Here is a 57,671-nt window from a genome sequence, read left to right as displayed (position 1 = left end):
GACGCATTCCCCGGGATCAGTCCACTGCGACCGGCAAGCGGTGACCGACGCCACGTGCGACAGTACGGCCCCGAGGCCGCGCCACCAGCCGCGAACGCAGCGCCAGCAGGGTCCCCAGGGCCAGGACCGTACCGGCCAGCGGCACCAGGAAACCGGCGCCGTCCCAGAAGCGGTCCTCCAGCTGACCGGCGGCGGTGACCGCCGCCGCCTGGCCGAGCGCCACGGCGCCGGTGAGCCAGGTGAACGCCTCGGTGCGCGCGCCCGCCGGGACCAGGCCCTCGACCAGCGTGTAGCCGGTGATCAGCGCGGGCGCGATGCACATGCCGACCAGCAGGCCGAGGCCCGCCAGCAGCAGCACGGAGTGGGCCGCCCACAGGCCGGACGCCGTCAGGGCCAGTGCCGCGTACCCGACGACCAGCCGCTGCTGGGGCGCCGACTTCCAGGCGACGGCGCCGCAGACCAGGCCGGAGAGCATGTTGCCGGCGGCGAAGGTGCCGTACAGGACGCCGTTCAGACCGGGCTCGCCGATCGACTCGGTGAACGCGGCCAGCGAGACCTGCATACCGCCGAAGACCGAACCAATGCCGAGGAAGGCCACGATCAGCACGCGCACACCGGGGATGCCCAGGGCGGAGGCGTGCTCCACGCGCGCGTGCCCGTCGACGGCGACCGAGGGCTGGGTGCCCTTCTGCGCGGCGAACAGCAGACCGCCGATCAGGGTCAGCGAGGCCTCCGTCACCAGGCCGGCGGCCGGGTTCACGGCGGTGCACAGGGCGGTCGCCAGCAACGGGCCGACCACGAAGGTCAGCTCGTCCGTGACGGATTCGAAGGCGGCCGCCGTGGTCATCAGGGGCGAGCCCTTCAGCCTCACGCCCCAGCGGGCCCGCACCATCGGGCCGACCTGCGGGACCGAGGCGCCGGTGGGCACGGCCGCCACGAACAGCGCCCACAGCGGGGCGTGGCCCAGCGCGAGCGCCGTCAGGACCAGCCCGGAGAGCGAGTGCACCAGGACGCCGGGGACCAGTACCGCGCGCTGGCCGTAGCGGTCGGCGAGACGGCCGGTGTACGGCGCGCACAGCGCCATGGAGACGCCGGTGACGGCCGCGACGGCGCCCGCGACGCCGTAGGAGCCGGTGGTGTGCTGCACGAGCAGCACGATGGAGATGGTGAGCATGGCGAACGGCTGGCGCGCGGCGAAGCCGGGCAGCAGGAACGTCCAGGCGCCGCGGGTGCGCAGCAGCTGTCCGTACCCCGGGCGGGGCGACGCCGGCGAGTCCTTCGACGGCTCGGAGGTGACCGTGGATGCCACGGCCCGTGCCTTTCTGCCGCCTGGTAGCGCGGCCCCTCGTGTGTACGGGCGGCGCCGAGAGCTGTCCTCTTGCGCGCACTGCGGTAGATACCGGTGCCCACACGGGAGGTGTTCCGGCCGCCATACGGTCGCGCCAGCTCTGCGTCAGGCAGAGTTGGTTCGATCAAGGTGTGCCTTCATCGTACAGGGACCACCGCACGCCGTACCTGTGAAAGTGAGCACCATGGACGGGGCCGCCTCCGAATGACGCAGGTGTGAACACCGCGAAACGTGCGCTTAACGCGTGCACTCGACGCGTGCACTCGACGCGCGCACTCGACGCGCGCACTCGACGCGTGTGCTCGACGCGTGTGCTCGACGCGTGTGCTCATCACGCGCACTCGACGCGTGTGCTCATCACGCGCACTCTCACGCGCACTCTTCACACGCACTCTTCGCGCGCCCTCGACCCCTGCGTTGTTCGCGCGCACCATCAACGCGTGTCCGCGCCGTCCGTGCCCAGCCAGTCGGCCAGCTTGCCGCCGTGCCCGACGGCGCGCAGCCGCCGCTCGGCCGCGTCCCGGACGGGGTCGGTGGCGACGACGAGGAGTTCGTCGCCGCGCCGCAGCACCGTCGTCGGCAGCGGCACGAAGGAGGTGCCCTCGCGCACGACGAGGGTGACGGCGGCCCCGGCGGGCAGCCGCAGCTCGTTGACCTCGACGCCGTGCATCTTGGAGCCCTCGGGGATGCCCACCGACAGCAGATGCCCGCGCAGCCGCTCCAGCGGCGCCGACTCGATGCCGAGGTCGTCGGCCTCGGCGTCCTTGCCGAGGCGCAGCTTGCGGGCCAGCCAGGGCAGCGTCGGCCCCTGGATCAGGGTGTAGACGACGACCAGGACGAAGACGATGTTGAAGATCCGGCGGCTGCCCTCGATGCCGCTCACCATGGGGATCGTCGCCAGGATGATGGGGACCGCGCCGCGCAGGCCGGCCCAGGACATGAGCGTCTGCTCCTGCCACGGCACCCGGAACGGGGTCAGGCAGAGCACGACGCTCAGCGGGCGCGCCACCATGGTCAGCACCAGGCCGATGATGAGCGCCGGCAGCACGTCGTCGCCCAGTTCGTGCGGGGTCACCAGCAGGCCGAGCAGGACGAACATGCCGATCTGGGCGATCCAGCCGAGTCCGTCGGCGAAGCCGCGGGTGGCGGGCCAGTGCGGGAGTTTGGCGTTGCCCATGACCATGGACGCGAGGTACACGGCGAGGAAGCCGCTGCCGTGTGCCAGCGCGCCCGCCGCGTACGCCGTGACCGCGATCGCCATGACGGCGATCGGGTAGAGGCCGGAGGCGGGCAGGGCCACGTGCCGCAGCCCCCACGCGCCCAGCAGGCCGACCGCGATGCCGATGGCGGCCCCGATGACCAGTTCCAGCGCTATCTCGCCCAGCAGCACGTACCAGTGCTCGACGGGCCGACGGTGGAGAAGGAGACGACCAGGATGACGACCGGGGCGTCGTTGAAGCCGGACTCCGCCTCGAGGGTGCCCGTCACGCGGGAGGGGAGCGGGATCTTGCGCAGGACGGAGAAGACCGCCGCCGCGTCCGTGGACGACACCACCGCGCCGATGATGAGCGCCTGCCGCCATTCCAGCCCGACCAGGAGGTGGGCGGCCGTGGCGGTGACGCCGACGCTCACGGCGACCCCGACCAGCGCCAGCACCGAGGAGGCGGGCAGGGCGGGTCTGATCTCCTTCCACTTCGTGCCGAGGCCGCCCTCGGCCAGGATCACGACCAGGGCCGCGTACCCGATGACCTGGGTCATTTCGGCGTTGTCGAAGTGGATGTTGCCGATGCCGTCCTGGCCCATGAGGACGCCGATGCCCAGATAGACGAGCAGGCTGGGGAGCCCGCTGCGCGAGGAGATCCGGACTGCTGCGACGGCGACGAGCAGGACGAGCGAGCAGACGAGCAGGAGCTGGTTGAGGTGGTGGACAGTCAGCGGCGGTTCCCTTCGCTGGCGTGCGTGACTCGCACGCGGGGCGCATGTACATCGGACACGAAGCTGTGGCGCCCCGACCCAATTACTTCGTTACCTTACCTAACTCTTGACGATTTCTTGACGCTCGCCGGTGGAAGATCGAACATCCCTACGCGCTGGTTGCCGACTCCGCGTCAAGTGGCCCGGACCCCTGCGCCTATGGTTGCTCCAGCGTTCATTCATAGTCATAGCCCGACCTGCCGCTCGCGTTAGGACAGCAAGGACAGCGATGCCCCCCAACACCACCGCCTCAACGGGCGACAAGCCCGCCAAGTCCGGCAGGAAGAAGGGGCGCAAAGCCCGACTTTTCGTGCTCGTCCTGGTGCTGGCCATCATCGGAGGCATCGCGTACGGCGGCTACTGGTCCATCAGTACCGTCCGCGCCTCCTTCCCGCAGACCAAGGGTTCGATCACGCTCGACGGCCTGTCCGGGCCGGTGGACGTGCAGCGGGACGGCTACGGCATCCCGCAGATCTACGCCTCCTCCGACGAGGACCTGTTCATGGCGCAGGGCTTCGTCCAGGCGCAGGACCGGTTCTACGAGATGGACGTGCGCCGTCACATGACGTCCGGGCGCCTGTCGGAGATGTTCGGCAAGAGCCAGGTCGACAACGACGAGTTCCTGCGCACCCTCGGCTGGGACCGCGTCGCCGAGGAGGAGTACGACAAGGAACTGTCGTCCTCCACGAAGAAGTACCTCCAGGCGTACGCCAAGGGCGTCAACGCCTACCTCCAGGGCAAGGACGGCGAGGACATCTCGCTGGAGTACGCGGCCCTCGGGTTCACCAACGACTACCGGCCCGCCGAGTGGACGCCCGTCGACTCGGTCTCCTGGCTGAAGGCGATGGCCTGGGACCTGCGCGGCAACATGCAGGACGAGATCGACCGCGCCCTGCTGACCAGCCGCCTCGGCCCGCACCAGATCGCCGACCTGTACCCGCAGTACCCGTACGACCGCAACAAGCCGATCGTCTTGGAGGGTCAGTACGACGAGCTGACCGAGACGTTCGAGCAGGGCGGTTCCGACGGTTCCAGCGGCTCCGGCGACGCGTCCGAGAGTGACTCCTCGGACGGCTCCTCGACGGACGGCTCGTCCTCGGACGGCTCCTCCACGGACGGTACGACGGGCGGTTCGGGCACCTCCTCCGACACGTCCGGTTCGGCCCTGGAGAGCCAGCTCGCGGGCCTCTACGACGTCCTGGACGACCTGCCCGCGGCGGTCGGCGTGAACGGCAACGGCATCGGCTCGAACTCCTGGGTCGTCGGCGGCGAGCACACCATCACCGGCAAGCCGCTGCTGGCCAACGACCCGCACCTGTCGGCCTCGCTGCCGTCCGTCTGGTACCAGATGGGCCTGCACTGCCGCAAGGTCTCCGCGAAGTGCCAGTACGACGTCTCCGGCTACACCTTCGCGGGCATGCCCGGCGTGATCATCGGCCACAACGCGGACATCTCCTGGGGCATGACCAACTCCGGCGTCGACGTCACGGACCTCTACCTGGAGAAGCTCTCCGGCGACGGCTACCTCTACGACGGCAAGGTCAAGCCCTTCGTCACGCGCGAGGAGACCATCAAGGTCGCGGGCGGCACGGCGAAGAAGATCGTCGTCCGCCAGACCGAGGACGGGATGCCCCTGCTGTCCGACCGCGACGACGAACTGGTCAAGGTCGGCAAGAAGGCCACCGTCGACGACGACGCCCCCGACCGCGGGGACGGCTACGCGGTCGCCCTGAAGTGGACCGCGCTGGAGCCCGGCAACTCCATGGACGCCGTGTTCGCCATGGACCGGGCGGCCGACTGGGACGACTTCCGCAAGGCGGCCGAGGACTTCGACGTGCCCTCGCAGAACCTGGTCTACGCCGACACCGAGAACCACATCGGCTACCAGCTGCCCGGCAAGATCCCCACGCGCGCGAAGGGCCTCGACGGCAGGGTCCCGACCCTGGGCTGGGAGTCGAAGAACAAGTGGACCGGTTTCATCGACTTCGACGAGCTGCCCTACGAGTACGACCCGGAGCGCGGCTACATCGTCACCGCCAACCAGGCCGTGGTCGACCCGGACGAGTACCCCTACACGCTCACCACGGACTGGGGCTACGGCACCCGCAGCCAGCGGATCACCGACCTGATCAAGGGGAAGATCAAGGGCGGCGGCAAGGTCTCCACCGACGACATGCGCCAGATGCAGCTGGACAACAGCAGTGAGATCGCCAACATGCTGGTGCCCACGCTGCTGAAGATCAACCTGGACGACCCGGACGTCCGTGAGGCGCAGGAACTGCTCCAGGGCTGGGACCGCACCCAGGACGCCGACTCGGCCGCGGCCGCCTACTTCAACGCGGTCTGGCGCAACATCCTCAAGCTGGCCTTCGGCCACAAACTGCCCAAGGAACTGCGGGTCGAGGGCCAGTGCCTGTGGGTCGACCCGATCGACACCACGGGTCCGGTCGACGACAAGAACAAGGTCCGCGAATGCGGTCAGCGCGACGGCGACCAGGCGCAGCCGGACGGCGGCGACCGCTGGTTCGAGGTCGTGCGCAACCTCATGGAGAAGCAGGACAGCGACTGGTGGACGACGCCCGAGGCGGGCACCCGCCCCGGCGCCGACAAGGACCGCGACCGGCTGTTCGAGCGCGCCATGATCGACGCCCGCTGGGAGCTGACCGCCAAGCTCGGCAAGGACATCGACACCTGGAGCTGGGGCCGGCTGCACCGCCTGTTCCTGAAGAACCAGACCCTGGGCACGAGCGGCCCCGGCATCCTCCAGAACATCCTCAACCGCGGCCCGTGGAAGCTCGGGGGCGGCGAGGCGGCGGTCAACGCGACCGGCTGGAACGCCGCGGGCGGCTACGACGTCGTGTGGGTGCCGTCGATGCGCATGGTGGTCAACCTCGACGATCTCGACAAGTCGAAGTGGATCAACCTCACCGGCGCCTCCGGGCACGCCTTCAGCGCCCACTACACCGACCAGACGGACAAGTGGGTCAAGGGCGAGCTGCTCGACTGGTCGTTCAACAAGAAGGCGGTCGACGACAGCACGAGCGACACCCTGGTGCTGAAACCGTGAACGGCTGAACACCGCAGCCGCACAGCCGCACAGCCGCTCAGCTGAACAGTTCGAAGGGGCCCTCCACGCGCGCGTGGAGGGCCCCTTCCGTCCCCTGTCGCCCTTGCGGCCGCCCTGCCGTCAGGCGGTGAAGCGGCGCACGCCCGACGGCGTGACGACGGCGTGCACCGGCCGGTCGTGCGGCTCCTCGGGGACGTGTCCGACGACCTCGCCGTCGTACAGCAGCACCACCAGCGAGGGATGCGCGCCCGCGCGTTCCAGCCGCGCCAGCACCCGGTCGTACGATCCGCCGCCGCGGCCGAGGCGCATGCCGCGCGCGTCGACGGCGAGGCCCGGCAGCAGCACCACGTCGGCGTCCGTCACGGCGTCCGGCCCCAGCCGCTCGCCCGCGGGCTCGAACAGGGCCATTTTCCCGCCATGTTGGACGCGCGCGAGTGAGCCCTCGCCGGCGTACGCGCCCCAGTCGAGGTCGTTGTCCGGCAGCAGCGCGGGGAGCAGGACGCGCACGCCCCGCGCCAGCAGCGCGTCCAGCAGCGCGAGCGTGCCCGGCTCGCTGCCGACGGAGACGTACGCCGCCACGGTCCGGGCGCGCGCCAACTCCGGGAGTCCCAGGGCGCGCTCGGCGAGCGAGGTGGCGGCTTCTCGCAGGTCATCCGTCGTCAACCTGTTCCTCACCGTGATGAACTCTCGCCGCAACATACGTTTGTCAGACTCTGCTCCGCCTTCGGTGTGGCTCATGTGTGGCTCCCACGCGATTCCCATACGCTCATATGATCATTAATTAACCGGAGCTACAGATTCCTCACAAAGCCACCGGATAAGGTTCCCGACATGACTCAGTCGCACCCCAGGATCAGCAAGGCTGTCATCCCCGCAGCCGGCCTCGGCACCCGGTTCCTGCCGGCGACCAAGGCCACTCCCAAGGAGATGCTGCCGGTCGTGGACAAGCCCGCGATCCAGTACGTGGTCGAGGAGGCCGTCTCCGCCGGTCTCGACGACGTCCTCATGATCACCGGACGCAACAAGCGCCCGCTCGAGGACCACTTCGACCGCAACTACGAACTGGAGTCGGCACTTCAGAAGAAGGGCGACGCAGCCCGCCTGGAGAAGGTCCAGCAGTCCAGCGATCTGGCGACCATGCACTACGTGCGACAGGGCGACCCCAAGGGACTCGGACACGCGGTGCTGTGCGCGGCCCCCCACGTCGGGCAGGAGCCCTTCGCCGTCCTGCTCGGCGACGACCTGATCGACCCCCGCGACCCGCTGCTCCAGCGGATGATCGAGGTCCGGGAGCAGCACGGCGGCAGCGTCGTCGCGCTCATGGAGGTCGCCCCCGCGCAGATCCACCTCTACGGCTGCGCGGCCGTGGAGAGCACGACGACGGCGACGTCGTCAAGGTGACCGGCCTGGTGGAGAAGCCGGACCCGGCGGACGCCCCGTCCAACTACGCGATCATCGGGCGCTACGTCCTCGACCCCGGCATCTTCGACATACTGCGCCGGACCGAGCCCGGCCGCGGCGGCGAGATCCAGCTCACCGATGCCCTCCAGCAGCTCGCGCAGGACGAGAAGGCCGGCGGCCCCGTGCACGGCGTCGTCTTCAAGGGCCGCCGCTATGACACAGGCGACCGCGGCGACTATCTGCGTGCCATTGTCAGACTCGCGTGCGAACGTGAAGACCTGGGACCGGACTTCCGGTCCTGGCTTCGCCGTTACGTCACCGAGGAGATGCAACAGTCTTGAGCACCGCCGCGCCCCGCACCACCGGCCAGGACCGTCTGTGGTCGGTGGACGAGCACCTGGAGGACATCCTCGCCGCCGTCCGCCCCCTGGAACCCATCGAGCTGCAACTGCCCGATGCCCAGGGCTGCGTCCTGGTCGAGGACGTCATGGTGCCGGTCTCGCTGCCGCCCTTCGACAACAGCTCGATGGACGGGTACGCGGTACGGGTCGCGGATGTCGCGGGCGCGAGCGAGGAGTACCCGGCCGCCCTGGAGGTCGTCGGGGACGTCGCCGCGGGTCAGGCGGACCTCCTGCACGTCGGGCCGGGCCAGGCCGCCCGGATCATGACCGGGGCCCCGCTGCCGCCCGGCGCCGAGGCCGTCGTGCCCGTGGAGTGGACGGACGGGGGCCTCGGCGAGGGCCCGGTCCACGGGATGCGCGCCCGCAGCCTCGCCCCCGAACAGTCCTCGGGCCAGGTCCGCGTGTACCGCTCCGCCGACGCGCGCGCGCACGTGCGCGCGAAGGGCAGCGACGTGCGGGCCGGCGACCGCGCCCTGGAGGCCGGCACCGTCCTCGGCCCACCGCAGATCGCCCTGCTCGCCGCCATCGGACGCGGCACCGCGCGCGTACGCCCGCGCCCGCGCGTGGTCGTCCTGTCCACGGGCAGCGAACTCGTCCAGCCCGGCGAGGAACTGCGCAGCGGCCAGATCTACGACTCCAACAGCTTCGCCCTCACCGCCGCCGCCCGCGACGCCGGAGCCATCGCCTACCGGGTCGGCGCGGTCGCCGACGACGCCGAGACCCTCCGGTCCACCATCGACGACCAGCTGGTCCGCGCGGACCTCGTGGTCACCACCGGCGGCGTGAGCGTCGGGGCGTACGACGTCGTCAAGGAAGCGCTGTCGCACGTCGGGGACGAGGACGAGCCGGGCAGCGGCATCGACTTCCGCAAGCTCGCCATGCAGCCCGGCAAGCCCCAGGGCTTCGGCTCCATCGGCCCCGACCACACCCCGCTGCTCGCCCTGCCCGGCAACCCGGTGTCGTCGTACGTCTCCTTCGAGCTGTTCGTGCGGCCCGCGATCCGCGCCCTCATGGGGCTCGAGGACGTCCACCGGCCCACCACGCGCGCGAAGCTCGTCACGGACAAGGCGCTGACCTCGCCGCGGGGACGCAGGCAGTTCCTGCGCGCGACCTGCGCCGAGGGCACCGTGCGCCCGGTCGGCGGGGCCGGCTCGCACCTGGTCGCGGCCCTCGCGCACGCCGACTCGCTGATCGTCGTCCCCGAGGACGTGGAGTCCGTCGAGCCGGGGACCGAGGTCGAGGTCGTGCTGCTCGGCTGACCGCACACGCGTGCGCGGTCCGCAAGCCGGTCCTGGTCCGCAGCGGGCCCGCGCATGGGGGTACCGTGTCGCGCACAACACGCCCGGACCGGGAGCGCCACACCACCATGACTGTGCCTTCCCGGGGGAAGACCCCCGGACCCCCTGTGCAGGACCGACTGACGCACATCGACGAGGCCGGCGCCGCCCGCATGGTCGACGTGTCCGGCAAGGACGTGACGGCGCGGACGGCGCGGGCCAGCGGGCGGGTCCTCGTCTCGCCCCGTGTGGTCGAGCTGCTGCGCGGCGAGGGGGTCCCCAAGGGGGACGCGCTGGCCACCGCCCGGATCGCGGGCATCATGGGCGCCAAGCGCACGCCCGATCTCATCCCGCTGTGTCACCCCCTGGCGGTCTCCGGTGTGAAACTGGACCTGTCGGTCGCGGACGACGCCGTGGAGATCACCGCCACGGTGCGGACGACGGATCGCACGGGCGTCGAGATGGAGGCCCTCACCGCGGTCTCCGTCGCCGCGCTCACCGTGATCGACATGGTCAAGGCGGTCGACAAGGGAGCGGTCATCACGACGTCCGGGTCGAGGAGAAGACGGGCGGCAAGTCGGGCGACTGGAGCCGGACGTGAGCGCCGGTCCGTACCGCGCGCTGGTCGTGACGGCCTCCAACCGGGCCTCGGCCGGGGTCTACGAGGACCGGGGCGGTCCGCTGATCGTCGACGGCCTCACGGGCTTCGGCTTCACCGTCGACGGTCCGCGGGTCGTGCCGGACGGAGACCCGGTGGAGGCCGCCCTGCGCGCCGCCGTGGCGGCCGGGTACGACGTGGTCGTCACCACCGGAGGCACCGGCATCTCGCCCACCGACCGCACACCCGAGGCGACCCGCGCGGTGATCGACCACGAGGTGCCCGGCATCGCGGAGGCCATCAGGGCGTACGGCCGCGACAAGGTGCCGACGGCGGTGCTCTCGCGGGGCGTGGCCGGAGTGGCGCGGCGCACGTTGATCATCAACCTGCCCGGTTCCACCGGCGGGGTCAGGGACGGGCTGGCCGTCCTGGAGCCCCTGCTGGCGCACGCCGTGGACCAGCTCCGCGGTGGTGACCACACCAGACCCGGTGCCAGTCATGGGGGTGCGAGCTGAACAGCCCGTCATGGCCCGTCGAACTGACGGAGGGCGACATCGTCCTGCGGCCGATAAAGCTGCGCGACCAGCGGGCCTGGCGCGAGGTCAACCGGCGCAACCGGGACTGGCTGCGCCCCTGGGAGGCGACCATCCCGCCGCCCGCGCCCAGCGGACCGATCACGCACCGGCCGACGTACCGGCAGATGGTCCGCCATCTGCGGTCCGAGGCGAACGCGGGCCGGATGCTGCCGTTCGTCATCGAGTACCAGGGGCGCCTGGTCGGGCAGTTGACGGTCGCCGGGATCACCTGGGGGTCCATGTGCTCGGGGCACGTCGGCTACTGGGTGGACGAGTCGGTGGCCGGCCGCGGGGTGATGCCGACGGCCTTGGCGATGGTCACGGACCACTGTTTCCGTGCGGTCGGACTGCACCGCATCGAGGTCTGCATTCGGCCCGAGAACGGGCCCAGCCGCCGGGTCGTGGAGAAACTCGGATTCCGTGAGGAGGGGCTGCGGCCGCGTTATCTCCACATCGACGGAGCCTGGCGCGACCATCTCGTGTTCGCGCTCACGGCCGAGGAGGTGCCGGAGGGCCTGCTGAGCCGCTGGCGGCGCAACCGTCCCCGGAGTGCGCCCCGTGACCCGCAGAACACCCGCGGGAATCCCGCAACGCCCGGAAATTGAATAAGTGTTCGAAACTGATCGAGTGATGACCGTCCGAGGCGTTGAATTCACCGCTCCAGCGGCCTGTTGATCGGATCGATCACAAAAAAAGCTCGAAATATCAGCCGGATCGTGCGACACACCGGCTCAATTGGCGGATGGCGTCACGCAAACCCCTCTACCGTGTGAGGCGTGAGCAGCAGCGGCCTCATCTACGCAGTCATCGTCGGGGCCTGGGCCGCCTACTTGGTGCCGATGTGGCTCCGTAGGCAGGACGAGCTGAACGAGGCCCGTCCGACCGAGCGCTTCAGCACCGCCATCCGGCTTCTGTCCGGACGGGCGGGTATGGAGCGCCGGTACGCCAAGGACCTGCGGGCGCGCTCCGCCGAGGAGGGGGAGGAGCCCGACGCCGACGTGCCGGACGGCGCCACCGACTCGGTGGACGTCCGGGCCTTCGCCATGCCTCCGGCCCGTCCGCAGGTCAGGGCGCCGGTCCAGGAACGCGAGCAAGCCCGCCCGGAGCCGACCCGCGAACAGGTCGCCCAGGCGGCCCGCGATGCCCAGGCGGCCCTGGACGCCCGCGATGCCCGGGACGCCTGTGAATCCCGCGAGCAGTCCGCCAGGGCGGCAGCCCGCGAGCAGGCGACCAGGGCAGAGCAGGCGACCAGGGCGGAGCAGGAGTCCAGGGCTGAGCAGGCGTCCCGGGCTGAGCAGGAGTCCGACGCCGTACCGGCGTATCAGCGTGTGCCGGACGCGCGGCGCGCGCCCTCCGCGCCGGCGGCCTCCGCCGCCGCTTCCGCGCAGGCGCAGGCGGCCGCCGCGCGCGCCCGGCGCATGAAGGTCCTCGCGCGCCGCAGGCGGACCACCGTCGTCCTCTTCCTCGCCTTCACCCTGGGCGCGATCGTCGCGGCGTCGGCGGACTCGCGTTCCTGTGGGCGCCCGGCGTGCCCGCGGTCCTGCTCAGCGGATACATCGCCTACCTGCGCTCCCAGGAGCGCCGCCGCTTCGCCTACCAGATGGACCGCCGGCAGGCCGAGGTCGCGGCCCAGCGGCTGCGCGAGCGGCAGCCGCGCCGGCGGGCGTCCGCCCCGGCCGCACACGCCTCCGCTTCCGTCGACCCCGGCCTCGACGCCGGCGCAGAGGAGCCGCACCAGGGTCCCGAGGCCGAGACCGACCCGGGCCTGGTGGCGCTCGCCGCGGACCGCAGGGCGCTCGTCGAGCAGACCGACCACGCCGAGTGGGTCGACCAGCAGCGCGAACGCCAGCGGCGGCCGGGCCACGGGGACAGCTGGGACCCGGTGCCGGTGCCACTGCCGACGTACGTGACCGCGCCGGTCGCGCCGCGGGCCACCTCCGACGTGGACCTCGGGGCGCCGGACACCTGGAGCTCCGCCCGCTCCAGCTCGGTCGCGCCGGAGCAGGAAGCGGCGGACGCGGCACCCGACCACGACGCCGGGGACGACGCGGAGGACGCGCCGGACGGGGACCCGGGACGGGCGGAGGGCGGCGAGCGCAGCGACGCGCGGCGCGCGGCGTCGGCCCGGCGCTCCCGCGAGCGGGGCCGCACGCCGCTGTTCGACCAGTACGAGGACGGTGACCGGCCGCGGGCGGCCAACGAGTGAGCGCCGACGAGTGAGCGACGGTGTCAGCGCGACGCGGTATTCACGGTGGTCGGGGGCTCGGGGAACGGATTTCCAAGCACCCCGAGGGGGATGCTAGAGTTTCACTCGTTGCAAGGGCCTGTGGCGCAGTCTGGTAGCGCACCTCGTTCGCATCGAGGGGGTCTGGGGTTCAAATCCCCACAGGTCCACGCAGCATAGGGGCCCGTTCCTGACACAGGAACGGGCCCCTTGCCATGTGCTGGTGTGACGCGCGGAGCCCCCTGCCGGTGAGGTCGGCGGGGGCTCCGGCGTGTGCGGGGGTCAGCCGTGCCGGGGCGGGTGGGTCGGCCAGCGGGTCGTCTCGCCGAAGAAGCCGTCGATGGCGATGGCCTCGCCGGCGGCGCGGGCCTCCCGGTAGACGTGCAGGCCCACCGCGAGGTCGAGGACGCCGAGGCCGAACGGGGAGAAGACGACCGGCTTGTCGGTGCCGGTGCTCACCTGGCCGCGGATGTGCTGGGCGAGGGTGCCGGTGATGAAGTCGCGGTGCCCGTACTTCTGTTCCGCGAGGTGCGGCGAGGTGTTGGCCTTCAGGCAGTGGTCGATGTCGTCGACGACGTTGTAGGCGTCGTTGATCAGCTCCGGGCCGATGTCCCTGAGGGAGATGTTCAGGACGACCTGGCCGGGGGCGAAGGCGCCCGCGTCCAGTACGTACGGCTCCGACGCCGTCGTCGCGAAGACCACGATGTCGGCCTTGAGCAGGGCGACTTCGAGGCTCGCGGTGGTCGACGTGCGGTAGCCGAGGTGGTCGTCGGAGTGGGCGGCGAGGGCCTCGGCGTACTCGGGGACCTTGTCGTGGACGGTGACTCCGCCGAACTGCCAGCCCTGCGCGGCGAAGAACTCCAGGATGTTGCGGGCGATGATGCCGCCGCCGATCACCGACAGATGCCCGGCGGTACGGGAGCCGGACAGTTGCTCGGCGGCCAGGACCGCGGAGGCGGCCGTACGGGCGGCGCTGATCTGGGAGGCCTCCAGGAGGGCGAACGGGTAGCCGGTGGCGTAGTCGTTCAGGAGGAGGGCGGCGCTGGCGCGGGGGATGCCGTCGGCGATGTTCTGGGGGAACGAGCCGATCCACTTGATGCCGGCCACGTCGTGCTCGCCGCCCAGGTAGGCGGGGAGCGCGATGATGCGGGCGTCCGGCTTGTCGGGGAAGCGCAGGAAGTAGCTGTCGGGGTTGACCGAGTCGCCGTCGTCGTGGGCCAGGTACGTGGAGCGCACCTCGCGCACGATCTCGGGACGGGAGCGGGCGATGACCTCACGGGCCGTGGTGCCGCCGACCACGCTGAACTCGAACACGGGGGGTGCCTTCCGTCAGGGTGCGGGGGGTGGGGGTCATGGCCTGCCGCCGCGCGTGCGGGGGGCCGTCCCTCCACCACCCACCACATCCACCCAGAGCACCCAACCCATGACCGAGACACCTCTTCACCTCCGAATCCGTCACCGAGGGGCATCCTGACAAGATCGCCGATCGGGTCAGTGATGCCGTTCTTGATGCTCATCTCGCGCAGGACCCGTACGCGCGGGTCGCTGTGGAGACGCTCATCACCACCGGGCAGGTGCATCTCGCGGGGGAGGTTTCCTCCACCGCCTGTTTCGATGTGGCCTCGCTGGTGCGGCGGCAGATCCTCGACATCGGGTACGACCACTCCGTCAAGGGGTTCGACGGGGCCACCTGCGGGGTCTCCGTGTCCCTGGGGCAGCAGTCGCCGGACATCGCGCGGGGCGTGGACGCCGACACCGCGGCCGGTGACCCGCTGGACGCGCAGGGGGCCGGGGACCAGGGGCTGATGTTCGGGTACGCCTGCCGGGACACCCCGGAGCTGATGCCGTTGCCGGTGTCGCTCGCGCACCGGCTCGCGCAGCGGCTGACGGCCGTGCGGAAGGACGGCACCGTCCCCTACCTGCGGCCGGACGGGAAGACGCAGGTCACCGTCGAGTACCAGGGGAGCCGGCCGGTCCGGCTGGACACGGTCGTCGTGTCCGCGCAGCACGCCGCCGACGTCGACCTGGAGACCTTCCTCGCCCCCGACATCCGGATGCACGTCATCGAGCCCGAGCTGGCCGCCCTGCGCGAGCGTGGCATCGACCTCGACACCGAGGACTTCCGGGTCCTGGTCAACCCGACCGGCCGGTTCGAGATCGGCGGGCCGACCGGGGACGCCGGCCTGACCGGGCGGAAGATCATCGTCGACACCTACGGGGGCATGGCCCGGCACGGCGGCGGCGCCTTCTCCGGCAAGGACCCCTCCAAGGTGGACCGTTCGGCGGCGTACGCGATGCGCTGGGTCGCGAAGAACGTCGTCGCCTCTGGTCTCGCCGACCGCTGCGAACTCCAGGTCGCCTACGCGATCGGCAAGGCCGAGCCGGTCGGTCTGTTCGTCGAGACGTTCGGCACCGCCCGGGTCGCCGTCGACCGCATCAAGGACGCCGTCGCCGAGGTCTTCGACCTGCGCCCGGCGGCGATCGTCCGCGACCTCGACCTGCTGCGCCCGATCTACGCGCGGACCGCCGCGTACGGCCACTTCGGGCGCGAGCTGCCCGACTTCACGTGGGAGCGCACCGACCGCGCCGACAAGCTCCGCGCCGCCGCGGGCCTGGGCTGACGGGAGAGCCGAGCATGTACACCGACCCGCCCGCGCTCCCGCTGCCCGCGGGGCTCCCCGCGCCCACCTTCGAGGTCACCGCCGGCGAACCCGACATGACCGAGCTGGCCGCCCTCACCCTCGTCCTGTACGCCTTCACCCAGTCCCGCCCCGAGTCGACGGAGGCCGCCCGTTCGGTGGCTGAGTGGTGGCGCCGGCGCCCGGGCGAGTACGGGACCGCGGGTTCCTGGCGGGACCGGGGATGACCGTCTCTCCCCGCCGTCACGCGGTGAGCCCGCCGCCGTCCGGGTCCGTCCCGGGCGGCGGCGGGCTCCTTGTGCGGGGCCGGGCCGGGTTACGGCAGGAGCCCGTAGGCCGCGCCCAGGCCGACCACGACCGTCGCCGCGAGGGCGTGGCAGGTGTAGGTGACCCGACCGGCCACCGGCCACCAGCCCCGGCGCCAGGCCACGACCGTGCAGATCAGCAGCAGGGCGGTGGTGGCGGCCGCTGCCGCGACCAGGTGGGGGATGAGGGTCAGCAGGGGCGAGTCGCCGACGAGGACGGTCCGGTTGAGGGCGTTGCCGTCGCCGGTGAGCCGGATGAAGCACACGGTGGCCGTGGCCAGGGTCGCGCCGGTGAGCCAGGCCAGCGTCCAGGCGAGCCGGCCGCCGGGCGCCTTGGCCTTCCGGCGTCGTACGTACGCCACCGGCGGGAGGAGCAGGAGGGCGGCGCCGAGCACCGCGAGGCCGCCCAGCAGGGCCTGCTGGTGCAGGGCCGGCGACTGGTACCAGGGCAGCTTCTCGAAGACCTGCGTCGGGTCGGAGGCGAGGGCCAGCCGGCCGTCGCGGAAGGCGATCCGGTCCTGCCCGGCGCGCTCCTGGAAGACGCCCGGCGCGACCGGCACCCAGTGCTGCTCGCCGACCCGCGGGTCCCGGGCCAGCCCGGTCGTGGTGAGCGCGCCGTCGGCACCGGCGGTGACGTGCACGGAGGTGGTGAGCGCCGCGACCCGGGTCAGGTCGGAGGCGCTGGTGCGGGTGGTGCGGTAGTAGCCGGAGTAGGGGGAGGACGGGGCCTCGTCCCGCTGGGCGAGCCGGGCGGAGGCTCCGGCAGAGGGCCTGCCGGCGGGCTCGCCCCGCTCGGTGGCGGCGGACGGGGTGGCCGCGGCGCCCTTGCCGCCGTCGCCGAGCCGGTCCGCCACCCGGTTCACCAGTTCCTGGCCGGCGTAGGAGGCGCTGCCGTCGACGCCGTCGCCGTTGTAGACGACGTACACGCCGATTCCGGACGCGGGGAGCAGGGCCAGGTTGCCGTGGAAGCCGGGCAGGTCGCCGTCCTTCACCCACATGCGCTCCCCGGCCCGCCGGCGCTCCTCCAGCAGGTAGCCGATGCCGGGCAGCCGGGGGTCGTTGGCGAACTGGCGGTGCAGCATGGCGCGGGTGGAGGCGGGGGTGAGGACCGGGCCGCCGTCGTCGAGCAGGGCGCTCATCAGGCGGCCCATGTCGGCGGCGGTGGTGACCGCGCCGGCGCCGGTCGGCGTCCAGGCGCCGTACTGGCCGTCCTCGGCGCGCTGCCGGCCGCCGTCGGGCCGGTAGCCGAGGGCGAGGGCGTCGGTGGTGCGGGCGTCGGGCGGCGCGAAGGTGGTGCGGGTCATGCCGAGGGGGTTCAGGATGGCGCGGTCGACGTAGGTGGCGAAGGGGGTGTCGGTGACCTGTTCGACCAGGTGACCGGCGAGCGCGACACCGTAGTTGTCGTAGCTCGCCACCTCGCCGGGCGGCCGTACCCGCTTCGGCTGGTGCTTGTCCAGGCTCTCGCCGAGCGCGCCCGCGGGCTCGGGCGAGGTGCCGCCGCGGCCGAGGATGCTGGTGTCGAATCCGGCGGTGTGCGTAAGGAGATGACGGACCGTCACCGGCCGACCGGGGTAGCTGTTCTCGACCTTGAAGGCGGTCAGGTACCGGTTGACGTCGGCGTCCAGGCGCAACCTGCCCTTCTCCACCTGCTGGAGCACGGCGACCGCCGTGAACAGCTTGGCGTCGGAGGCCATGAAGTAGCCGGTGCGCCGCGGGTCGCTGCGCACCTTCCGCTCCACGTCGGCCAGGCCGTATCCCTTGGTCAGCGTCCGGCCGTCGCGGTCCACCACGACGACGGAGGCGCCGGGGACGCGGTAGTCGGCCAGCTGCTTCGGCACCAGTTCGTCCAGCAGCGCGGACAGGCTCCCGCCCTGCCGCGCGGACGCCGTGGTGGCGGCACTCGCGGCGTCGATGCCGGCACCGGGGCCCTTACGGACGCCGTCCGCGGCGGCGGCCGGGGTCACCACGCACAGGACGGCGGTCACCACGGCCGCCACCAGGATGAGGATTCGCTCTCGGCTCGTCATGCCTTCGATTCCACCCGCCGCGGCCGTCGCGTCCCATGGCCCTGTGTGGTGTCCGAGGGGTACCCAGGTACACCCCCCGAGAGGGGACAATGGTCCCGTGATCGGCGGCACGTGGCGCACCAGGATGTAACACGTACGGCGGCAACGGACCGCCAGATCCCAGGAGTTGTGGCATGAATATCGCCAAGGACGCGCGTACCGCAGTCGCCGGACTTCCGCTGGCCGGCCTGGCCGTCGTCGAGGTCGTCCTCTTCTCCGTGCTGGTCACCGCGGTCTCCCTGCTCGGGGCGGGCATCGGCCTCTTCCTCGTCCCGGCGGCCGCGGTCGCCGCACGCGGCACGGTGAACGTCACCCGCAGGCTGGCCGGCGCCCGCCTGGAGGGCGGCATCCCCGAGCCGTACCTGCCGGAGCCGCCGCGAGAAGGCGGCCTCAAGAGCTGGTGGGCCCGCACCCAGTGGATCCTCACCGACCCGGCGACCTGGCGGGACCTCGCCTGGATGCTGGTCAACCCGGTCGTCGGCCTCGTCCTCGTCCTGCTTCCGCTCATCCTGGTCGCGTTCGGCGTCTTCGGTCTCCTGATGCCCATGCTCTGGGAGGACATCAGCGGCAACGGTGGCAACAACTGGTACTGGTTCGTCAAGGTGACCGACAGTCGGAGCGCGCTGTACGCCCTCGGCCTGGGCGTCCCGACCCTGCTGATCGGTCTCGTCTCGGCGCCCGCCCTGATGCGTGCCCACGCCCGGCTCGCCCGCACCCTCCTCGCCCCCACCGAGACCTCCCGCAAGGTCCTGCACCTCACCCGCACCCGCTCCGAGGTCGTCAGCAGCTCGGCCGCCGAACTGCGCCGCATCGAGCGGGACCTGCACGACGGTGCGCAGGCCCGGCTCGTCGCCCTCGGCATGAACCTCGGTGTCGCCGAGCAGCTCCTCGCCAAGGACCCGGAGGCGGTCCGCGCGATCCTGGCCGACACCCGCAAGGCCTCCGCCAACGCCCTGACCGAGCTGCGCGACCTGATCCGCGGCATCCACCCGCCGGTCCTCGCCGACCGCGGCCTCGCCGACGCCGTCCGCGCCCTCGCCCTGGACAGCCCCCTCGACGTCTCCGTCACCGCCGAACTGCCGGGCCGCGCCGACGCCCCCGTCGAGTCCGCCCTCTACTTCGCCGTCTCCGAGATCCTCACCAACGCGGCGAAGCACGCCTCCCCGACCCACGTCGACGTCGACCTCTGGTACGCCGACGGCCGGATCCGCGCCCAGGTCAGCGACGACGGCCATGGCGGAGCCGACCCCTCCCGCGGCACCGGCCTGCGCGGCATCGAGCGCCGGCTGGCCGCCTTCGACGGAGTGCTCGCGGTCCACAGCCCGGTGGGCGGACCCACCACCCTCACCCTGGAGATCCCTTGCGCGTTGTCCTAGCCGAAGACCTGTTCCTCCTGCGTGACGGCCTGGTGAGGCTGCTGGAGGCGTACGACTTCGAGATCGTGGCCGCCGTCGACAACGGGCCCAGCCTCTTACGGGCCCTCGTCGACGAGCGGCCCGACGTCGCGGTCGTCGACGTGCGCCTCCCGCCCACCTTCACCGACGAGGGCCTCCAGGCCGCCCTCCAGGCGCGCAGGCAGGTCCCGGGCCTGCCGGTGCTGGTCCTCTCCCAGTACGTCGAGCAGCTCTACGCGCGTGAGCTGCTCGCCGACGGCAGCGGAGGCATCGGCTACCTCCTCAAGGACCGCGTCTTCGACCCCGACCAGTTCGTGGAGTCCGTCCGCCGGGTCGCCAACGGCGGCACCGCGATGGACCCCGACGTCGTCGCCAAGCTGTTCGCCAAGGACAGCAACGGCCCCAAAGGCTCCCTCGCCAGACTCACCCCGCGCGAACGGGAGGTCCTGGCCCTGATGGCCGAGGGCCGCTCCAACGCCTCGATCGCCCAGGCCCTGGTGATCACCGAACGGTCCGTCATCAAACACACGTCGAACATCTTCGCCAAACTCGACCTGCCGGTCTCCGACGACGCCAACCGTCGGGTGCTGGCGGTGCTGGCGTTCCTCAGGTGATCCTCGGGCGCCCCCTGGCGCCAGGGGGAGATGTCTTGTTGTGCAGCGCGGTCAGGCGGGTGAGTTCGTCGTCGCGGAAGGTCTGGACTTCCCGGCAGAGCGTGCTCATGACGAATTGACCGAGGGGCACGCATAGGTCCATGCGCTGGATGCAGACGCCGACCATGAACGGGCCGTTCTGGGCGCGGTAGAGGCGGATGCCGTAGTAGCCCTCCTGGCAGACGTGGTCGTTGTTGAAGCGGCAGGTGGCGCAGGTGTCGGGCAGGCGGGTGGGGCGGATGGTCTTGGTGTCGAGGTGGTGGCCGTCGGGGAGGCGATAGCGGGTGCGGCTGCCGGAGGCTCCGGCGGTGTGGATGTGCCGGACCGGCTGGGCGCCGAGCTGGTCCAGGAGGTTCTCGACGGCGGTCATGGAGGCGTCGCCGTCCGTCAGGGAGGTCAGGACGCGAACGTTCACGTTGCGGCCGTAAGTCTCGATGATCCTCAGCACGCGGGGGATGTGGGTGTGGTCGGGGACGACGATGTTGGCGGAGACCTTCACCCCGTGGGACAGCGCGGTGTCCACGGTGGCGTGCAGGGCGGCGAGTTTGCGTTCGGCGAGGGCGGTGGAGGCGTAGCGGGCGGCCTGGACGGTGGCCAGTTCCTCCGCTGTGGTGCCGAATACGGACAGGTTGATGCGGTCGAGTCCGGCGGCGGCGCATTCGGGGAGGACGGCGGCCCCGTTCTCTCCGTTGGAGGTGATGCCGACGGTCAGGCCGAGGCGGTGGGCGATGGCGACCAGTTCGGAGAGCCTGGGGTGGAGGGTGGGTTCACCGCCGGTGAAGTGGACTTCGTCGGTGTCGACGCTGCCGCGCATGGCGGCCAGGGCGAGGGCGTAGTCGGTGTCGGGTTCGATGCGGGCGGGCAGGAAGTCGGCCCCGTTGGTCCGCAGGTAGATCGACACCCGGCCGGTGGGTCCGGGGGTTCCGGTGAACTCCCCGGCGGTACGACCGTGGTTGTCGGCGGTGACCGGAGTGCCCTCGTTGTGGCAGAAGGTGCAGGCCATCCCGCACGCGTCGATGACCTTCACACGGAGAGTGCGGTCCGGCCTGATTTCCACCGGCAGATCGGGTGAGCCGTGCATAAGGCCGCCTTCCACGGGGTCGAGCGTCAGCGAGAGGGGAAGCGCAGGTCGGGGATGGTGGTCAGGTCGATGCCGTAGCGGGCGTACACAGCGGTGGTGTTCTGGCTCGTCAGCGCTGCGCGGTCCAGGCCGAGATGCCTGGCTGCCGCCCAGACCTGCTCGGCGTCGTCGCCCTCGATCTCCAGATACGGCGGGATCAGCGGCCAGGAGTCGATCTCCAGCCGGACTTCGTCCAGCAGCCAGGAGGAGCGCCGGTTCTCCTGGTACGCCTTCGCGGTGAAACCGAGGCTGCCGAGGAGGGCGTTGGCCGTGTCGAAGTCGCCCACGGTCGTCTCGGTCTCGCGGGTTCCGTCCACGGCGTCGGAGGTGATCTCCTTGACGCACAGGGTCACTTCACTGCCGGTGTCGCGCAGCCGGACCCAGCGGCTGAGATCGCCGGGTGCGATGTCGTAGACATAGCGGCGCATCACGCGGTCGGATACGTGGGTACCTCCGGCAGCCGCGATGCGCTGTGCCATTTCCTCCGGGTCGATGTCCAGGGCCTTGGTCTCGTACTCGGTCTGTGTCGTCATTCCTCTTCCTTCAGTCGAGTGCGCGCAGCCGATGCAGTACGCGTCTCACCAGATCGATGCGCGGGGGCTGGAACTGGGGCTGATGCGGGCGGGCGGATCGGTACGTCATGGCACCGACAGCCGGCCCGGTGGTCGCCGCTTCCCGCAAGGAAGGAGCGAGCCAGGAGTGTTCGGCTTCGAGGAGCAGTTGTATCGGACGCGGGCTACTGCGCGGGCGGCATGTTCGTACAGACAGAACGGTGAGGAACGTCGTTGCGCAGACCGCCGCGGCCAGAGCGAGCCGGGCCTTCACGAGAGGGATCCGTTCAGCAGCAGGCGCGCCCACACCGTCTTGCCGACCGGTGTCCGCTCGCGGTGCCCGACGCCTTCGGCGAGTGCGGCGACCAGCAGGAGGCCCCGGCCGTGCTCGGCGTCAAGGCCCGGCTCGACGGCGCGGGGTGGCGTGTCGCTGACGTCGGAAACCTCGACCAGGCACTCCTTGCCGGTGACGCCGACCCGGACCTCGAAGTTCTGGTGGGGCACGTACGCGTACCGCACCGCGTTCGTGGCGAGTTCGCTGCACACCAGCACAGCGGTGTCCACGTCGTCCTCGCCACAGCCCCACCTGGTCAAGGTCCGGTGTACCTGCCTGCGGACCAACCCCACGCACCTCTCGTGAGGCGTGAACTCCATCCGCCATTCTTTGCGGGATTCGCTCACGGGCCGACGTCCTTCGGCTCACCGAGCGCCCGGTAGCACAGGCGGGGTCCGGTGAATGCGGAACGGGCATGGAGCCAGCGGGTGTTGTCCAGGATGTAACCCTGGCCGGCGGCGAGCGACAGCGTCCGCTGGTGGCGGGTGATCGCCGCACGCAGTACGGGCAGGTAGGGCTGGGCAAGCGGCGAGAACCGGGCCAGGCTGTCCCACCGCAGCCGGATCAGGGGGCGCCCGTCCGCACGCGAGGTGAAGACCGAACCGAGGTGTCCGTCACCGCCGCCGAAGAAGGCGCTGCGCGGTTCGCTGAGCGCGGCCAACGCGTCCGGGTGGTGCTCGGCGAGATCGGCGTACACGGCGTGGCCGTCGGCGAGCAGGCACTGGCCGCCGGTGATCGCCGGTCGGGCGCAGACCAGCATCATGAGCCGGGGCGGGGCGAAGACGCTCGAGCGCTCGGTGTGCGGCAGCACTTCGCCGTTGCTCAGGCCGGCGAAACCTTCACGTCCGGTGTGCAGGCCGGTGTCCCGGATGACGGTGAGGCCGTCGGGGTCGCTGTCCCGGTGGGGCGTGATGTGCATGACGTGGGCAGCGGCGTCGAGTACGTCGCGCCGGGTGGCCAACTGTTCCACAAGCGCCAACCCGATGCTGTGCAGTGTGTCGACAGGAGCCGAAACCGCGCTCATGTTGGGCGGTCCGGGAAGGGGAAGCGCGTCTATGCCCGTCTTCGCCTTGACTACGACGCGCGTCATCGGAGAGTTCCTTCCGTCGTGGTGTGCCAGGCAGGTGGTCTCACTGTCGGGAGTCACGCACCGCCTCGTAAAGTGACAGATTGTCAACCCTGTTGGACGGTCGATCGGGGCTGTCAGGTGCCCGGTGCGTGTTACGTTCCGAACGTCTCGGCTCTGCCATCGCACCGATCCGTGAAGGACGCCATGACGTACACACCGCACACTTTTCCCGTCTCCGTGAAGGGCGTCGCCGTGGGCGGTGACGGCCGCGTGCTGCTGCTGCGCAACGAACGGGACGAGTGGGAACTGCCCGGTGGGCGGCTGGAGCTCGGTGAGTCCCCCGAGCAGTGCGTGGTTCGGGAAGTCGAGGAGGAATCCGGCTGGGAGGTTGCCACCGGGCCGCTGTTGGACGCGTGGGTGTACCAACCGATCCCAGACCGGCACGTCCTGATTGTCACTTACGGCTGCACGGTCCTGACTCCGGATGTGCCGCCCGTTATCAGCCACGAGCACAAGGAAGTCGGGCTGTTCATGGTGGACGAGGTTCCCGGCCTTCGGATGCCCGACGGATACAAGGCGTCGGTCGCCGCCTGGTACAAGCAGCAAACGGGGCGGTAGACCCCGGTGGAGGCCGACGGCCGTCTGCCGGTTCCGAGGGCTGTGCTGCCGCACACCCTGTGGCACTGGGCGACCCCACAGGCTGAAGCCGTCCTCTCCACCCGTGACCTGGGACCGATTCTGCGGTTCTACCGGCAGATCCACTCTCTCTCGCAAGGCGCCCTCGGCGATCTCCTGGGCTACGACAAGACATACGTCTCGATGGTTGAGAACGGACGCCGCACCATCGATGACGTGCCCTCTCGCCGCCGTATCGCTGCTGCTCTGTGCCTGCCGCCCCATGCGCTGGGAGTGACGGACCCGTCCGACGCGGACCATGTTGCGATGGTGCAGTTCGGGAACTCCACCGTCAGGCTCGCGGAGATCGTCCGCCAGAGCGGACACGCGACCGCAGCGGTCGCCGAGTTGTGGCCGCTGGCGGCCCGACTGGAAGCCCAGGTCGCCGACGGTCATACCGAACGGGAACTCCTCACGCTGCTGGCACGCGCACGCGTCGGACTGGGCGTTGCTCTTGGCCACGTCCTGCCCGAAGAACGACTGGTCACCGCCGCCCGCTGGACCGGTCAGGGACTGGCCATCGCCCGGTACCTGGATGATCCGGACATGTGCTCGTACGCCCTGCGGATGCACGGGAACGAGCTGCGCAAGGCCGGACTGCTCGGAGCCGCCGTCGGCCGCCTCCACGAGGCCGTCGCTGTCGCACCTGATGACGACGGGCGCGCCTCGGCCCTGACTCTGCTCGCGCGCGCCGCCGGAGAGCTCGGCGATGGGACCCTCTTCGACGTGACGGTCCGGGACAACCGGGCATTGCTCGAACAGGTCGCGCACACCTCGCTGGTGAACCCCTTCGCGTTGCACGAGATCCGGATGCGTGGCCTGGTCGCCACCGGACGTAGTGATCAGGCCGTACGCCTTGCCGGTGAGCAGTCCCCCGTCACCTCGGCAATCACGCCGCAGTGGCAGGTGATCGAACACGTCACAGCAGGCCGTGTCCTGCTGCTGCGTGGTGACCGGACCGGTGCTGCTGACCGGCTCGCGGCTGCCATCAGCGCCGCGCGCGCTCACCGTCTGCCGCACCAACTTCAGCGAGTTGTTCGCATCACCGGCCGGGTTTTGCCCGAACTCTGCGCGCGGGCGAGTCAGGCACTGGAGCTGCTGCGGCAGGAATTGGCCGCGTAACGGGCTGGTCCGGATCTGAATGACAGGTCGGGTCGATTTTGCATTCATGCAACCTCCAAGGCGTTGGCATGCTTCGCGAGCTGTTGCGTCCTGCGGTCCCGCACGGTGGCCTGCCGCCTTCCAGGCATGACGGAGGGCGGTGCGCTGCCGGATTACTGCGGTCCATCGCGGCACGTGGTCGATGTATTACGGAACGTAGGGCGCAACCTGCATCCGTCGCAACCTGCATCCGGGAATTTCCACCGGAAGGGTTGCGTGCCAGGATGGGGCGTCAGATTTCATGAGCCGATGAGGAACGGGCCGCATGCCGCAACGCAGCAACCCGACGGCACGCCAGGTCAGGCTTGGCACTGAACTGCGCAAGATGCGTGAGCGCGCTGGGATGACCGCGCGAGAGGCTGCCGTCGCAATCGGCTCGAACCACATGATGCTCAGCCACCAGGAGGCCGGACGCGCGGGCATCAGCGAGGGGCGCGTACTTCGCCTCGCGGAGATCTACGGCTGCGAGGATGAGCTTCTCGCCAACGCGTTGGTGGCCATGGCGAATGAGCGCGGCAAACGTTGGTGGCAGGCATACCGAGACCGCATCGCGTCCAGCTTCCTGGATGTCGCCGAACTCGAACACCACGCCACGTACATCCGCACCTACCAGGTCGTACACATCCCCGGCCTCTTCCAGATCGAGGACTACATGCGCGCCGTATTCGGACTCTCGGCGCCCCAACTCACGGATACGGAGCGGGAACTCCAGATCCAGCACCGGTTACAGCGCCAGCAACTCATCGAGCCCGAAGCGCGCGTCCCCCAGGAAGCGATCATTCACGAATCCGCGCTCCGCATGCGCTTCGGAGGGCGCAAGGCGGCCCGCGCTCAGCTCGACCGCATCCTGGAACTGGCGCATCGCGACAACATCTCCGTGCGGGTCGTGACGTACGACGCAGAAGGGTTCGCAGGACTCGGCAGCCCCGTCATGTACGTGGGCGGCGCGGTACCCCAGCTCGACACGGTCCAGCTCGACGCCCTGCATGGCGTCCTGTTCCTCGACGCCGAAGCACAACTCGCCTGGTACCGGGTCCTTTTCGACCGCATGAGAGACCTGGCGCTCACTGTCGAAGCGTCGCAAGACTTCATCCACCGCCTGGCGCGGCAGATCTAGACAGGAAAGGCCGCAGGATGCCCGCATCCCTGACCTGGCAGAAGTCGTCGTTCTCCGGCGGAGGCGAGGGAAACGCCTGCCTGGAAATCGCCGCCTCCGCCAAAACCCTGCAACTCCGTGAGAGTGACGAACCGACCATCACCCTCACGACCACACCCCCCGGACTCCAAGCCCTTATCCACAGCTTGCGGACAAAGACCTGAGCGCCCTGACGAGCGCGCATCGCCGCAGACCGTCACCGGCCCGTCAGCAAACAGCAGGTCCCGAGAGCCCAGGCTCACCTCAAACGCTGAGCGGCTTCGCGAAGCAGCGGCTGTCGTCGTGGAAGCGGTAGTAGCCGAACTTGGCGCAGGGCGCGTAGCCGCTGGAGGTGTACAGCGCGATGGCCTCCGGCTGCTCGGTGCCGGTCTCCAGGACCATGCGGAGCCGGCCGGCCGCGCGGGCGTCCTCCTCCAGCGCCGCGAGCATCCGCCGGGCCAGCCCGCGCCCCCGCGCCTGCCTGACCACGAACATCCGCTTCAGCTCGGCGTCGCCGTCCTGGTTGCCCTCGCCGTTCTCGTCCTGGCTGCGCCAGCCGCCCGTGGCGACCGGACGGCCCAGCTCGTCGTAGGCGATGAGGTACAGGCCGCGCGGCGGATCGAAGTCGGCGGGCTCCAGGACCGTGGCGTCACCGCCGTCGCCGTAGCGCTCGTGGTACTCGGCCTGGACCTCGTCGTTCAGCTTCACGGCGTCGGGGTGGTCGAACGGAACGCGACGTATGTTCATGCTGCTCACTGCACATCCATGCATAACTAGGCGGCGGAGGAGAATCTGGACCCCGTCCAGTGTGCCGGTATCGTGCCGGGGTGCTGACCGTGACCTCCGTGAACGTGAATGGGCTGCGGGCCGCCGCGAAGAAGGGCTTCGTGGAGTGGCTCGCCGACACCTCCGCCGATGTGCTGTGCCTCCAGGAGGTGCGCGCCGAACCGCAGCAACTGCCGGAGACGGTCCGCGCCCCAGAGGGCTGGTACGTCACCCACGCCCCCGCCGCCGCCAAGGGCCGCGCGGGCGTCTCCCTCTACACCCGCCGCGAACCGGACGCCGTCCGCGTCGGCTTCGGCTCCACCGAGTTCGACCCGAGCGGCCGTTACGTCGAGGCCGACCTGCCGGGTGTGACGGTCGCCTCCCTCTACCTCCCGTCCGGTGAGGTCGGCACCGACCGCCAGGACGAAAAGGTCCGTTTCATGGACGAGTTCCTCGCCTACCTCAAGACCCTCCGCGAACGCGCCGCCGCCGACGGCCGCCAGGTCCTGGTCTGCGGCGACTGGAACATCGCCCACCAGCAGGCCGACCTGAAGAACTGGCGCTCCAACACCAGGAACTCCGGCTTCCTCCCCGAGGAACGCGACTGGCTGACCCAGGTCCTCACCCCCGAGGCGGGCGGCTACGTCGACGTGGTCCGCGCCCTGCACCCGGACGTGCCGGGCCCGTACACGTGGTGGTCGTACCGGGGGCGGGCGTTCGACAACGACTCGGGATGGAGGATCGACCTTCATGTCTCGACCCCCGGTCTGGCGGCCAAGGCCGTGAAGGGCCTGGTGGAACGGGCGCCCACGCATGACGAGCGGTGGTCGGACCACGCGCCGGTCACGGTGGTCTACGACCTCTGAACCCGCCGCAACCGCCGGTCCAGCGCCAGGGACAGCTCCGCCTCCACCACGCTGCGTGCCAGCGGGCGCAGGCGGGGCAGGGCCTCCTCGCCGGCGTGGCGGAGGATCACGGCGGTGAAGAGTTCGGCGAGGGCGTCGGCGTGGTCGCGGACGCGGGCGCCCGCGGTGAGGACCTCCGCCAGGGGGATGCCCTCGCGGACCAGGGCGGCGGAGACGTCCAGCAGGCGGCGGCTGATGTGGACGATCTCGTCGCCGTCGGTGGCCAGGTAGCCGAGGTCCAGGGCGGCGGCCAGGTTCTCCGGGGTGACCTGGCCCTCGAAGCGGGCGGCGAGTTCCTCGGGGGTGAGGTGGATCGGTTCCTCCTCGGTGGGGCCGCCCACGCCGAGCAGGTCGGCGACGTCGCGGCCGTGGTCGAGGGCGTCGGCCAGTTCGGCGATGCCGGTCAGGGTGTGGCCGCGGTCCAGCAGCGCCGCGATCGTGCGCAGGCGGGCCAGGTGATGGTCGTCGTACCAGGCGATACGGCCCTCGCGGCGAGGTGGCGCGAGCAGTTTGCGCTCGCGGTAGAAGCGCAGGGTGCGCACCGTGATGCCGGCCTCCCTGGCCAGCTCCTCCGTCCGGTACTCCCGCTTGTCGGTCACTCGGGAAGCCTATGTCGTACCGTCGGTAACTTTCCCTCCCCCGGCCCCTACCCATCAGTACGGAGCTGCTCTACGCTCCGATTGCGCCAGTGTTCACTGGCAGAGTCACAGAGTCGCAGATTCGTGGATTCCGCAGTTGTCGCAGTGTCGTGAGGCAGGGAGGCGTCGGGATGACCGAGTACGAGCATGTGCGGGTGGCGGTGATCGGGTCGGGGTTCGGCGGACTGGGGGCTGCGGTGCGGCTGCGCCGGGAGGGGATCACCGACTTCGTCGTCCTGGAGCGGGCGAGCGGTGTCGGCGGCACCTGGCGGGACAACAGTTACCCCGGTTGCGCCTGTGACGTGCCGTCCCACCTGTACTCCTTCTCCTTCGCGCCCAACCCCGACTGGCCGCGCACCTTCTCCGGGCAGGAGCACATCCGCGCCTACCTGGAGCATGTCGCGGACGTCTTCCGGCTGCGCCCCCACATCCGCTTCGACTCCGAGGTCAAGCGGGTGGCCTGGGACCCGGAGCAGCTGCGCTGGGACATCGAGACCGCGAGCGGATCGCTCTCGGCCGACGTCGTGATCTCCGCGACCGGGCCGCTGTCCGACCCGAAGATCCCCGAGATCCCCGGCCTGGAGTCGTTCCCGGGCAAGGTCTTCCACTCCGCCCGCTGGGACCACGACTACGACCTCACCGGCAAGCGCGTCGCCATGGTGGGCACGGGCGCCTCGGCCATCCAGATCGTGCCGGCGATCCAGCCGAAGGTCGCCGGCCTCACCCTCTTCCAGCGCACCCCGCCGTGGGTGATGCCCCGCATCGACCGGGCGATCAGCGGCCCCGAGCGCTGGCTGCACAAGCGGTTGCCGTTCACCGCGCAGGCCCGCCGCGGACTGCTGTGGGGCATCCGCGAACTCCAGGTGCAGGCCTTCACCAAGCACCCGAACGAACTCGGCTTCGTCGAGCGGCTCGCCAAGGGGAACATGGCCCGCGCGGTCAAGGACCCGGCCCTGCGCGCCAAGCTCACCCCGGACTACCGCATCGGCTGCAAGCGGATCCTGCTGTCCAGCGAGTACTACCCGGCGCTCACCCGCCCGAACGTGGACGTGGTGGCGAGCGGGCTGCGCGAGATCCGCGGGAACACCCTGGTCGCCGCCGACGGCAGCGAGGCCGAGGTCGACGCGATCGTCTTCGGCACCGGTTTCCGGGTCACGGACATGCCGATCGCCGAGCGGGTCGTCGGCGCCGACGGGCGGACCCTCGCGGAGAGCTGGAAGGACGGCATGGAGTCGCTGCGCGGCGCTTCCGCGGCCGGGTTCCCCAACTGGATGACGATCATCGGGCCCAACACCGGCCTCGGGAACTCCTCCATGATCCTCATGATCGAGTCCCAGCTGAACTACATGGCCGACTACCTCCGCCAGCTCGACGTCCTCGGGGGCCGGGCCGCCCTGGACGCCCGCCCGAGCGCCGTGCACGCCTGGAACCGGCGGGTCCAGGACCGGATGCGGCGCACGGTGTGGAACACCGGCGGCTGCACCAGCTGGTACATGGACGCGAGCGGCCGCAACACCACCATCTGGCCGGGCACCACCAGCGAGTTCCGCCGTGCGACCCGGCGGGTGGACCTCGCCGAGTACGAGGTCCTGCGCGCCCCGGCCACCGAGGAGACGGCGGACCGGGCCGAGCGGCCGGAGGTGACCGCGTGACGACCAGCGTCGCCCTCGGCCCGTACGCCCCGCCCGCGCCCACCCGCGTCCTGACCGCCCGCTCCGCCGACGGCACCGAACTGCACGTCGAGGTGCACGGCCCGGACCACGCCCCGGCGGTCGTCCTCGCGCACGGCTGGACCTGTTCGACCGCGTTCTGGGCGGCACAGATCCGCGCCCTGTCCGCCGACCACCGGGTCGTCGCCTACGACCAGCGCGGCCACGGCCGCACCCCGGCGAGCCCGGCGTGCACCGCCGACCTGCTCGCCGACGACCTCGAAGCCGTACTCACCGCGACCCTCGCGCCGGGCGAGAAGGCCGTGATCGCCGGGCACTCCATGGGCGGCATGACCATCATGGCCGCGTCCGCCCGGCCCGCGTTCCGGGACCACGCGGCGGCCGTCCTGCTGTGCAGCACGGGCAGTTCGCGGCTGGTCGCCGAGTCCACCGTCGTACCGATGCGGCCGGGCCGGCTGCGGACCTGGCTGACCGGGCACATCCTCGGTTCGCGGGCGCCCCTCGGCCCGGTCACGCCACTCGCCCGCCGGATCCTCAAGTACGCCACGATGGGCGCCGGTTCGGCCCCGCACATGGTGGAGGCCTGCGCGCTGATCGTGCACGCCTGCCCCCGCCGGGTCCGGCACGCCTGGTCGAACGTCCTCGACCTGCTCGATCTCGACCACGCCGTACGGGAGTTGCGGGTACCGGCAGCGGTGATGGTGGGCTCGGCGGACCGGATGACCCCGCCCGTGCACGCCCGCCGGATAGCCGAGGCGCTGCCGCACTGCGTCGGCCTCACGGAGCTGCCCGGCCTCGGCCACATGACGCCGGTGGAGGCACCGGAGCTGGTCACCGGCATGATCCGGGACCTCGTCACCACGCACGTATCCATGAAGAAGGAGGGCGCATGAGCAAGGTCAGCCTCGAAGGACAGGTCGCGGTCGTCACCGGTGCCGCGCGGGGCGTCGGCGAACTGCTCGCCCGCAAGCTCTCCGCACGCGGGGCGACCGTCGCGCTGGTCGGCCTGGAGCCGGACGCGCTCAAGCAGGTCGCGGAGCGGCTGCACGGAGACAGCGGTCACTGGTACGCCGACGTCACCGACCACGTGGCGATGGCCCGCGTCGCCCAGGAGGTGAAGGAACGCTTCGGCAAGGTGGACATCGTGGTCGCCAACGCGGGCGTGGCCTCGGGCGGCCCGTTCGTCGACTCCGACCCGGACGCGTGGCGGCGGGTCATCGAGGTCAACCTCATCGGCTCGGCCGTCACGGCCCGCGCCTTCCTGCCGGTGCTGATGGAGAGCCGCGGCTACCTCCTCCAGATCGCCTCCCTCGCGGCGATCACCCCGGCCCCGATGATGACGGCGTACTGCGCGTCCAAGTCGGGCGTGGAGGCGTACGCGCACAGCCTGCGCGCCGAGGTCGGCCACAAGGGCGTACGCGTGGGCGTCGGTTACCTGTCCTGGACCGACACCGACATGGTGCGCGGCGCCGACCAGGAGGACGTGATGCGGGAGTTGAGGCAGCGGCTGCCCTGGCCGTCCAACAAGACCTACCCGCTGGGCCCGGCCGTGGACCGGATCGTCGCCGGGGTGGAACGGCGCTCCTCGCACGTGTACGGGCAGTGGTGGCTGCGGGGGATGCAGGGGATCCGCGGTTATCTGCCCGCGCTCATCGGGACCGTCGGGCAACGGGAGATGAGGCGGTTCGAGCCCCGGCTGCGCGGGATGCGGACGGGTTTGGTCGGAGCGGGGGGCGCGGCCGACGAACAGGCACGCGCTACGCAGCGTAGTTGATCGAAATGCGCGGGATGTCCTGCCGTGTGAATCTGGTCGAGGCCCGACCAAGGGCCGATCCCCCTCACCCTCATTCGGGAGTGAACCCACATGGGTATGAAGGACAAGTTCCAGGACCAGGCCGAGCAGTGGCAGGACAAGGCCAAGCAGAAGATGGACGAGACGAAGGAACAGGCCAAGGAGCGCGGGCGCCAGCGTGGCGAGCGCGAGCAGGACCCGCAGCGCCGTGAGCAGGACCCGCAGCGCACGCGCACGCTCGGTGACGAGGAGGACCGCTACGACGCGGACTTCGACCCCGAGGCGATGCGGTAACGCTGCCGCTGGGCTTGAGCGCAGAGGGGTGCCCTTCGTCAAGGGGGGCACCCCGCGCTTGTTGTGTGACGGGGGCCGTTGTCGGGTGCGGGGTGGTGGGTGGCTGGTCGCGCAGTTCCCCGCGCCCCCGGGGTGGGTTGTCCTGCCGCCCGTCCAGATGGTCACCCGGCGCCTACTCGAGCCGACGGTGCCGGCAACTCCCCGAGGCGGGCGGGGAACTGTGCGGCCGCGGCCGGAGCGCGACGCTCAACGCCCTCGCGGGGGCACGCTCAACGCCCTCGCGGGGGCAGCCGGATCGTGACGCTCAGTGCCCCCGCGGGGGCAGCCGTGGACGGGAACGGTCCGGGACGTGGGAGAGGCTCGGAGGTGTCGCCGGCGGGTTGGTCTCCAGCAGGGTCAGCGCCAGCGAAACCGCGTCGTCGAGCTGCGCGTGCCGCCCCTCCGCCCAGTCCAGCGGAGTCCGCAGCGCCTCCAGGTCGGGGGCGACGCCGTGGTTCTCCACGGACCACCCGTACGCGTCGAACCAGGCCGCGTTCATCGGTACCGTGATGACCGACCCGTCGCCGAGCTGGTGCCGGCCGGTCATGCCGACGACTCCACCCCAGGTCCGCTGCCCCACGACGGGCCCGAGCCTCAGCAGCTTGAACGCGGCCGTGATCATGTCGCCGTCGGAGGAGGTCGCCTCGTCGGCTAGGGCGACGACGGGTCCGCGGGGCGCGTTGGAGGCGTACGACACGGGCTGGGCGTCGCGGGTGAGGTCCCAGCCGAGGATGGTGCGGGTCAGTTTCTCCACCACGAGTTCGCTGATGTGCCCGCCCGCGTTGCCGCGGACGTCCACGATCAGTGCGGGCCGGGACACCTCCATCCGCAGGTCGCGGTTGAACTGGGCCCAGCCGGAGCCGCCCATGTCGGGGATGTGCAGATAGCCGCACCGCCCGCCGCTCAACTCCCGTACGACCTCGCGGCGTTTGGCGACCCAGTCCTGGTAGCGCAGTGGCCGTTCGTCGAGAAGGGGGAGGACGGCGACCCGCCGGGCCCGCCCGTTCCCGCCCTCGGCGGGGGTGAACGTCAGCTCCACGGTCGTACCGCCCGCTCCCGCCAGCAGCGGGTAGGGACCGGTGACCGGGTCCACCGGCCGTCCGTCGACATGGGTGAGCACCGCGCCCTCGCGGATGCCGGTCCCGGCCAGCGGTGAGCGTGCCTTGGAGTCGGAGGAGTCGCCGGGCAGGATCCGCTTGACCGTCCAACGGCCGTCCCGGCACGCGAGGTTGGCGCCGAGGAGGCCCTGCCGGCGCTGGTAGTGGGGCGGGCCCTCGTTGCGGCGGGCGGCGGTGACGTAGGCGTGGGAGGTGCCGAGTTCACCGAGGACCTCGCGGAGCAGGTCGGCGAACTCGTCGGGGGAGGCGACCCGTTCGACGAGGGGCCGGTACTGGTCGAGGACCGCGTCCCAGTCGATGCCGCACATCCCCGGGTCCCAGAAGTAGGCGCGGATGAGCCGGCCCGCCTCCGCGTAGGCCTGCCGCCACTCGGCGCCCGGGTCGACCTCGTGGAGGATGCGGCGCAGGTCGATCCAGACCGTGGAGTCCACGTCGCCGGACTCGGTGGAGGGCACCGCGCGCAGCTCGCCCTCGTCGACGACGACCAGCCGGCTGCCGTCGCCGCTGACCGCGAACCAGTCGAGGTGACCGACGAGTTCGGACTTCTTCGCCTTGCCGAGGTTGAAGTACTCCAGCGTCGGCCGCCCGCTGGTGTCGTCCGGGTTGGCGAAGGTCTCGCCGAGCGCCCCGGAGATCGGCCAGCGCAGCCAGACCAGGCCGCCGCCCGCGACCGGGAACAGCGCCGAGTACTTGGAGGCGGTCACCGGGAACGGGGTCACCCGGCTCGCCAGGCCCTCGACCTCGACGGTCACCGTGCCGTCGCCGCCCTCGTCCTCGACCGGGTCGAGCCCGCCCGCGGCCGGCCGTCCCTCGGGGGTCAGGGCGAAGGGGGAGGGGGTCGCGGAGTTCAGCGGCACCAGGTAGGGCCGGCAGCCGAGGGGGAAGGAGAGGTCGCCGGTGTGGACGTCGTACACCGGGTCGAAGCCGCGCCAGGAGAGGAAGGCGAGATAGCGGCCGTCGCGGGTGAAGACCGGGTTCTCGTCCTCGAAGCGGCCGTTCGTGACGTCGACGACCAGTCCGTCGCCCTTTCCGCGCCCGGAGATCCGGGCCATCTTGATCTGCCGCAGCGACCGCCCGATCCCCGGATGCGACCAGGTCAGCCAGGCGCCGTCCGGTGAGAAGGCGAGATCGCGCACGGGCCCGTTGACCGAGCGGATCAGCTCGACGACCTCTCCGGTCGGAGCTGTCGGGTTTCCCGGCGTCCGCGCTGCGGCCGCCCCCTCCTCCGCGCCTCGGCCGCCCCCTCGGCCGCCTCGTCCGCCCCCTCCCCCTCGGCCGCCTCGGCCGCCTCGGCCACCCCGTCGGACACGGTGACGAGCAGCAGGCGGCCGTCGTGGGAGGCGATCGCCAGCCGTTCGCCCGCCGGGTCGGACACCATCTCCAGGACCCGGCCCAGCCCGCCGGAGGCCAGGCGGCGCGGCGCACGATCGCCGGTGGCGCGGGGCAGGTGGGCGATCTCGACGGCGTCCTCGCCCTCCGCGTCCGTCACATAGGCGACCTGTCCGCCCGAGCCGAGCATCTCCGGGAGCCGGACCCGTACCCCGGGGGTGTCGGTGATGGTCCGCGCGGGCCCGTCGCGGTGGGTGAGCCAGTACAGGCTGCCGCGAACGACGACCGCGCTCGCCCGCCCGGTCTCGTCCACCGAGATCCCGTCCACGTGCTGCGCGGCCGGGATCTGGTACGCCCGCCGCCCCGTCCGGGGGCCGCTCAGCCGTACGTCGATCCGGCGCGGCTCGGAGCCGGGGGACAGGTCGTCGACGATCCACAGGTCCCCGGCGCACTGGTACACCACGCGGGTGCCGTCGCTGGCGGCGTTGCGGGCGTAGAAGGCGTCGTGGTCGGTGTGCCGGCGCAGGTCGGAGCCGTCGTGGGCGCAGGAGTAGAGGTTGCCGACGCCCTCGTGGTCGGAGAGGAAGGCGACCCGGCCGCCGACGAGCATGGGGGCGTCGAGGTGGCCCTCCAGGTCGGCGAGCAGCCGCTGCCCGTGCAGCCAGAGCCGGCCCATGGCGCCGCCCCGGTACCGCTTCCAGGCGGCCGGCTCGTGCGGCGGGGTGCCGGTGAGCAGGAGGGTGCGGCGTTCGCCGTCGAGGTCGGCGACCTGGAGGTCGGCGACGGGGCCCCAGGGCAGTTTGCGGCCGGGGGAGCCGTCGGGGGTGACCTTGTACGCCCAGGTGAAGTAGGAGAAGGGCTCGCCGTGGGAGGCGACGGCGAGGATGTCGCCGTCCGGGGTCCAGCCGCAGACCCGGGTGTCGGGGCTGCCCCAGTAGGTGAGCCGCCGTCCGGGGCCGCCGTCGACGGGGATCAGGTGGATCTCGGGCACGAGGCTGCGCCAGCTCGTGTAGGCGACCTGGCGGCCGTCGGGCGAGAAGCGGGGGTGGCCGGCTTTGGTGCGGTCGGCGGTGAGCCGCCAGGCGCGGCCGGGTCCGTCGAGCGGGGCCAGCCAGAGGTCGTCCTCGGCCACGAAGCACAGCTGGTCACCGCTGAGGTGGGGCAGGCGCAGGTAGGTCACGTTTCCATGCTTTTCCGGCACGGGGGGCAGGGCAACTTATGTGTTCTTCACCGACGTGAGCCAGCACACGTACGAAACGGTTTCGTTTCGCAGGCTCTCGGGGTATGTTCAAGGCGTACGGGACGAGTCCGTGCCGGAGGTCGGAAGGTGAGTGACATGGCTGAGGTCGCATCGGCGCGTCGCAGTCGCATCACGCCCGAGCGCGAGGCCGAGTTGTACGCGGCCGTGCTCGACCTGCTCCGCGAGGTCGGCTACGACGCCCTGACCATGGACGCCGTCGCCGCCCGCACCCGGTCCAGCAAGGCCACGCTCTACCGCCAGTGGGGCGGCAAGGCCGAACTGGTCGTGCGGGCGATGCGGCACAACAAGCCGGGCGGTATCGCCGACGTCGACACCGGCTCCCTGCGGGGAGACCTCCATACGTTCATGTCCCGCGAGGACGACTGCACGATGGAGCGGAACTCCGACCTGATGCGGGCCCTGGCGATGGCGGTGCACTCCAACCCCGACCTGATGCGGGCCTTCAAGGAACTGCTCATCCAGCCGGAGATGGACGAGTTCCGGCGCGTCATGCAGCGCGCGGTGGACCGGGGCGAGGTGCGGGCCGACCGTCCCGCGCTGGAGTACGTCGTGCACATGCTGGTCGGCGCCTTCGCCACCCGCACCATGATCGACGGTCTGCCTCCCACGCAGGAGTTCCTGCGCTCGTACGTCGACGCCGTGGTCCTCCCCGCCCTCGGCGTCCCCACCACCACCTGACCGTCCCCGCGGTCCGCCCCTCCTGACGTCACCGCTCACGTCGTCGGGCCGATCACCCCTGCCTCCCGGCGGGTTGGTCAACCCTGCCCTCGGGCGGGTGTCGGAACCCCGGCCGGGCGCACGCCTTCTGGCGCGCGCTGATCCGGCCGGGATTCCGACACCGGCCCCCACCACCTCACGACATGAGCGGGAGTACGCCCCTGTGGCCACGTTCCTCTACAAACTCGGCCGGCTCGCTTTCCGGCGACGGCACTTCGTCGCCCTGATCTGGGTCGCCCTGCTGACGCTCGCCGGCGTCGGCGCGGCCTCCGCGCCCACACCGGGCACGACCTCCTTCTCCATCCCCGGCACTGAGGCCCAGAAGGCGTTCGACCTGCTGGAACAGCGGTTCCCGGGCGCCAGCGCCGACGGCGGGACCGGACGCATCGTCTTCAAGGCGCCCGAGGGCGAGAAGATGACGGACGCCGACCACAGGGCGACCGTCGCCGAGACCGTCAAGGAACTGGGCGACGGCTCCGAGGTCGTCTCGGTCACCGACCCGTTCACCACGGACGCGGTCAGCAAGGACGGCTCGGTCGCCTACACGTCGGTGAAGTACGACGCCCCGGGCATGGAACTGGCCGACTCCACCAGGGACGCCCTGGAAGCGGCCGGCGACGACGCGCGGGCCGCCGGGCTGACCGTCGACATCGGCGGCGACGCCCTCCAGGCGGCGGCCGAGCCGGGAGCCGCCGGTGAGATCGTCGGCATCGCGCTGGCCGCGGTCGTCCTCGTCATCACCCTCGGCTCGCTGGTCGCGGCCGGACTCCCGCTCCTGACGGCGATCATCGGCGTCGGCATCGGCGTCTCCACCATCACCGCCCTCGCCAACGCGCTCGACCTCGGTGACACCACCTCCACCCTCGCGCTGATGATCGGCCTCGCGGTCGGCATCGACTACGCGCTGTTCATCGTCTCCCGCTACCGCGGCGAACTCGCCGACGGCCGGGACCGGGAGGAGGCGGCGGGCCGCGCCACCGGCACCGCCGGATCGGCCGTGGTCTTCGCCGGCCTCACCGTCGTGATCGCCCTCGCGGGCCTCGCGGTCGTCAACGTCCCGATGCTGACCAAGATGGGTCTCGCCGCGGCCGGCACGGTCGTCGTCGCCGTCCTCATCGCCCTCACCATGATCCCGGCACTGCTCGGCTACGCGGGCCGGAAGATCCGTCCGGCGGGCGAGAAGCGCAGGCCGCGCGGCGCCGGCAGGGCCGCACGGAGCGAGGAGCCCCAGGGGTCCGAGAAGTCCCAGCCGTCCCAAGAGTCCCAGCGGTCGCAGGAGTCCGGGAAGGAGTCCGACACGTCCGAGAAGCCGCGGGCGGCGGCCAAGGCCGGGCTCGGCACCCGCTGGGCGAACTTCGTCATCCGCCGCCCGGTCGCCGTCCTGCTGTTCGGCGTGGTCGGTCTCGGGGCGATCGCCGTCCCCGCCACCCAGTTGGAGCTGGGACTGCCCGACGACGGTTCGCAGCCGACGTCCACCACGCAGCGCCGGGCGTACGACCTGCTGTCGGACGGTTTCGGCCCCGGCTTCAACGGGCCGCTGATGATCGTCGTCGACGCCCAGGGGAGCGACGACCCGCAGGCCGCGGTCACCAGCGTCACCGACGGGATCAAGGGCCTCAAGGACGTCGTGACGGTCACCCCGGCCGCCTTCAACAAGGCCGGCGACACCGCGACGATCACCGTGATACCGAACTCCAAGCCGTCCTCGACACAGACCGAGGACCTGGTGCACGCCATCCGTGACGAGGGCGCCGGCATCAAGGCCGACACCGGCGCGGAGGTCCTGGTCACCGGCACCACCGCGATGAACATCGACTTCTCGCAGAAGCTCAACGACGCGCTGATCCCGTACCTGGGTCTGGTGGTGGGCCTCGCCTTCCTCCTCCTCATCGTCGTCTTCCGCTCCATCCTGGTCCCGCTGAAGGCGGCCCTCGGCTTCCTGCTCAGCGTGCTCGCCGCGCTCGGCGCCGTCGTCGCGGTCTTCCAGTGGGGCTGGCTCGGCGGCCTGCTGGGAGTCGAGGAGACCGGCCCGATCATGTCGATGATGCCGATCTTCATGGTCGGCGTGGTCTTCGGCCTCGCGATGGACTACGAGGTCTTCCTCGTGACCCGCATGCGGGAGGCCTACGTCCACGGCGAGACGCCGGCCCGGGCCATCGTCACCGGGTTCCGGCACAGCTCGCGGGTCGTGGCGGCCGCCGCGGTCATCATGATGGCCGTCTTCGGCGGCTTCATCACCTCCAGCGAGCAGATGATCAAGATGATCGGCTTCGGACTGGCCATCGCGGTGTTCTTCGACGCGTTCGTCGTCCGCATGGCGATCGTCCCGGCCGTCCTGGCCCTGCTCGGCAAGAAGGCCTGGTGGCTCCCGAAGTGGCTGGACCGGGCCCTGCCCAACGTGGACGTCGAGGGCGAGGGACTCAAGGCCCTCGACTCCGAGAACTCGGACCCCGACCCGGACAAGGACCGGGAACTGGTCCGCGCATGACGCCGCGCTGAGCGGGCGCGGTGGAGGGACGGCCGGTGAGGGCTCCGTGGGGACGGGGCGTCCTCACCGGCCTTTCTCCGTGCCCTCTCCACGCCCCGTCCGCACGGGGCCCGCCGTCGTGACGCACTTGGGCCCGCCGTCGTGACGCACTTTCGGGTGAGCGCCGCGAACCGGGCGGGACGAGCGGGGCCGCCGAGCGGCGGTTATGCCCGTTCTGCATGCATTCGCTTCATTGATGGACGATGCAGGCGAGTATCACCGTTTTATGGACGATCTGTAACGCGGGGCGTGGGACGGGCGTCCGGGCCGCGTCCCGGTGGTCAGGTGTGCGTGGCGCGGCCGACCGGCCGTCATCCGCACCACCCAAGGAGACCCCCCGTGTCCGTAACCCCTGTTCCCGTCCGCCGTCTCGCAGCCGCCTCGCTCGCGGCCGCCGCCGTCCTCGGGGCGGTGACGCTGCCGGCCTCCGCCGCCGACCGCACGCCGGACCGGCCGCGCGTGGAGATCAGCGCCGTGCAGTACGACGCACCGGGCCGTGACAGGCGCACCAACGCCTCCCTCAACAAGGAGTGGGTGGAGCTGACCAACACCACCCGCCAGGCCGTCAACCTCTCCGGGTGGACGCTGTCGGACGAGGACGGCGAGACCTACACCATCGACCGCTACCGGCTGCCCGCCCGCGCCACCGTCCGCGTCCACACCGGCGAGGGCCGCGACACCCGCACCGACCTGTTCCAGGACCGTCGCCACCACGTGTGGGACAACCACTCCGACACCGCCACGCTGCGCAACCACCGCGACCGCGTGATCGACGAGGCCTCATGGGGCGAGCGCCGCTCCCGCCACGGCGACCGTCACGAGGGCCGTCAGGGCGACCGTCACGAGGGCCGTCACGACGGCCGTCACGACGGCCGCTCCTGGAACGGCGACCGCCACCACGGCCACGGCGGCGACCGCCACTGACGACGACCCCGCACGGCGGCGCGTCCGGCCCTACCTCCCTGGGCCGGGCGCGCCGCCCTGCGTGCGCGCGGCCTCACCCGGGCCAGCACGGGGAGGAGGACGCGGGCGAAGCCCCTCCGCCTCCTACGGCCGGGCGTACGGCGTTGTCATGATCTCCAGGTTGTGGCCGTCCGGGTCGAGGAAGTACGCGCCCCGGCCGCCGAACAGGCTGTTGGTGCGGCCGGGTTGGCTGTGCCGGGGGTCTGCGTAGTACGTGACGCCGACCGCCTCCAGGCGGGCGATCATCGCGTCGAACTGGTCCTCCGCCACGAGGAACGCGTAGTGCTGGGACTGGATCGGCTCGTCGCGCATCTCGTAGAAGTCGAACGTGACGCCGTTGCCGAGGTCGACCGGCAGGAACGGGCCGAAGGGCGCGCCGACCGACAGGCCCAGGATCGCGGCGAGGAACTCGGCCGAGAGCTGCCGGTCATGGGCGTGCACGGCGAGGTGGTTGAGCTGGGGAAGCGCTGACTGGGCGGGCATGGTGAGTGAAGGTCTCCGGTCTCGGTGTCCAGGGGGTGCCCTCGCGAGGGCGGGAGGGAGGGGCGGAAGGAAGCCGCGGAGAGGGGACGGCGGGCCTCTGGCCCGCCTCGCGCTCACGCCGAGGCCGGGCGCCTCACTCGTGCATGGCCCAAGGCCGACCCGGCAGTCACCCTGAGGACGGTAGTGGCCGCCCCCGCCGACCGCAATCAACTTTTCGGCCGGGCCGGATCACCGGTGCCTCCGCGGCCCGGGACCAATGGCCCAGACCCCTCTCCTACCCCGGTCCGAGGCAGCCCGGAGCGGTGGTGGCTACGGTGAACTCATGTCCGACAGCGCCCCGTTCACCCCCCACGACCTCGACGCCTACTTCCGCCGTATCGGCTGGGACGGCCAGGGCGGCGCCCCGTCCGCCGACGTGGCCACGCTGAAGGCCGTGCACCTGGCCCACGCGCGCGCCATCCCCTTCGAAAACCTGGACCCGGTCCGCGGCACGGCTCCCTCCCTCGCCCCCGCCGACCTGATCGCCAAGCTCGTCGGCAGCCGGCGCGGCGGCTACTGCTACGAGCACAACACCCTCTTCGCGGGCGTCCTGGAGGCGCTCGGCTTCGGGGTGACGCGGCTCGGGGCCCGCGTGGTCGTCGGCGCCGAACGGTTCGAGGACCGCCCGCGCACCCACATGGCACTGCTCGTCGAGATCCCCGGCGAGCAGCGGCCGTACCTCGCCGACGTCGGTTTCGGCGCCCCCGGCGCGCTCCTGGAGCCCCTCCCGCTGACGCCGGACACCGAGTTCCGCGCCGTGGGCCGCCGGCACCGTCTGGTGCACGCCCCGCACCGCGGCCCGCTGGAGCTGTGGGTGCTGGAGACGCGCGCCGCGGGGGACCGGGCCCCCTGGCAGGCCCAGTACGCCTTCACCCTCGAACCGTTCGAGCACCCCGACTTCGAGGTCATCAACTGGCACATCGCCACCAACCCCCGCTCGCCCTTCAGCCGCCGCCCCTACGCCCAGCGCGTCACGCCCGACCGCCACCTCCTCCTCGACGGCGCCCTCCTCACCGAGACCCGAGCCGACGGCACGGTCACCGAGCGCGAGCTGACCCGGGACGCGGAGGTGCGCCAAGTGCTCGCCGAGGACTTCGGCATCGACGTACCGGACGACGGCACGGACCTGCTGCCCTGACCCGAGTGGGTGCGCGCGGGCCCGTCGAGGAGCACCCTGGAAGCAGATGTTTCCGGAGGTGATCGTCATGACGCACACCGCGACGCACACCGCGGTCGGATGGCACGTCGAGCTGGAGTTCGAGGAGGATGATCAGCACACGCGCGCGGCGGCGCTGGTCAGGTTGCCGGACGGGTCCGAGGTCCGGGCCCACGGGCAGGCCAGCCGTCACCGGGTCGACCCCAACCAGCCCCGGGTCGGCGAGGAGATCGCCGGCGCCCGGGCGCTGAACGAGATCGCCATGCAACTGCTGACGAAGGCCCACAGGGAGATCGACGACGCGTCGGGGAGGACCTCGTACCCGATCCACGTGTGAGCGGGCTGAGGCCCGCCCCGTCCGTCAGGCGGCGGCCGTCGCCGTCCGTACGGCCCGCACGAGTGCCTGTGCCCGCGGGTCCGCGGTCACGCTCGACCGGAAGCCGTTGGTGACGTACCCGAAGGCGATGCCCGACTCAGGGTCGGCGAAGCCGAGGGGGCCACCGCGGCCGGGGTGGCCGAAGGAGGCGGGGGACAGCAGCGGCGAGGCGCTGCCGTGCAGCATGTGGCCGAGGCCGAAGCGGGTGTTCACGACGAGCACCCGGTCCGCCCCGGCGGACCGCTCACGGCGCGCCGCCTCGACCGTCTCCGGGGCGAACAGGCGGCGGTGGCCGTCGACCTCGCCGATCAGCGAGGCGTAGAACCGGGCCAGGCCGTCGGCCGTGGCGATGCCGTTGGAGGCGGGCAGGGCGGCGGCCCGGTACGCCGGGTCGTTCTCGTCGGGCAGCGGGGTGATCGCGGCGAAGGCGCGGCGGGTGAGGGAGCCGGGGTCGGCGTAGGCGTCGGCGACGGCCCGCTTCGGCCGGGTGCGCAGCGCACCCGGCTGCGCGGGCGCTCGGTCTGCCCCACGCGCCCCACGCGCGCCCGCTCGCGCTCCGGCAGACCGAGCCACAGCTCGGCCCCGGTCGGTCCGGCGATCTCGTCGGCGATCCACGCGCCGACACTGCGCCCGGTGACCCGCCGGATCAGCTCGCCGGTCAGCCAGCTGTACGTCTGCGCGTGGTAGCCGTGGTCCGTGCCCGGCTCCCAGGCCGGCGCCTGCGCGGCGACCGCCGCCGCCCCGAGGTCGGGGTCGGCGGCCTCGGCGGGCGTCAGCGGCCGGTCGAGCACGGGGACGCCCGCGCGGTGCGCGAGCACGTCCCGCACGAGGGTGCGGTCCTTGCCGGCCGTCTTGTACTCCGGCCAGTACGCCCCCACCGGCGCGTCCAGATCCAGCTCCCCGCGCTGCCACAGCATCAGCAGTACGGCGGCGGCGACGCCCTTCGTCGCGGAGCGCACGATCTGGGCGGTGCCCGGCTCCCAGGGCGCCCGGCCCTGCGAGTCCGGCGCCCCGCCGTCGACGTCCCGGCTGCCGCCCCACAGGTCGACGACCTTGTGCCCGTCCCGGTAGACGGCGACGGCCGCTCCCCGCTCCCCGAGCGCCTCGAAGTTGCGGGCGAAGGCCTCCCTGACCGGCTCGAAGCCGGCGGTCACCGTGCCGTGCACCTCCACGTCCCCACGTCCTCTCCGCTCACCTGCGACCTCGAGGACAACCCTGTCCTGGAGCCGACGATTCCGGTGTCCGGCTAGCCCAGGAGGATCGTTACGTCGATGTTGCCCCGTGTCGCGTTCGAGTACGGGCAGACCTGGTGCGCCGCGGCGACCAGCTTGCCGGCGAGGTCCGCGTCGAGCACGGGCAGCGAGACGCTGAGGGCGACCGCGAGGCCGTAGCCCTGGGTGCTGTTGGGGCCGATGCCGACCTTCGCGGCGACCGTGGAGCCGGTGAGGTCGAAGCCCGCCCGGTTGCCGACCAGGATCAGCGCGTTGTGGAAACAGGAGCTGTAGCCGGCCGCGAAGAGCTGTTCGGGGTTGGTGCCGTTGCCGTCGCCGCCCAGTTCCGGCGGCATCGCCACCTTCAGCTCGATCTGGCCGTCCTGGCTGGTCACATAGCCGTCCCGGCCGCCGTGCGCGGTCGCCTCGGCGACGTACACGATCTTCGTCGGACGGGTGTCGATCGTGTCGGCGGTGTCGATGGTGTCGACGGCGGCGCCTTCGGTCACGGCGGGACCTCCCCCAGAGCTTGCCCAATTACATCGTGCACAAGGTACGGCCGGTAGGGAGGTGCGGGGCTGTCAGGGGGGTGATAACCGCGGGTAACGCCGAAGGGGGTCCGGCGGGCGCCGCCGAGGGCTCAGCGTCCCCGTTCCGCGGCCCCGTGCGCCCTCTCCGCGAGCTCCCACAGCTCCTCGCGCAACCGCGCGACCTCGGCCATGTCGAGCCCCGTCGACGCGAGCAGCGCGCCGGGCACCCGCTCAGCACGCCCCTTCAGTTCCTCCCCGCGCCCCGTGCAGGCGACGAGCACCGAACGCTCGTCGCGCACCGAACGCTCCCGGTGCACGAGCCCCGCCGCCTCGAGCCGCTTCAGCAGCGGCGACACCGTGCCGTAGTCGAGCCGCAGCGTCGCCGCCAGCTCCTTGACCGTGGTCTCGCCGCGCTCCCACAGCACCAGCAGGACCAGGTACTGCGGGTACGTGAGACCGAGGTCGTCGAGGAGCGGCCGGTAGGCGGCCGTCACCGCGCGCTGGGCGGCGTACAGCGCGAAGCACAGCTGCTCGTCCAGCGACAGCGAGCCCTCGCCCGTCCGGTCCTGGTGGGTCACGCGCGCGTTCGTCACGCACCCATTGTCACGGAGCGCGGGTCGAAACCGAACGGCAGCTCCAGCCGGTGTGCGCGCATCAGCGCGTCGTCGGCGAGCAGTTCGGCCGTACGTCCGTCCGCCGCGATCACGCCCTCGCTGAGGATCATGGACCGCGGGCACAGTTCGAGGGCGTACGGCAGGTCGTGCGTGACCATGAGGACCGTGACGTCGAGGGAACGCAGGATGTCGGCGAGTTCGCGGCGCGAGGCGGGGTCGAGGTTGGAGGACGGCTCGTCCAGGACGAGGATCTCCGGCTCCATCGCCAGCACGGTCGCGACGGCCACCCGGCGGCGCTGCCCGAAGGAGAGATGGTGCGGCGGACGGTTCTTGAACTCGGCCATGCCGACCTGCGCGAGCGCCCGGTCCACGCGCTCCTCCAGCTCCGGGCCCCTCAGCCCGGCCGCCGCGGGCCCGAACGCCACGTCCTCCCGCACGGTCGGCATGAACAGCTGGTCGTCGGGGTCCTGGAAGACGATGCCGACCTTGCGCCGGATCTCCGCCATGTGCCGCTTGCCGACGGGCAGCCCGGCGACCGTCACCGTGCCGGTGCCGCCGGTGAGGATGCCGTTGAGGTGCAGTACGAGGGTGGTCTTGCCGGCGCCGTTCGGCCCGAGCAGGGCGACCCGCTCCCCGCGCGCGATCGAGAAGTCCACGCCGAACAGGGCCTGGTGGCCGTCGGGGTAGGCGAAGGCGAGGCCCGAGACCTCGAGGGAAGCAGTCACAGGGTCCATCCCAGCACGCAGACGACGAGGGCGGCGAACGGCAGGGTCAGCGCGTGGGACCACTGCGCGCGCGAGGCGGTCACCTCGTCGATCACCGGCATGGAACCGGCGTACCCCCGGCTGACCATGGCCAGGTGCACGCGCTCTCCGCGTTCGTAGGAGCGGATGAACAGGGCGCCCGCGGACTTGGCGAGGACGCCCCAGTGCTTGACGCCGCTCGCCTCGAACCCGCGTGACTCCCGCGCGATCCTCATGCGCCGCATCTCGTCGGTGATGACATCGCCGTAGCGGATCATGAAGGAGGCGATCTGCACGAGCAGGGGCGGCAGTCTGAGGCGCTGCAGGCCGAGAAGGAGTTCGCGCAGTTCGGTGGTGGAGGCCAGCAGGACGGAGGAGGCGACGCCGAGAGTGCCCTTGGCGAGCACGTTCCAGGCGCCCCACAGCCCGTTGACGCTGAGGGACACTCCGAGGACGTCCACCCGCTCGCCCTCGGCGACGAACGGCATCAGCACGGCGAAGGCCACGAACGGCACCTCGATCAGCAGCCGCTTCAGCAGGAAACCGGGCGGCACGCGCGCGTGGAAGGCGACGACCCCGAGCAGGACGGCGTACAGGCCGAACGCCCACATGGCCTCCCGCGGTGTCGACACCACGACCACGACGAAGGCGAACGTGGCGGCGAGCTTGGTGTGCGGCGGCAGGGCGTGCACGGCCGAGTGCCCGTGCCGGTAGAGCCGGTGCGCGTGCCCCGCCCCCACGTCAGACGTTCTCTACGGTGGTCGGGGACGCGTCGGTGTTCTGGCGCCGGCGGACCGCCCAGAACACGGTGCTGCCCGCGACCACGGTCACCCCGACCCCGATGACGCCCGCCAGCCCGCCGGACAGCCGGGCGTCGGTGACGTCCTTGACGCCGTAGTCGGCGAGCGGGGAGTCCGCCACGGCGTGCTCCTCCGTCTTCTCGTCGATGCCCTTGTCCGCGGCGACCTTCTCCAGGCCGTCCGGACTCGAGGAGGCGTAGAAGCTGACGAAACCGGCCAGGACGAGGGAGGTGGCCAGGCCGGTCACCCACAGCGTGCGGCGGGAGGTGCGTGCCGCGACGGGCGCCGTGCGCGCCTCCTCGGCGGCGGGCACGTCCACGAGTTCGCCGTTCACCCGCAACTGGAGCTTCTGCCGCATCCCGCGCGCCCCGTACACGAGATCCGGGCGTACGGCGATGACGGCGCCGACGGTCAGCGCGGTGATCGTGGCCTCGCCGACGCCGATCAGCACGTGCACTCCGACCATCGCGGTGGCCACCTTGCCGATCGCCACGTCGGTGGTGCCGCCGACCGCGTACATCAGCGTGAAGGCGAGGGCCGCGGCCGGCACGGACAGCAGTGCTGCGACGAAGGAGGCGGCGGTGACGGAACGGGGGGTGCGCGGCAGCACCTTCAGCAGGCCGCGGAAGGCGGCGTAGGCGACCACCGTCGTCACGACGGCCATGTTGGTGATGTTCACGCCGAGCGCGGTCAGGCCGCCGTCGGCGAAGAGGATGCCCTGCATCAGCAGCACCACGGAGACACACAGGACCCCGGTGAAGGGGCCCACGAGTATCGCGGCCAGCGCCCCGCCGAGAAGATGGCCGCTTGTTCCGGCCGCCACGGGGAAGTTGAGCATCTGTACGGCAAAGATGAACGCGGCCACCAGGCCGGCCAGCGGGGCGGTGCGCTCGTCGAGTTCGCGGCGCGCTCCGCGCAGGCTCACGGCGATGGCGCCCGCGGCGACGACTCCGGTCACGGCAGAGGTCGGGGCGTTGATGAATCCGTCGGGTACGTGCACCGTTCGATGATAGTGGCTTAATGCGAATGGGTTGCAAGAACGAGTCCGTCTTCGTACGGCTCGCCGCGCGGCCCGGTGATGAGGTCCATGTATCGCACATGTGAGATACGCCCGCTCCAAGGGGCGGGAGCCGCAAAATATGCGACATTGGAGGGGGAGCGGACGCACAGCTTCCACATAGGTCACGCACCGTGAGAGGGCGGCCGATGTCTGTAGTCGAGCAGTACGCGCGAGCCCACATCGTCACCGACGCGGACCTGGTGGAGGAGGAACAGACCGCCGTCCCCGTCGTCCTGCGCTACGACCCCGAGGACGACCCGCGCACCGTGCGCGTCGGACTCCCCGGCACCCACGAGTGGACCATCGCCCGCGCCCTACTGGAACAGGGCCTGCGCGCCCCGGCCGGCAGCGGAGAGGTCCGCGTGTGGCCCTGCGGACGCGTCCAGGCCGTCGTCGAGTTCCACTCCGCGCAGGGCGTCTCCGTCGTGCAGTTCGAGTCCAAGACGCTCTCGCGCTTCCTGCGCCGCACCTACACGGCCACGGCGCAGCCGGTCGTGAACTGACCGGTCAGCCGCCGGCCTTCAGCAGCGCCGCCACGATCGGTCCCGCCGACTCGCTGCCGTGGCCGCCCTGCTGGACCACGCCGGCCGCCGCGAGATCACCGCGGTAGGCGGTGAACCAGCCGTTGGGCTCCTTCTGCCCGTCGACCTCCGCGGAGCCCGTCTTGGCGCCGTAGTCCGGGCCGAGCCCGGCCATCGCCTCGGCCGCCGTGCCGTGGGCGGCCGTGTAGTTCATCAGCTCCCGCAGCTGCGACACCGTCGCCGCGGACATCGTCCGCGAGGCCTTCGCCAGGGTGCGGTCGTCGACCGACGGGTCGACCAGATACGGCTGGTGGAAGCTGCCGGACCTGACCGTCGCCGCGACCGACGCCATGTTCAGCGGGTTCATCCGCACCCCGCCCTGACCGATCAGCTCCGCCGCCATCTGGGCCGCGGACTGGACCGGCACCGCGCCGTCGAAGGTCGGCACGCCGATCGCCCAGTTGTTCAGCGACAGGCCGAAGACCTGCTGGGCCTGCTTGGTCAGGCTGTCGTCGTCCAGCTCACCCGCCTGGCTGATGAAGGCCGTGTTGCAGGAGCGGGCGAAGCTCGCCTTGAAGGTGCCGTTCTTGATCTCGAACTCGTCGTCGTTCTGGAACTTCCAGCCGCCGTACGTGAAGTACTTCGGGCACGGATGGGCCTTGTCCGCCGACGCCAGGTCCTTCTCGATGAGCAGCGAGGAGGTGATGACCTTCATCGTGGAGCCGGGCGCCAGCGAGCCCTGGAACGCCGTGTTGAAGTTCGGGTTGCTGTTGGCGACCGCGAGGATCTCGCCCGTCGAGGCGCGGGTGACCACGACCGACGCCCGCGCGCGGCTCGCCACCTGCTTCTCGGCGGCGGCCTGGAGGGACGGGCTCAGCGTCGTCCTCACCGTGCCCGGGGTGCCCTCGCTCAGCTCCAGCAGCGTCTTGTCGGAGGACTTCTTCGCCTTCGACGCCTTGCCGCGCGCCACCCGCAGCTCGACGCCCGCTCTACCGCCGGCCTTCTTGCCGTACTTCTCGCGCAGCCCGTCCAGGACCGTGCCCAGAGACGGGTACTTCTTCGCGGTCAGCTCACCGCCGTCGCGGTCGAGCGCCTTGACCGGCGGATCGCCGGCCTCGCCGGTCACCAGCGTGTCCCCGTCGGCGAGGTCGGGGTGCACCACCGACGCGTGCCAGTCGACCAGCGGCTTGCCGTCCCCGGCCCGCCGCACCACGGTCAGCGCGCTGTCGTACGCCACCGGCTTGCTGGTCCTGCCGAAGGTGACCGTGCCCTTCACGGCGAAGGGGACCTTGTCGCCCGCGCGCGCGCCCGCCGTGAGGGTGGCGCCGGTGATACGGGCGTCCTTGGTGTAGCCGGTGAGCAGGGCGGTGGCCGCCGCCGGGTCGTCGGTGACCGCGGCGGCCTCGGCGACCTTGCCCTGCTGCCAGGCCGTCAGGAACGACCGGGCCGCGGTGGTGACCTCGGTCGCCGACAGGGGGCCGGTCCGGACCGCCGGCTTCTTCGCCGCGCCGGCCGAGGCGTCCTCGGCCGCCGCACCACCGCCGTACAGCGCGTAGACGCCGATGCCGGCACCTGCGACGACGGCGGCGATCATGCCGCCGACCATGGCCGGCCGCTTGCTCCGTCGCTCGGCGACGCGCCTTCTCTTGCCCACTGCCCGCGATCCTCCGTGTTCCACGGGGGCCGCCTCGCCCCACTGTCACCGCTGTCAGTCCGGTCACCGCTGTGCGAGCCGCCCTGACCGACACCAACGACGGCGCCCAGCCTAGAGTCCCCGCCTGTGCGGGTGACGTCACCTGTGACGTCACCCACGCCCAACGAGCGGCTCAGGCGCCCGATCGCAGTACGGCCGCGACGATCGGGCCGGCCGCGTCGACGCCGTGACCGCCGTCCTGGACCATCGCCGCGGCGGCCACGTCGCCCCGGTAGCCGGTGAACCAGCTGTCGGACCGGGCGTTCCCGTCGACCTCCGCCGACCCGGTCTTCGCGCCGATCCGGCCGCTCAGTCCCGACATCACCTCGGCGGCGGTGCCGCTGGTCGCGGTGCGGTTCATCATGGCGCGGAGCTGCTCCGCCGTGCTCGCGGGCAGCCCGCGCGCCTGGGCGAGTTCCCGGCCGTCGAGGCTCTGCGGCACGATCACCGGCTGCCGGAAGGCGCCGGTGATCGCGGTCGCCGTCACCGACGCCATGTTCAGCGGGTTCATCTGGATCTGACCCTGGCCGATCAGGGCGGCCGCGGTGTCGGGTCCGCCGGAGGCCGGGACGGAGCCGTCGAAGGACGGGATGCCGGTCTGCCAGTCGAGGCCGATCCCGAAGCGGTCCCTGGCCTCGTCGGTCAGCGAGTCGACCTTCACCTCGTCGGCGTACTTCACGAACGCCGTGTTGCAGGAGCGCGCGAAGCTCTCGGAGAGGGTCGCCTTCTCGTTCGGGGCCATGTTCTTGATGTTGTGGAAGGTCTGGCTCTGCCAGGTCGCGTCCGCCGGGCAGGGTGCCGGGCCGGTCGCGGTGGTGATGCCGTTGTCGATGAGGGTGGCCGCGCTGACGATCTTCATGGTGGAGCCGGGTGCCACCTGCCCCAGGAAGGCGGCGTTCCAGCCGTCGTTGCGGTTGTTGGCGATCGCCAGCACCTCACCGCTGCTCGGCTGGACGGCCACCACCGACGACTCGGCGTACTTCATGACCGCCTTCTCGGCGGCGGCCTGCGCGCTCGCCCGGAGCGTGGTGGGCACCCGGCCCGCCCTGCCCTCGGCCAGGGTCAGCAGCGGGGTGTCGGCGGACTCCGGGGCGGCGTGGTGGATCGCCAGCTCGACTCCGGCCTTGCCGCCCGCCTTGTCGCCGTACTTGGCGCGCAGTTCGTTCAGGATCGGTCCGAGCGAGGGGTACCTCTCCTTCGTCAGGACCTTGCCGTCGCGGTCCACGGCGTCGATGGGCGGCGCCGCCGACTCGCCCGTGACCAGCGTGTCGTCCATGCTCTTCAGCTCGGGATGCACGACCGACGGCTGCCAGTCGACCAGCGCCTTGCCGGTGGTCACCCCGCGCACGACGGTCAGCCGGCTGCTGTAGGCGAGCGGCTTGGACTTCCCCTCGTACGACACCGTGGCCTTCACCGTGAACGGCACGCCGGCCCCGGTCGGCGTACCCGGCGTGATCCTCACACCGGTGATGCGCGCGGCCTGGCCGTACGAGGTGAGCAGCGGCTCCGCCTTCCCGGCGTTGTTGGTGAGCGCCGCCGCGCTCGCCGCCTGCCCCTGCTCCCAGGCCGCGAAGAACGCGGCGCTGGTCTTCTTCACCTCGGCGGCGCTGGGCGGCCCGGTCTTCACGGGCGCCGGTCCGCTCGACCCCGGTGCGCCGCCGCCGTCACCGTTCAGCGCGTTGACGATGTTGAAGGCGCCGTACCCGGCCCCGCCCACCATCACGGCGAAGACCGATCCGGCGATCGCCGCCTTGGCCCCCTTGCGCATTGCCATCCCTCCCCGTTGGCCTCCAGGCTTTCTGAACGCGTTCAGAAAACCCCCCTCAGGCTCACAGTAGGCGGAAGAGAGGCCTACGGGGCGGGAGTTGTTTGAATCGTTAGACCCAGGTGTCCAGCCACATCCGTGAACGCCAGTCGTCGATCGGGATGGCGGTGCCGGTGTGCAGGGGCCAGAAGTAGATGAAGTTCCACGCGACCAGCAGCACCAGGACGCCCGCGCCCGTGGCGCCCACCACCCGTCGGGTGTCGCTCGATCCCGGCCGGCCGACCAGCGCCCCGATCATCATCGCCACCGCCAGGCACAGGAACGGCAGGAAGACGACGGCGTAGAAGAGGAAGATCGTGCGTTCCTGGTACAGGAACCACGGCAGGTACCCGGCCGCGATGCCGCACACGATCGCGCCCGCCCGCCAGTCGCGGCGGAAGAACCAGCGCCACAGCACGAACAGCACCGCGAAGCAGGCCGCCCACCACAGCATCGGCGTGCCGATCGCCAGCACCTCCCGCGCGCACTTCTCGCCCGCGTCCACCGGACAGCCGTCCGTGCCGGGCGCCGGGGACTCGTAGAAGTACGACACCGGACGGCCCAGGACCAGCCAGCTCCACGGGTTCGACTGGTAGGTGTGCGGAGAGGTGAGGTGGGTGTGGAACTGGTACACCTCGTGCTCGTAGTGCCACAGGCTGCGCAGCCAGTCCGGGAACAGCCAGGTCCAGTCGCCGCCCTTGCCGTCGGTGGCGGCCCAGTTGCGGTAGTAGCCGCCCGAGCCGCTGTCCGAGGAGAGGATCCAGCCCGTCCACGACACGACGTAGGTGACCAGCGCGACCGGCACGGTGGCCAGGAACGCCAGGCCCGTGTCCCGCTTCAGCACCACCCGGTACGGGTGCCGGGCACCGGCCACCCGGCGCGCGGCCACGTCCCACAACACCGTCATCAGGCAGAACGCGACCATGATGTACAGGCCGTTCCACTTCGTGCCGATCGCCAGCCCCAGCATCACGCCCGCCGCCCAGCGCCACGGGCGCAGACCCAGCCGCGTGGTCTCGGCGATGTGCGCGTCCGGGCGGTACCGGCCGGACGCGTCCGGCGGCAGCGCGGCGGCGAGCCTCGCCCGCGCCCTGTCCCGGTCGACGACCAGACAGCCGAAGGTCGCCAGCACGAAGAACATCAGCACCCCGTCGAGCAGCGCGGTGCGGCTCATCACGAAGTGCAGCCCGTCGACCGCCATCAGCGCGCCCGCCAGACAGCCCAGGAACGTGGAGCGGAAGATACGGCGGCCGATCCGGCACAGCAGGAAGACCGACAGGGTCCCGAGCAGCGCCGTCATGAACCGCCAGCCGAACGGATCGAACCCGAAGACCAGTTCGCCCAGTCCGATGACGTACTTGCCGACCGGCGGATGCACGACGTACGCCGCGTCCGTCGGGATCGTGACATGGCCGCCGCTGTTGAGGATGAGGTCGTTGGCGTTCTTGTCCCAGTTGACCTCGAAGCCGCGGTGGACCAGCGCCCACGCGTCCTTGGCGTAGTACGTCTCGTCGAATATCACCTTCTTCGGGCTGCCCAGGTTCCAGAACCGCAGCACGCCCGCCACCAGCGTGACCAGCAGCGGACCCAGCCAGCCCGACCAGCGGGTGATCCGGTCCGCGAGCCCGGGGGGCACGCCGAGCGCCTGCCAGAGCCGCGGGCTCGGCTCGGCGAACGGCGGCACCAGCCGTTCACGGACGTCGCCGCCCGGCTCCGTCGCGTAGCCGAACCGGCGCAGCCGCGACGGCCACCCCGGCCGTCGGTCCAGCGGTGCCTGGTCCTGCCGGTGGTCCGTGGAGTCCATGGAGTCCATGGAGGACGCTGTACTGGTCACCGCGCCATCGTAGGGAACAGGGCTGTGGGAGTCCCGTGTCTGTCCCCCTGCGAGGATGGAAACGTGACAGTCGCACCCGGAACTCTGGTCCTTGCAGGCACTCCCATCGGGGACATCGCGGACGCCCCGCCCCGGCTCGCCGAGGAGTTGGCCGGCGCCGATGTCATCGCCGCGAGGACACCCGCAGGCTGCGCCGGCTCACGCAGGCGCTGGGCGTGACGCCCAGGGGGCGGATCGTCTCCTACTTCGAGGGCAACGAGTCCGCCCGCACCCCCGATCTGGTCGAACACCTCCTCGGCGGCGCGCGCGTGCTCCTCGTGACCGACGCCGGGATGCCGTCCGTCTCCGACCCCGGCTACCGGCTGGTCGCCGCGGCCGTCGAGAAGGACATCCGGGTCACCGCCGTACCCGGCCCGTCCGCCGTCCTCACCGCGCTGGCGCTGTCCGGCCTGCCCGTCGACCGCTTCTGCTTCGAGGGCTTCCTGCCGCGCAAGGCGGGGGAGCGGCTGTCCCGGCTGCGCGAGGTCGCCGAGGAGCGCCGCACCCTCGTGTACTTCGAGGCCCCGCACAGGCTGGACGACACCCTCGCCGCGATGGCCGAGGTGTTCGGCACCGACCGGCGGGCCGCCGTCTGCCGCGAACTGACCAAGACGTACGAGGAGGTCAGGCGCGGCCCGCTGGGCGAGCTGGCCGAGTGGGCGGCGGAGGGCGTGCGCGGCGAGATCACCGTCGTCGTCACCGGGGCGCCCGAGCGGGCCCCCGGCGAACTCGACGCGGCCGAACTCGTCCGGCGGGTGCGGGTGCGCGAGGAGGCCGGGGAGCGGCGCAAGGAGGCGATCGCGGCGGTGGCGGCGGAGGCCGGGGTGCCCAAGCGGGAGGTCTTCGACGCGGTCGTCGCGGCGAAGAACGCCACCGCGTGAGGTGATCCCGTGGAGTGGTGATCCCCACCGGGCGGTCGACTCCGTCGGGCGGTGGATCCCCACCGGGCGGTCGACTCCGTCGGGTCGTGGATCCCGCCGGGCGGTCGACTCCGGCGGACGGTGATCCCCCCCGCCGGGCGGTTAACTCCGTCGGACGGTGAAACCCACCGCCCGGTGTATCCCCCCCGGCGGTGTATCCCACCGGGGGTGAACCCGACCGCCCGGTGCATCCCCCCGGCGGTGAACCCCAACGGCGGTGAACCCGACCGCCCGGTGCATCCTCCCGGCGGTGAACCCCACCGGGCGGCGTATCCCACCGGGCGGTGCACCCCATCGGGCGGTAAAGAAGTGTCGCCGACGGCAAAGCCCGGAGCCGCTCCTCGCCCCGCTTCGGCAAGGAACGCCCAAATCGGCCCCAACAGTCGACAGTCGCGATGCGTTCGCCCCGGCTCGGCAGTCCACTGGACGCAGGGACGGCACCCGTCCCTGCGTCCAACGGACCGGAGGAGCCGGCATGAGTGAGACCAGCGGGATCGGCAAGATCGGCGGGATCGGCGGGATCAGTGGGACCACGGGGCAGACCGGCCTGCGGAGCGCGGCGATACCGGTCGTCCACGAGTCGTACTCCTTCGTCTGCATGCGCTGCGGACACGCATGGGAACAGGCGTACGAGATCGAGCACCACACGGATGCGGAGGGGCACGAGTTCGTCCAGTACGTGGCGAGCGGGCGGCTCGTGCCGTCCCCGCTGAGCCGCCCCGCCTGCCAGAACTGCGACGGGCACGTCGTGCGCATCATGCGGGCCGGCCAGGTCTCCTCCGTGCTCAGCGCCGCCCGGCCCCGCCCCGCGCCTCCGGCCGACCGGTGCGGGCGCCGGTGGCCGCGGCGGAGCGGGCGGCGGGCCGGCACCACTGGCACCTGTCCGACCTCCTGCACCCCTTCCAGCGCCGGGCCAGCTGAGCCGAAGGGGGCCGGACCGGGGGAGTGCGCCTTCCGTAGGATCGGGGCATGCCTTCGAACGCCGACAAGAACGCGGCGCCGCCGCTCCCGGCCCCCCTGCGGGTACCGGTCGCCGACTCCCACACCCACCTCGACATGCAGTCCGGCACCGTCGAGGAGGGCCTCGCGAAAGCCGCGTCGGTCGGCGTGACGACGGTCGTCCAGGTCGGCTGCGACCTGTCCGGCTCCCGCTGGGCGGCCGAGACGGCGGCGGCGTACGACAGCGTCCACGCGGCGGTCGCCCTGCACCCCAACGAAGCCCCCCGCATCGTCCACGGCGACCCCGACGGATGGTCCCGGCAGGGAGCGCGCGAGGCCGGAGGCACAGGGGCGCTCGACGAGGCGCTCGCCGAGATCGACCGCCTGGCCGCGCTCCCCCAGGTGAAGGGCGTCGGCGAGACCGGCCTCGACTACTTCCGCACCGGCCCCGAGGGCAAGGACGCCCAGGAGCGCTCCTTCCGCGCCCACATCGAGATGGCCAAGCGGCACGGCAAGGCCCTGGTCATCCACGACCGCGACGCCCACGCGGACGTGCTGCGCGTGCTGAAGGAGGAGGGCGCCCCCGAGCGGACCGTCTTCCACTGCTACTCCGGTGACGCGGAGATGGCGGAGATCTGCGCCCGCGCCGGGTACTTCATGTCCTTCGCCGGCAACGTCACCTTCAAGAACGCCCAGCACCTGCGCGACGCCCTCGCCGTGGCCCCGCTGGAGCTGGTCCTCGTCGAGACCGATGCGCCCTTCCTCACCCCGGCGCCCTACCGCGGACGGCCCAACGCCCCCTATCTCGTTCCGGTCACGGTCCGCGCGATGGCGGCGGTGCGCGGCATCGACGAGGACACCCTGGCGGGCGCCCTGGCCGCCAACACGGCCCGCGCCTTCGGCTACTGAGCCGTGGGCGCCGGACCCGAACACAACTCTGGGTAGTCGCGTCGCTTTGGAGAGTGACAGTCGCTCCGCTAGGTTCTGGGGGCCCGATCCGGACCCCTTGGACCCCAGGACCCCTGGAGCGTGTCGGCGTGAGCAACTTGCACCACCTGCGGGACGCGCAGTACGCACAGAACCCCGAGCCCCTCACCCACGGCGCCGACGGCACGTATGTCGACGTCCACAACGCGGAGACCCTCGCGTACGGGGTGTACGCGCCCCCCTGGGAGCAGGGCACACCTCTGGGGGCGGCGTACGAGGACACCTACCGGCCCGCGCACGAGTCGCCGTCGCACGTGTCGCACGCACCGTGGGAGACGCCAGAGCCGACACTGCCCCGCCAGGCGTACGCCGGTGACGAAGGGGTGGGCGGCCGGGCCGCACGCCGACGCAGGACGCGCGAGTCCGAGCGCTGGGACTCCCCGATGCGCCGCCTGCTGCCCCTGTTCCCCCTGCTGCCCCAGGCGCTGGTCGTCGCGTTCCTCGCGGGCGGCACCACCGCCTTCGTCGCCAAGGACAAGGCGATCGAGCTGACCGTCGACGGCAAGCCGCGCACCCTGCACACCTTCGCCGACGACGTGAGCGAGCTGTTGGCGGAGGAGGGCGTGCGGGTCGGGGCGCACGACGTGGTGGCGCCCGCCCCCGGCACGGCCCTCGGCAACGGCGACGAGATCGCCGTGCGCTACGGCCGCCCCGTCCGGCTCGTGCTGGACGGCCGACGGAGCGAGGTGTGGACGACGGCCCACACCGTGGAGGAGGCGCTCAGACAGCTCGGGGTGCGCGCGGAGGGCGCGTACCTCTCCGTCTCACGCTCTCAACGCATCGGGCGCGAGGGGCTGGCGCTGGACGTCCGTACCGAACGCGCCGTGACGATCATGGCCGACGGCCGGGCCCGCACCGTCCGCACCAACGCGGCGACCGTGCGCGAGGCCGTGGAGGAGGCCGGGATCACCCTGCGCGGCCAGGACACCACGTCCGTCGCGCTCGGCAGCTTCCCCCGCGACGGCCAGACGATCACCGTCCTGCGGATCACCGCCGGGAGGGAAGTGCGGGAGGAGGCGATCCCGTTCCTGGTACGTCGCACCGAGGACCCCACGCTGTTCCGGGGCACGGAGGTCGTGGAGCGGGCCGGACAACCGGGGCTGCTGCGGGTCACGTACGCCCTGCGCACGGTCAACGGCGTCCGCCAGAAGCCGAGACGCATCAGGACCGAGGTCGTGCGCGAGCCGCGCGCGCAGGTGGTCAAGGTCGGCACCAAGGCACTGCCCGTCTCGGCGCGGGGCGCCGACCACCTCGACTGGAACGCCCTGGCGGTCTGCGAGTCCGGCGGACGCCCGGACGCCGTGGACCCCTCCGGCACCTACGGCGGCCTCTACCAGTTCGACACCCACACCTGGCGCAGTCTCGGCGGCACCGGCCGCCCCCAGGACGCCCCCGCCTCCGAACAGACCTTCCGAGCCAAGAAGCTCTACACCCGCCGAGGCGCAGCCCCTTGGCCACACTGCGGCCCGAAACTCCAAAACTGAAACCACCGGGCCCCTCCACCCACCTCCCGCCAACCTACGACCACGCGCTGCTCCGCCTGGCGTGGGGCCAGCCGCCGGGCGTGGGGCCCCGCTGGGCCTGGGGCCCGCGCGCTACTGTCCGCGGTCACCCGCCCGGCCTCCTCAGGCACACGCCACCGTCGATCGACAGCCGTGCAGCAGGCGGCGGAGCGGATCAGCGGCGAGCGGGGCCGGGTACGCCTGTGGTCACCTGCCCAGCCCGGGGGCACCCGCCCGTCCACGACCACCCGCCTGGCCTGCGGCCACCCCGCTGCCGTCTGCGGCCCGCCCCACCGTCCTCCGCCACCCGCCCGGCCTGCGGCCCGCGCCACCGTCTGCGGCCGCCCCGCCGTCGTCTGCGGCCATGCGCGCCGGCCGGGCGATGGGCGCCCCGTTCGAGCGGAGCCGAGGGTGGGCGCAGGCCGCACCCCCGAC

At 71.6% G+C, this 57,671-nt stretch carries 43 protein-coding genes, 1 tRNA gene and 9 pseudogenes; 31 read left to right on the top strand and 22 right to left on the bottom strand.

Translation table 11 applies throughout. The annotated features are described in order from the left end of the window. Positions 1–16: 16 nt before the first annotated feature. Positions 17–1,309 carry an MFS transporter gene (locus BM536_RS14880; RefSeq protein ID WP_073495995.1) on the bottom strand — a complete coding sequence of 431 codons (1,293 nt, stop codon included), beginning with the start codon at positions 1,307–1,309 and terminating at the stop codon, positions 17–19. Between the two features lie 472 nt (positions 1,310–1,781). Beyond that, positions 1,782–3,283: pseudogene (locus tag BM536_RS14875) on the bottom strand (potassium/proton antiporter). 268 nt (positions 3,284–3,551) lie between these two features. Between BM536_RS14875 and BM536_RS14870 the strand changes: the two are divergent. After that, positions 3,552–6,389 carry a penicillin acylase family protein gene (locus BM536_RS14870; protein WP_073495999.1) on the top strand — a complete coding sequence of 946 codons (2,838 nt, stop codon included), beginning with the start codon at positions 3,552–3,554 and terminating at the stop codon, positions 6,387–6,389. A 120-nt stretch (positions 6,390–6,509) separates the two neighbouring features. Here the strand turns inward: BM536_RS14870 and BM536_RS14865 are convergent, their stop codons facing one another. Further along, complete coding sequence (locus tag BM536_RS14865) at positions 6,510–7,127, bottom strand: 5-formyltetrahydrofolate cyclo-ligase (protein ID WP_094103021.1); 618 nt, start codon at positions 7,125–7,127, stop codon at positions 6,510–6,512. A 93-nt stretch (positions 7,128–7,220) separates the two neighbouring features. On the opposite strand from BM536_RS14865, the pseudogene galU reads away from it, so the two are divergent. The 7 genes and pseudogenes from galU (at position 7,221) to BM536_RS14830 (ending at position 13,035) form a co-directional block, all read left to right on the top strand. Beyond that, positions 7,221–8,131: pseudogene (gene galU / locus BM536_RS14860) on the top strand (UTP--glucose-1-phosphate uridylyltransferase GalU). Beyond that, complete coding sequence (glp, locus tag BM536_RS14855) at positions 8,128–9,450, top strand: molybdotransferase-like divisome protein Glp (protein WP_073496002.1); 1,323 nt, start codon at positions 8,128–8,130, stop codon at positions 9,448–9,450. The pseudogene galU and the gene glp overlap by 4 nt, the downstream one beginning before the upstream one ends. A gap of 107 nt (positions 9,451–9,557) precedes the next feature. Continuing rightward, a pseudogene (moaC, locus tag BM536_RS14850) lies at positions 9,558–10,069 on the top strand (cyclic pyranopterin monophosphate synthase MoaC). Beyond that, positions 10,066–10,581: a MogA/MoaB family molybdenum cofactor biosynthesis protein gene (locus tag BM536_RS14845; RefSeq protein ID WP_094103020.1), complete on the top strand. Its 516-nt coding sequence runs from the start codon at positions 10,066–10,068 to the stop codon at positions 10,579–10,581. The pseudogene moaC and the gene BM536_RS14845 overlap by 4 nt, the downstream one beginning before the upstream one ends. Beyond that, the gene (locus BM536_RS14840) at positions 10,578–11,246 is read left to right on the top strand and encodes a GNAT family N-acetyltransferase (protein ID WP_073496004.1); all 669 of its coding nucleotides are present in this window, start codon (positions 10,578–10,580) and stop codon (positions 11,244–11,246) included. The genes BM536_RS14845 and BM536_RS14840 overlap by 4 nt, the downstream gene beginning before the upstream one ends. Positions 11,247–11,417: 171 nt before the next feature. Continuing rightward, positions 11,418–12,847: pseudogene (gene sepX, locus BM536_RS14835) on the top strand (divisome protein SepX/GlpR). Positions 12,848–12,961: 114 nt separating this feature from the next. Further along, positions 12,962–13,035 (top strand) — tRNA-Ala (locus tag BM536_RS14830). A gap of 112 nt (positions 13,036–13,147) precedes the next feature. Here the strand turns inward: BM536_RS14830 and sbnB are convergent. After that, on the bottom strand, positions 13,148–14,179 hold the full coding sequence (gene sbnB, locus BM536_RS14825; RefSeq protein WP_073496010.1) for a 2,3-diaminopropionate biosynthesis protein SbnB: 1,032 nt from the start codon (positions 14,177–14,179) through the stop codon (positions 13,148–13,150). A gap of 116 nt (positions 14,180–14,295) precedes the next feature. Between sbnB and metK the strand changes: the two are divergent. Both metK and BM536_RS14815 read left to right on the top strand, forming a co-directional pair. Continuing rightward, positions 14,296–15,486, top strand: a pseudogene (gene metK / locus BM536_RS14820) (methionine adenosyltransferase); the annotation flags it as partial. A 14-nt stretch (positions 15,487–15,500) separates the two neighbouring features. Further along, on the top strand, positions 15,501–15,731 hold the full coding sequence (locus BM536_RS14815) for an acyl-CoA carboxylase subunit epsilon (RefSeq protein ID WP_073496872.1): 231 nt from the start codon (positions 15,501–15,503) through the stop codon (positions 15,729–15,731). An 89-nt stretch (positions 15,732–15,820) separates the two neighbouring features. On the opposite strand, the gene BM536_RS14810 is transcribed toward BM536_RS14815, so the two are convergent. Further along, the gene (locus BM536_RS14810) at positions 15,821–17,836 is read right to left on the bottom strand and encodes a serine hydrolase domain-containing protein (RefSeq protein WP_094103017.1); all 2,016 of its coding nucleotides are present in this window, start codon (positions 17,834–17,836) and stop codon (positions 15,821–15,823) included. Positions 17,837–18,009: 173 nt separating this feature from the next. Here BM536_RS14810 and BM536_RS14805 point away from each other — a divergent pair, with 173 nt between their 5' ends. Next, entirely contained in the window at positions 18,010–19,251 is a 1,242-nt protein-coding gene (locus BM536_RS14805; RefSeq protein ID WP_073496876.1) for a sensor histidine kinase, read from the top strand. Continuing rightward, a complete protein-coding gene (locus tag BM536_RS14800; RefSeq protein ID WP_073496878.1) occupies positions 19,236–19,883 on the top strand; it encodes a LuxR C-terminal-related transcriptional regulator in 648 nt (215 codons plus the stop codon). The genes BM536_RS14805 and BM536_RS14800 overlap by 16 nt, the downstream gene beginning before the upstream one ends. On the opposite strand, the gene BM536_RS14795 is transcribed toward BM536_RS14800, so the two are convergent. The 4 genes from BM536_RS14795 to BM536_RS14780 all read right to left on the bottom strand — a co-directional run bounded on the left by BM536_RS14795 (position 19,876) and on the right by BM536_RS14780 (position 23,017). Further along, on the bottom strand, positions 19,876–21,003 hold the full coding sequence (locus tag BM536_RS14795) for a radical SAM protein (protein WP_073496880.1): 1,128 nt from the start codon (positions 21,001–21,003) through the stop codon (positions 19,876–19,878). The genes BM536_RS14800 and BM536_RS14795 overlap by 8 nt on opposite strands. Before the next feature lie 26 nt (positions 21,004–21,029). Further along, positions 21,030–21,575: a class IV adenylate cyclase gene (locus BM536_RS14790; protein WP_073496882.1), complete on the bottom strand. Its 546-nt coding sequence runs from the start codon at positions 21,573–21,575 to the stop codon at positions 21,030–21,032. A gap of 288 nt (positions 21,576–21,863) precedes the next feature. Beyond that, positions 21,864–22,247, bottom strand: coding sequence for an ATP-binding protein (locus BM536_RS14785; RefSeq protein WP_073496884.1), 384 nt, complete (start codon positions 22,245–22,247; stop codon positions 21,864–21,866). A 23-nt stretch (positions 22,248–22,270) separates the two neighbouring features. Further along, positions 22,271–23,017 (bottom strand): TauD/TfdA family dioxygenase, encoded by a 747-nt coding sequence (locus tag BM536_RS14780; protein ID WP_079275140.1) that lies wholly within the window; start codon positions 23,015–23,017, stop codon positions 22,271–22,273. 183 nt (positions 23,018–23,200) lie between these two features. On the opposite strand from BM536_RS14780, the gene BM536_RS14775 reads away from it, so the two are divergent. From BM536_RS14775 to BM536_RS14760, 4 genes are all read left to right on the top strand, one after another. Continuing rightward, positions 23,201–23,614, top strand: coding sequence for an NUDIX hydrolase (locus BM536_RS14775; RefSeq protein WP_073496888.1), 414 nt, complete (start codon positions 23,201–23,203; stop codon positions 23,612–23,614). 6 nt (positions 23,615–23,620) lie between these two features. Beyond that, positions 23,621–24,793 carry a helix-turn-helix domain-containing protein gene (locus BM536_RS14770; protein WP_211362879.1) on the top strand — a complete coding sequence of 391 codons (1,173 nt, stop codon included), beginning with the start codon at positions 23,621–23,623 and terminating at the stop codon, positions 24,791–24,793. A gap of 304 nt (positions 24,794–25,097) precedes the next feature. Beyond that, positions 25,098–25,949, top strand: coding sequence for a helix-turn-helix domain-containing protein (locus BM536_RS14765; protein WP_073496892.1), 852 nt, complete (start codon positions 25,098–25,100; stop codon positions 25,947–25,949). A gap of 17 nt (positions 25,950–25,966) precedes the next feature. Further along, positions 25,967–26,152, top strand: coding sequence for a DUF397 domain-containing protein (locus BM536_RS14760; protein ID WP_073496894.1), 186 nt, complete (start codon positions 25,967–25,969; stop codon positions 26,150–26,152). Positions 26,153–26,231: 79 nt separating this feature from the next. Here BM536_RS14760 and BM536_RS14755 read toward each other — a convergent pair whose 3' ends face one another. Then, complete coding sequence (locus BM536_RS14755) at positions 26,232–26,714, bottom strand: GNAT family N-acetyltransferase (protein ID WP_073496896.1); 483 nt, start codon at positions 26,712–26,714, stop codon at positions 26,232–26,234. Between the two features lie 80 nt (positions 26,715–26,794). Between BM536_RS14755 and BM536_RS14750 the strand changes: the two genes are divergently transcribed. Next, on the top strand, positions 26,795–27,598 hold the full coding sequence (locus BM536_RS14750) for an exodeoxyribonuclease III (protein WP_073496898.1): 804 nt from the start codon (positions 26,795–26,797) through the stop codon (positions 27,596–27,598). Here the strand turns inward: BM536_RS14750 and BM536_RS14745 are convergent. Beyond that, positions 27,586–28,236 carry a MerR family transcriptional regulator gene (locus BM536_RS14745; RefSeq protein WP_073496900.1) on the bottom strand — a complete coding sequence of 217 codons (651 nt, stop codon included), beginning with the start codon at positions 28,234–28,236 and terminating at the stop codon, positions 27,586–27,588. The two genes, BM536_RS14750 and BM536_RS14745, sit on opposite strands and share 13 nt — an antisense overlap. 170 nt (positions 28,237–28,406) lie before the next feature. On the opposite strand from BM536_RS14745, the gene BM536_RS14740 reads away from it, so the two are divergent. From BM536_RS14740 to BM536_RS14725, 4 genes are all read left to right on the top strand, one after another. Beyond that, positions 28,407–29,927 (top strand): flavin-containing monooxygenase, encoded by a 1,521-nt coding sequence (locus BM536_RS14740; RefSeq protein ID WP_094103015.1) that lies wholly within the window; start codon positions 28,407–28,409, stop codon positions 29,925–29,927. Further along, positions 29,924–30,838: an alpha/beta fold hydrolase gene (locus BM536_RS14735; RefSeq protein ID WP_094103014.1), complete on the top strand. Its 915-nt coding sequence runs from the start codon at positions 29,924–29,926 to the stop codon at positions 30,836–30,838. Before BM536_RS14740 ends, BM536_RS14735 begins: the two co-directional genes overlap by 4 nt. Further along, entirely contained in the window at positions 30,835–31,719 is an 885-nt protein-coding gene (locus BM536_RS14730; RefSeq protein WP_073496902.1) for an SDR family oxidoreductase, read from the top strand. Before BM536_RS14735 ends, BM536_RS14730 begins: the two co-directional genes overlap by 4 nt. A 90-nt stretch (positions 31,720–31,809) precedes the next feature. Beyond that, entirely contained in the window at positions 31,810–32,031 is a 222-nt protein-coding gene (locus BM536_RS14725) for a hypothetical protein (protein WP_073496903.1), read from the top strand. A gap of 304 nt (positions 32,032–32,335) precedes the next feature. Here BM536_RS14725 and BM536_RS14720 read toward each other — a convergent pair. Continuing rightward, a pseudogene (locus BM536_RS14720) lies at positions 32,336–35,697 on the bottom strand (S41 family peptidase). 156 nt (positions 35,698–35,853) lie between these two features. Between BM536_RS14720 and BM536_RS14715 the strand changes: the two are divergent. The 3 genes from BM536_RS14715 to BM536_RS14705 all read left to right on the top strand — a co-directional run bounded on the left by BM536_RS14715 (position 35,854) and on the right by BM536_RS14705 (position 39,946). Next, positions 35,854–36,456 (top strand): TetR/AcrR family transcriptional regulator, encoded by a 603-nt coding sequence (locus BM536_RS14715; RefSeq protein ID WP_073496390.1) that lies wholly within the window; start codon positions 35,854–35,856, stop codon positions 36,454–36,456. 202 nt (positions 36,457–36,658) lie between these two features. Further along, positions 36,659–38,983: an MMPL family transporter gene (locus BM536_RS14710; RefSeq protein WP_094103013.1), complete on the top strand. Its 2,325-nt coding sequence runs from the start codon at positions 36,659–36,661 to the stop codon at positions 38,981–38,983. A gap of 378 nt (positions 38,984–39,361) precedes the next feature. Beyond that, positions 39,362–39,946: a lamin tail domain-containing protein gene (locus BM536_RS14705; protein ID WP_073496392.1), complete on the top strand. Its 585-nt coding sequence runs from the start codon at positions 39,362–39,364 to the stop codon at positions 39,944–39,946. 123 nt (positions 39,947–40,069) lie between these two features. Here BM536_RS14705 and BM536_RS14700 read toward each other — a convergent pair whose 3' ends face one another. Beyond that, positions 40,070–40,468 (bottom strand): VOC family protein, encoded by a 399-nt coding sequence (locus tag BM536_RS14700; RefSeq protein WP_073496394.1) that lies wholly within the window; start codon positions 40,466–40,468, stop codon positions 40,070–40,072. Positions 40,469–40,790: 322 nt separating this feature from the next. On the opposite strand from BM536_RS14700, the gene BM536_RS14695 reads away from it, so the two are divergent. Both BM536_RS14695 and BM536_RS14690 read left to right on the top strand, forming a co-directional pair. Then, complete coding sequence (locus BM536_RS14695; protein WP_094103012.1) at positions 40,791–41,645, top strand: arylamine N-acetyltransferase family protein; 855 nt, start codon at positions 40,791–40,793, stop codon at positions 41,643–41,645. A 67-nt stretch (positions 41,646–41,712) separates the two neighbouring features. Then, a complete protein-coding gene (locus BM536_RS14690) occupies positions 41,713–42,000 on the top strand; it encodes a DUF1876 domain-containing protein (RefSeq protein WP_073496412.1) in 288 nt (95 codons plus the stop codon). Between the two features lie 24 nt (positions 42,001–42,024). Here the strand turns inward: BM536_RS14690 and BM536_RS14685 are convergent. From BM536_RS14685 to BM536_RS14660, 6 genes and pseudogenes are all read right to left on the bottom strand, one after another. After that, positions 42,025–43,211: pseudogene (locus BM536_RS14685) on the bottom strand (serine hydrolase domain-containing protein). A gap of 74 nt (positions 43,212–43,285) precedes the next feature. After that, a complete protein-coding gene (locus BM536_RS14680) occupies positions 43,286–43,759 on the bottom strand; it encodes an organic hydroperoxide resistance protein (RefSeq protein ID WP_281258572.1) in 474 nt (157 codons plus the stop codon). A gap of 131 nt (positions 43,760–43,890) precedes the next feature. After that, positions 43,891–44,373, bottom strand: coding sequence for a MarR family winged helix-turn-helix transcriptional regulator (locus BM536_RS14675; RefSeq protein WP_425444633.1), 483 nt, complete (start codon positions 44,371–44,373; stop codon positions 43,891–43,893). Continuing rightward, positions 44,370–45,128: an energy-coupling factor ABC transporter ATP-binding protein gene (locus BM536_RS14670; protein ID WP_073496396.1), complete on the bottom strand. Its 759-nt coding sequence runs from the start codon at positions 45,126–45,128 to the stop codon at positions 44,370–44,372. The genes BM536_RS14675 and BM536_RS14670 overlap by 4 nt, the downstream gene beginning before the upstream one ends. Then, positions 45,116–45,877, bottom strand: coding sequence for a cobalt ECF transporter T component CbiQ (gene cbiQ, locus BM536_RS14665; protein WP_073496398.1), 762 nt, complete (start codon positions 45,875–45,877; stop codon positions 45,116–45,118). Before cbiQ ends, BM536_RS14670 begins: the two co-directional genes overlap by 13 nt. Before the next feature lies 1 nt (position 45,878). Continuing rightward, positions 45,879–46,937, bottom strand: coding sequence for an energy-coupling factor ABC transporter permease (locus BM536_RS14660; RefSeq protein WP_073496400.1), 1,059 nt, complete (start codon positions 46,935–46,937; stop codon positions 45,879–45,881). 206 nt (positions 46,938–47,143) lie between these two features. On the opposite strand from BM536_RS14660, the gene BM536_RS14655 reads away from it, so the two are divergent. Then, positions 47,144–47,500, top strand: a complete 357-nt coding sequence (locus BM536_RS14655; RefSeq protein WP_073496402.1) for an SsgA family sporulation/cell division regulator — start codon at positions 47,144–47,146, stop codon at positions 47,498–47,500. Positions 47,501–47,504: 4 nt separating this feature from the next. On the opposite strand, the gene BM536_RS14650 is transcribed toward BM536_RS14655, so the two are convergent. The 3 genes from BM536_RS14650 to BM536_RS14640 all read right to left on the bottom strand — a co-directional run bounded on the left by BM536_RS14650 (position 47,505) and on the right by BM536_RS14640 (position 52,849). Next, positions 47,505–49,172, bottom strand: coding sequence for a penicillin-binding transpeptidase domain-containing protein (locus BM536_RS14650; protein WP_073496404.1), 1,668 nt, complete (start codon positions 49,170–49,172; stop codon positions 47,505–47,507). A gap of 172 nt (positions 49,173–49,344) precedes the next feature. Continuing rightward, positions 49,345–50,979 carry a penicillin-binding transpeptidase domain-containing protein gene (locus BM536_RS14645; RefSeq protein WP_073496406.1) on the bottom strand — a complete coding sequence of 545 codons (1,635 nt, stop codon included), beginning with the start codon at positions 50,977–50,979 and terminating at the stop codon, positions 49,345–49,347. A 109-nt stretch (positions 50,980–51,088) separates the two neighbouring features. Beyond that, positions 51,089–52,849: a dolichyl-phosphate-mannose--protein mannosyltransferase gene (locus BM536_RS14640; RefSeq protein WP_170109912.1), complete on the bottom strand. Its 1,761-nt coding sequence runs from the start codon at positions 52,847–52,849 to the stop codon at positions 51,089–51,091. Between the two features lie 63 nt (positions 52,850–52,912). On the opposite strand from BM536_RS14640, the pseudogene rsmI reads away from it, so the two are divergent. From rsmI to BM536_RS14620, 4 genes and pseudogenes are all read left to right on the top strand, one after another. Beyond that, positions 52,913–53,769: pseudogene (rsmI, locus tag BM536_RS14635) on the top strand (16S rRNA (cytidine(1402)-2'-O)-methyltransferase). A gap of 559 nt (positions 53,770–54,328) precedes the next feature. Beyond that, positions 54,329–54,729 (top strand): annotated as a pseudogene (locus tag BM536_RS42820) (hypothetical protein). A gap of 48 nt (positions 54,730–54,777) precedes the next feature. Continuing rightward, entirely contained in the window at positions 54,778–55,656 is an 879-nt protein-coding gene (locus BM536_RS14625) for a TatD family hydrolase (RefSeq protein WP_073496410.1), read from the top strand. Positions 55,657–55,784: 128 nt separating this feature from the next. After that, positions 55,785–57,218 carry a resuscitation-promoting factor gene (locus BM536_RS14620; RefSeq protein ID WP_245873499.1) on the top strand — a complete coding sequence of 478 codons (1,434 nt, stop codon included), beginning with the start codon at positions 55,785–55,787 and terminating at the stop codon, positions 57,216–57,218. The last annotated feature ends 453 nt before the right edge of the window (positions 57,219–57,671 follow it).

The sequence above is a fragment of the Streptomyces phaeoluteigriseus genome, assembly GCF_001896135.2.
Classification (GTDB): domain Bacteria; phylum Actinomycetota; class Actinomycetes; order Streptomycetales; family Streptomycetaceae; genus Streptomyces; species Streptomyces phaeoluteigriseus.
This window is presented reverse-complemented; position numbering and strand designations above follow the sequence as displayed.

Bases quoted from the DNA above. Each gene is read 5' to 3' on its own strand.
- BM536_RS14695 (WP_094103012.1), top strand. From the start codon at position 40,791: ATGTCCGACAGCGCCCCGTTCACCCCCCACGACCTCGACGCCTACTTC.
- BM536_RS14775 (WP_073496888.1), top strand. From the start codon at position 23,201: ATGACGTACACACCGCACACTTTTCCCGTCTCCGTGAAGGGCGTCGCC.
- BM536_RS14740 (WP_094103015.1), top strand. From the start codon at position 28,407: ATGACCGAGTACGAGCATGTGCGGGTGGCGGTGATCGGGTCGGGGTTC.
- BM536_RS14790 (WP_073496882.1), bottom strand. From the start codon at position 21,575: ATGACGACACAGACCGAGTACGAGACCAAGGCCCTGGACATCGACCCG.
- BM536_RS14690 (WP_073496412.1), top strand. From the start codon at position 41,713: ATGACGCACACCGCGACGCACACCGCGGTCGGATGGCACGTCGAGCTG.
- BM536_RS14760 (WP_073496894.1), top strand. From the start codon at position 25,967: ATGCCCGCATCCCTGACCTGGCAGAAGTCGTCGTTCTCCGGCGGAGGC.
- BM536_RS14670 (WP_073496396.1), bottom strand. From the start codon at position 45,128: ATGGACCCTGTGACTGCTTCCCTCGAGGTCTCGGGCCTCGCCTTCGCC.
- BM536_RS14785 (WP_073496884.1), bottom strand. From the start codon at position 22,247: ATGGAGTTCACGCCTCACGAGAGGTGCGTGGGGTTGGTCCGCAGGCAG.
- BM536_RS14805 (WP_073496876.1), top strand. From the start codon at position 18,010: ATGAATATCGCCAAGGACGCGCGTACCGCAGTCGCCGGACTTCCGCTG.
- BM536_RS14645 (WP_073496406.1), bottom strand. From the start codon at position 50,979: ATGCGCAAGGGGGCCAAGGCGGCGATCGCCGGATCGGTCTTCGCCGTG.
- BM536_RS14715 (WP_073496390.1), top strand. From the start codon at position 35,854: ATGGCTGAGGTCGCATCGGCGCGTCGCAGTCGCATCACGCCCGAGCGC.
- BM536_RS14810 (WP_094103017.1), bottom strand. From the start codon at position 17,836: ATGACGAGCCGAGAGCGAATCCTCATCCTGGTGGCGGCCGTGGTGACC.
- BM536_RS14730 (WP_073496902.1), top strand. From the start codon at position 30,835: ATGAGCAAGGTCAGCCTCGAAGGACAGGTCGCGGTCGTCACCGGTGCC.
- BM536_RS14815 (WP_073496872.1), top strand. From the start codon at position 15,501: ATGTACACCGACCCGCCCGCGCTCCCGCTGCCCGCGGGGCTCCCCGCG.
- BM536_RS14870 (WP_073495999.1), top strand. From the start codon at position 3,552: ATGCCCCCCAACACCACCGCCTCAACGGGCGACAAGCCCGCCAAGTCC.
- BM536_RS14780 (WP_079275140.1), bottom strand. From the start codon at position 23,017: ATGACGCGCGTCGTAGTCAAGGCGAAGACGGGCATAGACGCGCTTCCC.
- BM536_RS14795 (WP_073496880.1), bottom strand. From the start codon at position 21,003: ATGCACGGCTCACCCGATCTGCCGGTGGAAATCAGGCCGGACCGCACT.
- BM536_RS14765 (WP_073496892.1), top strand. From the start codon at position 25,098: ATGCCGCAACGCAGCAACCCGACGGCACGCCAGGTCAGGCTTGGCACT.
- BM536_RS14865 (WP_094103021.1), bottom strand. From the start codon at position 7,127: ATGAGCCACACCGAAGGCGGAGCAGAGTCTGACAAACGTATGTTGCGG.
- BM536_RS14700 (WP_073496394.1), bottom strand. From the start codon at position 40,468: ATGCCCGCCCAGTCAGCGCTTCCCCAGCTCAACCACCTCGCCGTGCAC.
- BM536_RS14655 (WP_073496402.1), top strand. From the start codon at position 47,144: ATGTCTGTAGTCGAGCAGTACGCGCGAGCCCACATCGTCACCGACGCG.
- BM536_RS14755 (WP_073496896.1), bottom strand. From the start codon at position 26,714: ATGAACATACGTCGCGTTCCGTTCGACCACCCCGACGCCGTGAAGCTG.
- BM536_RS14725 (WP_073496903.1), top strand. From the start codon at position 31,810: ATGGGTATGAAGGACAAGTTCCAGGACCAGGCCGAGCAGTGGCAGGAC.
- BM536_RS14625 (WP_073496410.1), top strand. From the start codon at position 54,778: ATGCCTTCGAACGCCGACAAGAACGCGGCGCCGCCGCTCCCGGCCCCC.